The sequence below is a fragment of the Acinetobacter sp. AS5 genome (assembly GCF_048957595.1).
Classification (GTDB): Bacteria; Pseudomonadota; Gammaproteobacteria; order Pseudomonadales; family Moraxellaceae; genus Acinetobacter.
The window spans coordinates 1-45,720 of sequence record NZ_JARDAL010000034.1 but is presented as its reverse complement, the minus strand read 5'-3'; the positions used below and the strand labels follow the sequence as shown (position 1 = coordinate 45,720).

General features: G+C 45.1%; 56 protein-coding genes and 2 pseudogenes. 41 read left to right on the top strand and 17 right to left on the bottom strand.

The window, feature by feature from the left end:
* The 4 genes from PV763_RS11790 to PV763_RS11775 all read right to left on the bottom strand — a co-directional run.
* Nucleotides 1-542, bottom strand: a 542-nt coding sequence (locus tag PV763_RS11790; RefSeq protein WP_420937880.1) for an IS66 family transposase zinc-finger binding domain-containing protein, incomplete at its 3' end; no start/stop codon positions are given.
* A 74-nt stretch (nt 543-616) separates the two neighbouring features.
* The gene (gene tnpB, locus PV763_RS11785; RefSeq protein ID WP_016659045.1) at nt 617-952 is read right to left on the bottom strand and encodes an IS66 family insertion sequence element accessory protein TnpB; all 336 of its coding nucleotides are present in this window, start codon (nt 950-952) and stop codon (nt 617-619) included.
* Nucleotides 949-1,332, bottom strand: a complete 384-nt coding sequence (locus tag PV763_RS11780; RefSeq protein ID WP_067727918.1) for a transposase — start codon at nt 1,330-1,332, stop codon at nt 949-951. The genes tnpB and PV763_RS11780 overlap by 4 nt, the downstream gene beginning before the upstream one ends.
* 121 nt (nt 1,333-1,453) lie before the next feature.
* Nucleotides 1,454-2,467, bottom strand: coding sequence for a CorA family divalent cation transporter (locus PV763_RS11775; protein ID WP_086044442.1), 1,014 nt, complete (start codon nt 2,465-2,467; stop codon nt 1,454-1,456).
* 152 nt (nt 2,468-2,619) lie between these two features.
* Between PV763_RS11775 and PV763_RS11770 the strand changes: the two genes are divergently transcribed.
* Both PV763_RS11770 and PV763_RS11765 read left to right on the top strand, forming a co-directional pair.
* Nucleotides 2,620-3,210, top strand: a complete 591-nt coding sequence (locus PV763_RS11770; protein ID WP_004732303.1) for a TIGR00730 family Rossman fold protein — start codon at nt 2,620-2,622, stop codon at nt 3,208-3,210.
* A gap of 30 nt (nt 3,211-3,240) precedes the next feature.
* On the top strand, nt 3,241-3,642 hold the full coding sequence (locus tag PV763_RS11765; protein WP_004732301.1) for an NUDIX hydrolase: 402 nt from the start codon (nt 3,241-3,243) through the stop codon (nt 3,640-3,642).
* A 4-nt stretch (nt 3,643-3,646) separates the two neighbouring features.
* On the opposite strand, the gene PV763_RS11760 is transcribed toward PV763_RS11765, so the two are convergent.
* Together PV763_RS11760 and recG are read right to left on the bottom strand one after the other, a co-directional pair.
* Nucleotides 3,647-4,282: a ComF family protein gene (locus PV763_RS11760; RefSeq protein WP_420937879.1), complete on the bottom strand. Its 636-nt coding sequence runs from the start codon at nt 4,280-4,282 to the stop codon at nt 3,647-3,649.
* Nucleotides 4,269-6,314 carry an ATP-dependent DNA helicase RecG gene (gene recG, locus PV763_RS11755; RefSeq protein ID WP_004645042.1) on the bottom strand — a complete coding sequence of 682 codons (2,046 nt, stop codon included), beginning with the start codon at nt 6,312-6,314 and terminating at the stop codon, nt 4,269-4,271. The genes PV763_RS11760 and recG overlap by 14 nt, the downstream gene beginning before the upstream one ends.
* A 33-nt stretch (nt 6,315-6,347) precedes the next feature.
* Here recG and PV763_RS11750 point away from each other — a divergent pair, with 33 nt between their 5' ends.
* Nucleotides 6,348-7,160: an NAD-dependent epimerase/dehydratase family protein gene (locus PV763_RS11750; RefSeq protein ID WP_253137914.1), complete on the top strand. Its 813-nt coding sequence runs from the start codon at nt 6,348-6,350 to the stop codon at nt 7,158-7,160.
* A 113-nt stretch (nt 7,161-7,273) separates the two neighbouring features.
* Here the strand turns inward: PV763_RS11750 and plsB are convergent, their stop codons facing one another.
* Complete coding sequence (gene plsB / locus PV763_RS11745) at nt 7,274-9,841, bottom strand: glycerol-3-phosphate 1-O-acyltransferase PlsB (RefSeq protein WP_420937878.1); 2,568 nt, start codon at nt 9,839-9,841, stop codon at nt 7,274-7,276.
* Between the two features lie 282 nt (nt 9,842-10,123).
* Between plsB and PV763_RS11740 the strand changes: the two genes are divergently transcribed.
* Together PV763_RS11740 and PV763_RS11735 are read left to right on the top strand one after the other, a co-directional pair.
* A complete protein-coding gene (locus tag PV763_RS11740) occupies nt 10,124-10,996 on the top strand; it encodes an acyl-CoA thioesterase (protein WP_004645045.1) in 873 nt (290 codons plus the stop codon).
* Nucleotides 10,997-11,170: 174 nt separating this feature from the next.
* The gene (locus PV763_RS11735) at nt 11,171-12,418 is read left to right on the top strand and encodes a dicarboxylate/amino acid:cation symporter (protein WP_253137915.1); all 1,248 of its coding nucleotides are present in this window, start codon (nt 11,171-11,173) and stop codon (nt 12,416-12,418) included.
* A 271-nt stretch (nt 12,419-12,689) separates the two neighbouring features.
* Here PV763_RS11735 and yihA read toward each other — a convergent pair.
* The 5 genes and pseudogenes from yihA to PV763_RS11710 all read right to left on the bottom strand — a co-directional run.
* A pseudogene (gene yihA, locus PV763_RS11730) lies at nt 12,690-13,466 on the bottom strand (ribosome biogenesis GTP-binding protein YihA/YsxC); the annotation flags it as partial.
* 104 nt (nt 13,467-13,570) lie between these two features.
* Nucleotides 13,571-14,011 (bottom strand): RrF2 family transcriptional regulator, encoded by a 441-nt coding sequence (locus tag PV763_RS11725; RefSeq protein WP_420937877.1) that lies wholly within the window; start codon nt 14,009-14,011, stop codon nt 13,571-13,573.
* Between the two features lie 88 nt (nt 14,012-14,099).
* Complete coding sequence (gene hmpA, locus PV763_RS11720) at nt 14,100-15,308, bottom strand: NO-inducible flavohemoprotein (RefSeq protein WP_420937876.1); 1,209 nt, start codon at nt 15,306-15,308, stop codon at nt 14,100-14,102.
* A 152-nt stretch (nt 15,309-15,460) separates the two neighbouring features.
* Nucleotides 15,461-17,044, bottom strand: coding sequence for a helicase HerA-like domain-containing protein (locus PV763_RS11715; protein WP_420937875.1), 1,584 nt, complete (start codon nt 17,042-17,044; stop codon nt 15,461-15,463).
* Between the two features lie 18 nt (nt 17,045-17,062).
* Nucleotides 17,063-18,265, bottom strand: a complete 1,203-nt coding sequence (locus PV763_RS11710) for a PLP-dependent transferase (protein WP_420937874.1) — start codon at nt 18,263-18,265, stop codon at nt 17,063-17,065.
* A gap of 163 nt (nt 18,266-18,428) precedes the next feature.
* Here PV763_RS11710 and PV763_RS11705 point away from each other — a divergent pair, with 163 nt between their 5' ends.
* The 31 genes and pseudogenes from PV763_RS11705 (at nt 18,429) to PV763_RS11555 (ending at nt 34,702) form a co-directional block, all read left to right on the top strand.
* On the top strand, nt 18,429-19,163 hold the full coding sequence (locus PV763_RS11705) for a type 1 glutamine amidotransferase (RefSeq protein ID WP_420937873.1): 735 nt from the start codon (nt 18,429-18,431) through the stop codon (nt 19,161-19,163).
* Nucleotides 19,164-19,296: 133 nt separating this feature from the next.
* Nucleotides 19,297-19,446: a hypothetical protein gene (locus PV763_RS11700; RefSeq protein ID WP_420937872.1), complete on the top strand. Its 150-nt coding sequence runs from the start codon at nt 19,297-19,299 to the stop codon at nt 19,444-19,446.
* Complete coding sequence (rpsJ, locus tag PV763_RS11695) at nt 19,439-19,750, top strand: 30S ribosomal protein S10 (RefSeq protein ID WP_000070912.1); 312 nt, start codon at nt 19,439-19,441, stop codon at nt 19,748-19,750. Before PV763_RS11700 ends, rpsJ begins: the two co-directional genes overlap by 8 nt.
* 60 nt (nt 19,751-19,810) lie before the next feature.
* Complete coding sequence (gene rplC, locus PV763_RS11690) at nt 19,811-20,449, top strand: 50S ribosomal protein L3 (protein WP_004645054.1); 639 nt, start codon at nt 19,811-19,813, stop codon at nt 20,447-20,449.
* 11 nt (nt 20,450-20,460) lie between these two features.
* Nucleotides 20,461-21,063: a 50S ribosomal protein L4 gene (gene rplD / locus PV763_RS11685; RefSeq protein ID WP_004281511.1), complete on the top strand. Its 603-nt coding sequence runs from the start codon at nt 20,461-20,463 to the stop codon at nt 21,061-21,063.
* The gene (rplW, locus tag PV763_RS11680) at nt 21,060-21,380 is read left to right on the top strand and encodes a 50S ribosomal protein L23 (RefSeq protein ID WP_004281510.1); all 321 of its coding nucleotides are present in this window, start codon (nt 21,060-21,062) and stop codon (nt 21,378-21,380) included. The genes rplD and rplW overlap by 4 nt, the downstream gene beginning before the upstream one ends.
* A gap of 11 nt (nt 21,381-21,391) precedes the next feature.
* Complete coding sequence (rplB, locus tag PV763_RS11675; protein WP_004281509.1) at nt 21,392-22,216, top strand: 50S ribosomal protein L2; 825 nt, start codon at nt 21,392-21,394, stop codon at nt 22,214-22,216.
* 19 nt (nt 22,217-22,235) lie between these two features.
* Entirely contained in the window at nt 22,236-22,511 is a 276-nt protein-coding gene (gene rpsS, locus PV763_RS11670) for a 30S ribosomal protein S19 (RefSeq protein WP_004281508.1), read from the top strand.
* A gap of 11 nt (nt 22,512-22,522) precedes the next feature.
* On the top strand, nt 22,523-22,852 hold the full coding sequence (gene rplV / locus PV763_RS11665) for a 50S ribosomal protein L22 (RefSeq protein ID WP_001982638.1): 330 nt from the start codon (nt 22,523-22,525) through the stop codon (nt 22,850-22,852).
* A 1-nt stretch (nt 22,853) separates the two neighbouring features.
* A pseudogene (rpsC, locus tag PV763_RS11660) lies at nt 22,854-23,670 on the top strand (30S ribosomal protein S3).
* Nucleotides 23,610-24,023, top strand: coding sequence for a 50S ribosomal protein L16 (rplP, locus tag PV763_RS11655; RefSeq protein ID WP_004281506.1), 414 nt, complete (start codon nt 23,610-23,612; stop codon nt 24,021-24,023). Before rpsC ends, rplP begins: the two are co-directional and overlap by 61 nt.
* Nucleotides 24,023-24,220, top strand: coding sequence for a 50S ribosomal protein L29 (gene rpmC / locus PV763_RS11650; RefSeq protein WP_004281505.1), 198 nt, complete (start codon nt 24,023-24,025; stop codon nt 24,218-24,220). Before rplP ends, rpmC begins: the two co-directional genes overlap by 1 nt.
* Complete coding sequence (gene rpsQ / locus PV763_RS11645) at nt 24,217-24,474, top strand: 30S ribosomal protein S17 (RefSeq protein ID WP_004281504.1); 258 nt, start codon at nt 24,217-24,219, stop codon at nt 24,472-24,474. Before rpmC ends, rpsQ begins: the two co-directional genes overlap by 4 nt.
* A 91-nt stretch (nt 24,475-24,565) precedes the next feature.
* Nucleotides 24,566-24,934, top strand: coding sequence for a 50S ribosomal protein L14 (gene rplN, locus PV763_RS11640; protein ID WP_004281503.1), 369 nt, complete (start codon nt 24,566-24,568; stop codon nt 24,932-24,934).
* A gap of 9 nt (nt 24,935-24,943) precedes the next feature.
* Nucleotides 24,944-25,261: a 50S ribosomal protein L24 gene (rplX, locus tag PV763_RS11635; protein ID WP_004281502.1), complete on the top strand. Its 318-nt coding sequence runs from the start codon at nt 24,944-24,946 to the stop codon at nt 25,259-25,261.
* Nucleotides 25,262-25,277: 16 nt separating this feature from the next.
* Entirely contained in the window at nt 25,278-25,814 is a 537-nt protein-coding gene (rplE, locus tag PV763_RS11630) for a 50S ribosomal protein L5 (protein ID WP_004645057.1), read from the top strand.
* Between the two features lie 9 nt (nt 25,815-25,823).
* Nucleotides 25,824-26,129 carry a 30S ribosomal protein S14 gene (gene rpsN / locus PV763_RS11625; protein WP_004732275.1) on the top strand — a complete coding sequence of 102 codons (306 nt, stop codon included), beginning with the start codon at nt 25,824-25,826 and terminating at the stop codon, nt 26,127-26,129.
* 12 nt (nt 26,130-26,141) lie between these two features.
* The gene (gene rpsH, locus PV763_RS11620) at nt 26,142-26,537 is read left to right on the top strand and encodes a 30S ribosomal protein S8 (protein WP_004281499.1); all 396 of its coding nucleotides are present in this window, start codon (nt 26,142-26,144) and stop codon (nt 26,535-26,537) included.
* Between the two features lie 13 nt (nt 26,538-26,550).
* The gene (gene rplF, locus PV763_RS11615; RefSeq protein WP_004645059.1) at nt 26,551-27,084 is read left to right on the top strand and encodes a 50S ribosomal protein L6; all 534 of its coding nucleotides are present in this window, start codon (nt 26,551-26,553) and stop codon (nt 27,082-27,084) included.
* Nucleotides 27,085-27,098: 14 nt separating this feature from the next.
* Nucleotides 27,099-27,449 (top strand): 50S ribosomal protein L18, encoded by a 351-nt coding sequence (rplR, locus tag PV763_RS11610; RefSeq protein WP_004281497.1) that lies wholly within the window; start codon nt 27,099-27,101, stop codon nt 27,447-27,449.
* A 2-nt stretch (nt 27,450-27,451) separates the two neighbouring features.
* Nucleotides 27,452-27,949 carry a 30S ribosomal protein S5 gene (rpsE, locus tag PV763_RS11605; protein ID WP_004281496.1) on the top strand — a complete coding sequence of 166 codons (498 nt, stop codon included), beginning with the start codon at nt 27,452-27,454 and terminating at the stop codon, nt 27,947-27,949.
* Between the two features lie 6 nt (nt 27,950-27,955).
* On the top strand, nt 27,956-28,132 hold the full coding sequence (gene rpmD, locus PV763_RS11600; protein ID WP_004281495.1) for a 50S ribosomal protein L30: 177 nt from the start codon (nt 27,956-27,958) through the stop codon (nt 28,130-28,132).
* Between the two features lie 3 nt (nt 28,133-28,135).
* The gene (gene rplO, locus PV763_RS11595) at nt 28,136-28,576 is read left to right on the top strand and encodes a 50S ribosomal protein L15 (protein WP_064094518.1); all 441 of its coding nucleotides are present in this window, start codon (nt 28,136-28,138) and stop codon (nt 28,574-28,576) included.
* 45 nt (nt 28,577-28,621) lie between these two features.
* Nucleotides 28,622-29,941, top strand: coding sequence for a preprotein translocase subunit SecY (gene secY, locus PV763_RS11590; RefSeq protein ID WP_171054339.1), 1,320 nt, complete (start codon nt 28,622-28,624; stop codon nt 29,939-29,941).
* A 19-nt stretch (nt 29,942-29,960) separates the two neighbouring features.
* Nucleotides 29,961-30,077 carry a 50S ribosomal protein L36 gene (rpmJ, locus tag PV763_RS11585; protein ID WP_000867907.1) on the top strand — a complete coding sequence of 39 codons (117 nt, stop codon included), beginning with the start codon at nt 29,961-29,963 and terminating at the stop codon, nt 30,075-30,077.
* 104 nt (nt 30,078-30,181) lie between these two features.
* Nucleotides 30,182-30,538, top strand: a complete 357-nt coding sequence (gene rpsM, locus PV763_RS11580; RefSeq protein WP_004281492.1) for a 30S ribosomal protein S13 — start codon at nt 30,182-30,184, stop codon at nt 30,536-30,538.
* 19 nt (nt 30,539-30,557) lie between these two features.
* A complete protein-coding gene (gene rpsK, locus PV763_RS11575) occupies nt 30,558-30,944 on the top strand; it encodes a 30S ribosomal protein S11 (RefSeq protein ID WP_004281491.1) in 387 nt (128 codons plus the stop codon).
* 12 nt (nt 30,945-30,956) lie between these two features.
* The gene (gene rpsD, locus PV763_RS11570; protein ID WP_004281490.1) at nt 30,957-31,583 is read left to right on the top strand and encodes a 30S ribosomal protein S4; all 627 of its coding nucleotides are present in this window, start codon (nt 30,957-30,959) and stop codon (nt 31,581-31,583) included.
* 16 nt (nt 31,584-31,599) lie between these two features.
* Entirely contained in the window at nt 31,600-32,607 is a 1,008-nt protein-coding gene (locus PV763_RS11565) for a DNA-directed RNA polymerase subunit alpha (RefSeq protein WP_004281489.1), read from the top strand.
* A gap of 18 nt (nt 32,608-32,625) precedes the next feature.
* Nucleotides 32,626-32,991, top strand: a complete 366-nt coding sequence (gene rplQ / locus PV763_RS11560; protein WP_004281488.1) for a 50S ribosomal protein L17 — start codon at nt 32,626-32,628, stop codon at nt 32,989-32,991.
* Between the two features lie 220 nt (nt 32,992-33,211).
* A complete protein-coding gene (locus PV763_RS11555) occupies nt 33,212-34,702 on the top strand; it encodes a flavin-containing monooxygenase (protein WP_420937871.1) in 1,491 nt (496 codons plus the stop codon).
* 62 nt (nt 34,703-34,764) lie between these two features.
* Here the strand turns inward: PV763_RS11555 and PV763_RS11550 are convergent, their stop codons facing one another.
* Nucleotides 34,765-35,937 carry an acyl-CoA dehydrogenase family protein gene (locus PV763_RS11550; protein WP_005263751.1) on the bottom strand — a complete coding sequence of 391 codons (1,173 nt, stop codon included), beginning with the start codon at nt 35,935-35,937 and terminating at the stop codon, nt 34,765-34,767.
* Between the two features lie 183 nt (nt 35,938-36,120).
* Between PV763_RS11550 and PV763_RS11545 the strand changes: the two genes are divergently transcribed.
* From PV763_RS11545 to PV763_RS11525, 5 genes are all read left to right on the top strand, one after another.
* Nucleotides 36,121-36,378 carry a succinate dehydrogenase assembly factor 2 gene (locus PV763_RS11545; protein WP_005263749.1) on the top strand — a complete coding sequence of 86 codons (258 nt, stop codon included), beginning with the start codon at nt 36,121-36,123 and terminating at the stop codon, nt 36,376-36,378.
* On the top strand, nt 36,371-36,757 hold the full coding sequence (locus PV763_RS11540) for a hypothetical protein (RefSeq protein ID WP_005263747.1): 387 nt from the start codon (nt 36,371-36,373) through the stop codon (nt 36,755-36,757). The genes PV763_RS11545 and PV763_RS11540 overlap by 8 nt, the downstream gene beginning before the upstream one ends.
* Nucleotides 36,758-37,291: 534 nt before the next feature.
* The gene (locus PV763_RS11535; protein ID WP_253160588.1) at nt 37,292-38,332 is read left to right on the top strand and encodes a hypothetical protein; all 1,041 of its coding nucleotides are present in this window, start codon (nt 37,292-37,294) and stop codon (nt 38,330-38,332) included.
* Between the two features lie 68 nt (nt 38,333-38,400).
* Complete coding sequence (gene rrtA / locus PV763_RS11530; RefSeq protein WP_420937870.1) at nt 38,401-38,973, top strand: rhombosortase; 573 nt, start codon at nt 38,401-38,403, stop codon at nt 38,971-38,973.
* A 197-nt stretch (nt 38,974-39,170) separates the two neighbouring features.
* Complete coding sequence (locus tag PV763_RS11525) at nt 39,171-41,453, top strand: TRAP transporter large permease subunit (protein ID WP_420937869.1); 2,283 nt, start codon at nt 39,171-39,173, stop codon at nt 41,451-41,453.
* Between the two features lie 62 nt (nt 41,454-41,515).
* On the opposite strand, the gene PV763_RS11520 is transcribed toward PV763_RS11525, so the two are convergent.
* The 4 genes from PV763_RS11520 to PV763_RS11505 are packed head-to-tail and all read right to left on the bottom strand — an operon-like array spanning nt 41,516 to nt 45,209.
* Entirely contained in the window at nt 41,516-42,397 is an 882-nt protein-coding gene (locus tag PV763_RS11520) for a DMT family transporter (protein ID WP_420937868.1), read from the bottom strand.
* 55 nt (nt 42,398-42,452) lie between these two features.
* A complete protein-coding gene (locus tag PV763_RS11515) occupies nt 42,453-42,887 on the bottom strand; it encodes a hypothetical protein (RefSeq protein ID WP_004645071.1) in 435 nt (144 codons plus the stop codon).
* A gap of 17 nt (nt 42,888-42,904) precedes the next feature.
* The gene (locus tag PV763_RS11510; RefSeq protein ID WP_171054337.1) at nt 42,905-43,114 is read right to left on the bottom strand and encodes a YheV family putative zinc ribbon protein; all 210 of its coding nucleotides are present in this window, start codon (nt 43,112-43,114) and stop codon (nt 42,905-42,907) included.
* 40 nt (nt 43,115-43,154) lie between these two features.
* Entirely contained in the window at nt 43,155-45,209 is a 2,055-nt protein-coding gene (locus PV763_RS11505; RefSeq protein WP_420937881.1) for a M3 family metallopeptidase, read from the bottom strand.
* Between the last annotated feature and the right edge of the window lie 511 nt (nt 45,210-45,720).

Here is a 45,720-nt window from a genome sequence, read left to right as displayed (position 1 = left end):
CCACGCACATGCTGTTCCTTATAGAACTGTGCCGGTCTGAAATGCAGTTTTTCACTGATATCTTCGCCGATACGACGGAGTTGGCATCCACAACTGCATTGGGTTGATGCAGGTTCATGCTCGATGCGAATCGTAGGTAAGTGAGTTGGCAATGGACGACGTTTAGGTTTGTTGACTGTGGCTTTGTGTGTCGCTGCATCGGTTTTATCTGCATTTAGCCGTTCCAGTTCCAGATCAACCGCGGCAATATCTTCTTCAACCGCTTCGTCCCATAGATGGATTTGTTTTGCGGTGAGATGTTCGTTTTTACTGCCGAATTTGTGCTGTTTAAATAGTGCGAGCTCATGCTCGTATTTTTGATTGAGAATGGAAAGATGCTGAACTTTGGCATCTAATTGCTGATTGGATACTTCAAGATACTGAACTTTGGTATCTAATTGTTGGTTATCTTCTGCGAGTTGTTGATGCTGCATTGCCAACTGCTGGGTAAATTCCAGCAGTTGTTCATGGGTCAGTTGGCTTAAGTCAGGCAGCGTATTCATGACCGCAGTATGCCTGAGGTCATGAGAAGAATGAAATAGAACGTTTGGAGAATAGCAGAATGGAACAGCCTGGTTTAAAGCATCGTCACCACCTGCTGTCGTCCAATGCGCTGCCAGGGCAAACCTTGGATCAGTGCCTGTAACTGTTCCGGGCTGAGGGCCACGGTTTCACCTTGGTGAACTTGAGCCCAGTGAAATTTGCCCTGTTCCAGCCGCCGGGCACACAGCCAGATGCCCAGTCCATCATGTACCAACACTTTCATACGATGACCACGTTTATTACAGAACAGGTAGGCGCAATGCGGTTTGATGTAGCCAAAGGCTCTCACCACCTGAGCCATGACAGTATCCATTCCTGCTCGCATATCCATGGGCTGGGTAGACAACCAGATTTCATCAATGCGGATCATGTTGCCAGTGCCTTGAGTAATTCTGCCAAGGCAGGTATTTCTGATGTCTGCCATTTTAGCTGAATATCATTATTCGTATGAGGCACGGTGATACACAACGTGATCCTCTCATCAATAGGTTGGCTGATTGCAGCAGTGTAAGGCAAAGCAATAAATGCTGGATTCACATGAGTAGGATCCTGCACGGCACCATCATGATGGCTGAGGATCCTGATCCAACGACTGACAAGGTTGGCATTAATACTATGTTGCAGTGCGACCGAAGCGATCGAGGTATTAGGATTTTTGCAGGCATTGACAATACTGAGTTTGAATTCTTTGCTGTATGTTCTGCGTTTTTTAGCAATAGGAGGTGTTGCTGAATATATATCCATGTTCATGGATTAAGTCCCCACTTGTTTTTAGGTGGGGACTAAATTAAGGCTTATAGGATCGCTTGGTAAGGCTGTGTTAGCCGGATGCTTACCCCTATGGGAGAGAGTTAGAGAGAGGGTGAAGAAATTAAATCCACTTCTTCCATCTAAAGTAAATCAATGGCCCAATCAAAAAGCCGATCAAAATGATACTGACCATAATGAAGCTCATGGTGCCTTGTGCAAAAGGCAGAACTTCGATATTCATGCCATAAATACTGGCGATCAGCATCGGTGGCGCAAGCATACTTGGCAAGATCGAGAATCGACGAATCGTATCGTTCTGTTCCGTGTTAATGAATCCGGACGTGGTATCGAGCAGGAAGCGCACTTTCTGGAACAGGAAGGCATCATGCTCCACCAGCGAGCGCACATCTTCACTGAGTTCTCGGATATCCGCATCATAAATATGACTACCCAAGGCGCGTGGACGAGACAGGAAAGTTAGAACACGACGTAAATCGATCAGACAGAGCTGCGCTTTACCGAGCATATCTTCCAGTTGAGCTAGCCGGGTAATCATGTCATCCAGATCGAGAATCTGCTCACGATGGCGGTTATTCAACACTTCAGTTGAATATTTCTCTAAATCTTTATGTACATCTTCTAGAATGTCGGCCAGTTCATCTAGTTTGGCTTCGAGCAGACCCAATAAAATCCAAGTCGGATCTTTATAATCGATTTCATAATCATTGCGGCGCGCACGGGCACGGAAGGCACGAAAGGCCACCAGCTTTTCGCCACGCAAGGTAAACAGACGGTCCTTATGCAGAATGAATGCTACGGTTTGTACCGTCGCCAGCATGCTGGATTCATCTTCGTTTTCGTTCTCGACCTGATAGTTTTTATTTTTGGTTAAAAAATAGGTACTGATATGCAAAATACCGTCATCATCACGGTAAAATCGGGCACTCGAGGAAATATCTTCCAGCGATTTTAAGGTCGGTAAGTTTTGCGCATAGGCATCTAGAATCCATTGCTGCTCTTCTTGTGAAGGTGCAATCAGATCAAGCCATACTAAATCTGGATGCAGGTCGAAATCACCGTTAATCGTGATATCTTCTAAGCTACCGCGCTCTGTGGCGTAAAAGGCTTCAAGCATGCTGTCTTTTCTCCCTGGCGCAGTATGTGAATTGGAATGGGTGTATTTTAGACAAGGAATTGAATAAAAACACTGATATTAAGCAGTTATTTTTGGAAAAAACGCGCTTGCAGCGATTTCGTACAATATAGCGTCAATTGGAGAGTGAAATGATGAATTCTATCGCAATTTTTTGTGGTTCAGCACTGGGCTCGGATCCTCTCTATGCCCAGATTGCCGAAAAGGTTGGCCAGACCTTGGCAGCAAGGCATCAGACGCTGGTCTATGGCGGTGGTCGCTCCGGTTTAATGGGGATTATAGCTGATAGTGCTTTGGCTGCTGGTGGCAAGGTGATTGGCGTAATTCCAAGACAGCTCGTCAATCGTGAACTGGCGCATCCGCATATTACCGAGCTATTTGTGGTCGATAATATGCATGAACGTAAAACCCGCATGTCGGAACTGGCACAGGGATTTATTGCCATTCCGGGTGGTGCAGGAACGCTGGAAGAAATTTTTGAACAATGGACCTGGGCACAGTTGGGAATTCATAAAAAACCTTGTGCTTTTTTAAATGTAGATGGTTTCTATGATGATTTACTCAAATTTATCCATATGACGACTGAGAAAGGTTTTACCAAAGCGCGCTTTAGCGATGCTTTAATTGTGAGTGATAATCTGGATGATATTTTGCGCCAGTTTGAAAGTTATCAGCCGCCTGAAGCGAAATGGGGTATGGTCGATCAGACCGATCTTGTAAAATAAGCTGTTCACAGCATGATTTATAGAAAATAAATGAAAGTGATTACGGTGGCTGCAGCCATTATTTTAAATGAAGCGCAGCAACTGCTGGTGGTTCGTAAAAAAGGGACGTCCTGCTTTATGCAGGTTGGTGGCAAGCTGGAGCCAAATGAAGCACCAGAAGCAACGATGTTGCGTGAAATTCAGGAAGAAATTGGCACACAGGCACAGATTCAGCAATTCATTGGGCGTTTTGAAACCCAGACGGCGAATGAACCAGATCATCAACTGGTGAGTTATGTCTATTGGGTAAGTCTAGATCAAGCGCCAAAAATTGAAGCGGAAATTGCCGAAATGAAATGGGTCGATCTGGATGAAAAAGAGCTACGACTCGCACCCTTGACCACTGAAATTGTGATTCCTTGGGTGAAGTCGCAGTTACTCGCCCAAGCTTAAATTTTCAGATTTGAGCACCTGCCAGACAGGCTGCATAAACTTTTTGACAGCCCAGTTGTTCAAGTGTTTGGCTCAGTGCTCGAATCGAGCTGCCGGTCGTCACCACATCATCGATAATCAGCACCCGACGGTAACGCAGCTTGGAAATGGTACTGATCTGGAATTGTGATTGGATGTCTTCAATCCGCTCCAGCCGGCTTAGGCCCTTTTGCGAGTGTTGTTTCATTCGTCGAACAGGTTGCCAGATGGGTACATTCAACTGTTTTGCCACATGTTTGGCCAGCACTAGAGATTGATTATAACCGCGCTCAGCCAGACGCTCATTCGAGATCGGCATCGGTACTATCGCACTGACTTTAGGTAGGTCTAAACTTAACAGCACACCTGCCAGTAAATTTTGCAAATGCAGCTTCTGTTCATATTTAAACAGTTGAATCAGCCGGTCCATCGGGTAAGCATAGTCGCAGGCAATCTGGAACTGCATTTCCTGCCGTTGAATGGTTTGATGTGCCCAGGGTAATTGTCGCCAGCAATCTTCACAGACTGAATGAATGGACTGATGATCGGTCAGACAGAGCTGGCAGGGCTGTAAGCAGGTCAGCCAGGATTTTCCATGTTGCAGTAATTTAAACATAGGCATAGCGCGGTGCTTCCGGTAGCCAGCGTTGCAATAATGCTTCGGCCTGATCGGGATAATCCTTGAGCATCTGCTGAGCCACATAATGTGCCTGATTGAGCAGGTGATCATCACGTTCAAGTTTGGCCACACGGAAATTCATGTCCCCGGTCTGTTTGGTTCCAAGCAGTTCACCTGGGCCACGCAATTCCAGGTCTTTCTCGGCAATCATGAAACCATCATTAGTTTCGCGCATGATTCTTAAGCGTTCCTGACCATTTTGAGACAGCGGATGTTTATACAGTAGGGCACAGAAACTGGCTTTGGCGCCACGACCGACCCGGCCCCGTAACTGATGCAATTGAGATAGGCCCAGACGTTCAGCATTTTCAATTACCATGATGGAAGCATTGGGTACATCTACCCCGACTTCGATCACGGTGGTGGCAATCAGGAGCTGTAATTCATTATTTTTAAACTGCTGCATTACCGCCTGTTTTTCATCGGCTTTCATCTTGCCATGTACCAGTCCGATATTCAGCGCAGGAAAGCGCTCGCGAATTTCGGCAAAGGTCGCTTCTGCGGCCTGAGCATCCAGGGTTTCGGACTGTTCTACCAGTGTACACACCCAATATGCCTGCTTACCTTCAGCACAGTTGCTGGCAATCCGTTGCAAGACTTCTTCGCGTCGATCTAATGGAATGGTCACGGTCTGAATCGGGGTACGGCCCGGCGGCAGCTCGTCAATCACCGAGGTATCCAGATCACCATAGGCAGACATGGCCAGTGTGCGGGGAATCGGAGTCGCAGTCATCACCAGTTGATGCGGAGACATACCATCTAGCCCTTTATTTCTGAGTGCAAGGCGCTGATCCACACCAAAGCGGTGCTGTTCATCAATAATCACCAGACCCAGTTTGGCAAACTCGACATTTTCCTGAAACAGGGCATGCGTTCCGATCACCAGATGGGCGCTGCCATCCCGAATCACCTGTTCCGCAGCGGCGCGAGCTTTACCTTTCTGCTTGCCGGAAAGCCAGGCTACATTTAAGCCCAAAGGCTCAAACCAGCGTTTAAAGTTCAGATAATGCTGCTCGGCCAGAATCTCGGTCGGTGCCATCAACGCCACTTGCCAGCCTTCTTCCAGTGCATGGCAAGCTGCGACACCAGCCACCAGGGTTTTACCCGCGCCGACATCGCCTTGCACCAGACGCAACATCGGTTTATTGCTTTTTAAATCCTGCACGATTTCTCTGGATACACGTTTTTGCGCACCGGTCATTTCAAAAGCCAGACTGGCTAAGAGCTGTTTGGCATAGGTTTTACTGGGCGCAAATGAAGGCGCTTCGACTTGCTGAATAAAGGCCCGACGTGTCAATAAACTGATCTGATGCGCTACCAGTTCTTCAAAGATCAGGCGCTGCTGTGCAGGATGTGAGCCTTGTGCTAGTTGCAGCATATTGGCATTGACTGGCGGGTGATGGATATATTCCAGTGCCTGTTTCAGTGCATAACCATTGCTAAATTTTGCTGGCAGTAGTTCAGGCAGATGGTCGCTGTATTGAGCCAAGGCCTGCTGAATATAATCCCGTATTTTGGGTTGGGTCAGGCCTTCAGTCGCAGGGTAAATCGCCGTGAGCTGGGTTTGAGGTAAAGGTGTGTCCTCAGTAATGACTTGCAGTTCGGGATGATACATTTCCAGACCGCGCGCACCGACCCGCACTTCACCAAAAATTCTTAAACGGTTACCCAGTTTGCAGCGGTCAGTAATACCTTTATAGATATGATAAAAACGTAAAGTAACCTTGCCAAAATCATCATCCAGCAGCACAGCCATAGATTTGCGTTTACCGGGTGGAAAATCTACACCTTTAACGATCCCTTCCAGCAGATAACTGCGTCCCACGCTCAATTGATTCATGGGAATGATCGTGCTACGGTCTTCATAGTCACGTGGTAGATGAAAAAGCAAATCATCAGTATTGAAGATATTTAGTTTTTCGAGTAATGAAGCGGCGGCATTGCCAACGCCTTGTAACTGATGGACTGCAGCCATGTCCCCTCAACCAGATTTGTGATTCGGTGCTCAATGCATATTTTATTTACCGGTTATGGTAAAACATCCCGACGTGTGGCTAAACAACTATTTGAGCAAGGTCATCAAATTAGCACAATTAGCCAGAGTCCCAAAACAGATTCATTCGCAACTCATCTGATTCAGGATGTGCATCAACTGGATTTAACAGCAGTTACACCGATTGACTGGGTCTATGTATTACTTAGTCCAAAACAAAGTACGGTTGAAGGCTATCAGCAAACTTATCTGGATTCGGTTCAACCTATTGTCTCTGCCTTGAAACAGCATCCGGTGAAACGGATTGTGGTGGTGTCATCGACACGAGTGTATGGGCAAAATTCCGGTGAAATCGTAGATGACGAAACTGAAATTCACCCGAATGATGCTCAGAGCAAAATCTTGCAGCAGATGGAGCAGGCTTATTTCACTGCTTATCCTGAGAAATGTACCATCATTCGTCCAAGTGGGATTTATGGAGCATCGGTAGAACGCCTACAAAAAATGGCCGCCTCGATGTTGAGATATCCGAATCTGCACTGGTCCAACCGGATTCACATTGAAGATTTATCACGTTTCTTATCACAGATGATTCACGTGGAACATCCTGAAAATTCTTATATTGTGACAAACAACGATCCAAAATTAATGCATGAAATATTGCAATGGTTCCAAAAGCAGATGGGGCTTCCTTTGCTTAAAGTAGAAAGTGAGCAGGTGACAGGTAAGAAGCTTTATGCGACCCGAATGCAGAAAATGGGATTTGAGTTAGAGCATCCAGATTGTTATGAGGATTATTTGGGGTTGATGAGGAAAAATAATTCTTAGCTCCTCCTTGTAAAAGAGGAATATTCTTCCCTTTCTCGAAGGGAGGTCAGGAGAAGGGCTTTTTAAATTACCTCTCCCTAACCCTCTCCTGAAAGGAGAGGGAATAAAAAGCCTTACTTCTTCTTCCGCTTCGCGCGTTTCTTGGCTTGTTCAGCCGCAACTGCATCCAAAGCTTCTTTCAGTTCTTCATCCGTAAAGTCGGTGATGTGATGCAGCATCTGCAACTTCACTTCATCCAGTACCAGATCTGCATACTGCGCCACATTGGTCAGCTGTTCATCAAAGACAATGGCATTGTCTTCATTGGTACATAGATACCCTTTTTGGGTTAATACCTTAATAAAGCTTTGGAATAAGGCTTTATCGAAGAACTCTGGCGAGTTGAACTCGTACAGCACAGACAGGCGCTGACCGACCAGATAACTCAGCTCTTCCACCTGACGGGTCGAAATATTGCCAGAACCACGCTGGGTAATCAGTGCCAAAGTCATGTAATAACGTTCCAGACTTTGGGTTACTGGTGCAGCTAGAACTTCAAGCTGATGATGTGCTTCTGTATTTGGTGCAGGTGCAATCAGGTTTTCACCATCTTGTGTAATCAGTTTTGAGGCAATTAAGCTGTCAATATGCGCATTCACCTGATCCTGAATCTCATCTTCATGCCATTTTAAAAATAGCTCAGCTTTGAGGAACGGATATAGGGTGCTGCTGATATTGATCACATCATGACGGCGGATGGTGCCGTTATGTTCAGTCAGGGCTGCAATCAGGGATGGCAATATAAAAGTATGCACAATATTATTACGGAAGTAAGTTAGCAGAACCGCCTGATTATCCTCAATCGCAATAATATCTCCCAGTACATGCTTCACCCGTTTGATCAGTTTCAGCTTCATTGCATAGGCAATTATTTCTTTGCCTGACAGCGGTGTAACCTGCATGCGTTCATCATAAGGCAGGGCGGTGAGCAAGGTGCGATAGGTATCCAGCTGTTTGATACAGATTTCTTCATCCAGCGTATGTTTTGGCGTGGCCAGCAAGATTAAAGATAATAACGATACCGGATTGATCACGACTGCACTGTTAATATTTTCCAGAATAGCCTGTGCAGAGCTATTCACCGCGTCAGAAACCGCTTGTGGAACCGGATCATCGTTCTTTTCGATCTTGATATTTTCTGCACCATGCTGTTTCAGGATATCATCCAGAAATACCGGTTTACCAAAGTTCAGGTGCACCTTGCCAAAAATACGTTCAATCTTGCGCAGGGTTTTCAAAATACCAAAAATAGACTCGGCTTCTTTTGGCTTACCACTCATCTCACAGACATAGGTACCACCTTCCATTAGGCGTTCATAGCCGATATAGGTCGGTACAAATACAATCGGTTTGGACTTGCCACGTAAATGACCATGCACGGTCATTGCCAGCATCCCGGTTTTTGGCGGTAGCAAACGACCGGTACGTGAACGGCCACCTTCAATAAAATATTCTAGCGGGGTATTACGTGACAGGACGCTATACAGATATTCTTTAAACACCGTAGTATAGAGCGCGTTGCCGCGGAAAGTACGGCGAATAAAGAAAGCGCCACCACCACGTAAAATCTGACCGACAAAAGGCATATTGAGGTTATCGCCCGCAGCAATATACGGCACCATCAAGCCACGGCGATAGATCACATAAGACAATAATAAATAGTCAATGTGACTGCGGTGACATGGGGTATAGACAATTTCATAATCCTTAGCCAATTCACGCACGGTACTGAAATTATGGACTTCTACGCCGTCATAAAGCTGGGTCCATAAGCGGGTCAGCGCTTTATCGGCAAAACGTACAGTAGAATGAGAATAATCGGAAACGATTTCGTTCAGATAACCGATGGCACGACGTTCAGATTCCAGCATCGAGATTTTGCTACGAATACTGTCATTGCGAATCGCTGCCTGTACATCGGGTGATTTGATCAGACCGTGCATGACATTGCGACGGTCAGACAGATCCGGTCCAAGAATCACTTCGCGCTGACCATCCAGATAATCATTTAAAGTGCTGACAATATAAGTCGCCGGCGCTGAATTTGGATGAGTCTCTTTGGCAAAGTTAATCAAGGTGCGTAAAGACTGTGGTTCATGGAACTCTAAATAAGACTGGCGACCATGCAGGCCGATATTGACCAGTTGCTTGACCCGGCTTGGTGTAGACCAGGTATCGGTAAATAATAACTTAAACCAGGAATCTTCTTTCTCCGGTTCACGTCCCCAAAGTACTGTTACCGGTACCAGTTCGACATCCAGTTCAGGATGCTGTTCCAGGATTTCAATCAGGCGTAACAGGCGCGGCGGGAAAGCATGCGGTGGTGAGCTGAGCAGATTATTTTCATCATGATGCTGTAAAAACAGTACCGATGCTTTTTCCTTATTATTGCCCAGTTGCATTGGATCAAGTGCAGCCGGCAATTTTAAGCGTCGCGTTTCTGCATCGACCACCAGTGCATTACTACGCGAATGGTTCTGTAAAACGTAGCAGACCAGTTTCTGCGATTCTGCTGCAGTCTGATCAGATTCAGGCGCTGTCACTTCACTTGGTACTTCCCCAAGAACATGAGGGGTAACCACAAGATCAAGTAACTTACTTGAAAGCTTGCGATACATTTGACCAAAGCCATTCTTGGACATAGCTGCTCCTAATTTTACTGACCAAAACCACAGGACTTCTGAGGGAATTTATTTTGCGGGTTTCTAAAGCGAAACAATATATCTTTTTTTAACAACTTCAACAGAAGTGCTTCAATTTTAGCGTGAAAGCAGGTGCTTTTCCTAGTCACTTATGACATCAGTATGACAGAACAGTCATGCAAACTTTAGAGTTTCGGTCTGATTTTGTGGCAGAATATTCCAGATCAATTATTTAGATCCGTTTTTCCATTTTGGATATCTCCAATATTAGATAGGTTGCTTATGAATGCCTTAACACAGGAACTGGTCGAGCTGCTTAGCTTAGAAAAGTTAGAAGAAAACATTTTCCGGGGAATCAGCCGGAATCTGGTGGGCAAGCGCGTGTTCGGTGGGCAGGTTTTAGGGCAGGCACTACGCGCCGCGTCTTATACCACAGATCGTCCAGCACATTCATTACATGCCTATTTTCTGTTTGGCGGGGATGTCAATGCACCGATTATTTATGAAGTGGATCGTATCCGTGACGGCAAGAGCTTTGTCAGCCGTCAGGTGCGCGCTATTCAGCATGGCCGTACCATTTTCATGTGTATGGTGTCTTTCGCGCATCAGGAAGAAGGGCTAAATTACCAGATTTCAGAGCCTGAATATCCACCGGCAGAAAGCCTGAAAAATGAAGCGGAACTGATCAAACAGATTATTGAGTTTATTCCGGAAAATGTCCGTGCATCTTTCACTCGTGATCGTCATGTGGAAATTCGTCCGGTCAATCCGCAAAATCCATTCCAGCCTCAACCTGAAGCACCGTCTTATGCGCACTATATCCGTACGCATGACCGTATTGCTGCAGAAGTCGATCAGATCTCCTTGCATCAGGCTATTGCTGCTTTCTATTCTGATTTTACCTTGATGACCACAGCGCTTCGTCCACATGGTCTGAGCTATATCTCGCCAAGTTTGCAATGTGCCAGTATTGACCATGCCATGTACTTCCATAAACCGTTCCGTGCGGATGAGTGGATGCTTTACGATATGGATGCCACCCAAAGCGCCAGTTCGCGTGGCCTGAATTTTGGCCGGATGTGGCAGAACGGTGAGCTGGTCTGCAGTACCTCTCAGGAAGGCTTGATCCGTTTACGTGAAATCGAAACACAGTAATTTTTCTTCCTGCTCAAAAAGTCGAATCCCTGATTCGGCTTTTTGTTTTTAAGCCGGATGAAAATGGCCATTTGATATCATGTCCTCACGCCGCGTTTATAAAATATTACTCGATTCTGTAGAATTCGCATGGCATAGTGCGGCTTAAGATCAATATTAAAAATGCATGAAAAGATGAGCTTAAATACGCAAATTCTAATTGCCGCCGTATTGGGGGTGCTGTTTGGATTTCTATTGACGATATTTCCGCAGACCTCATTTTTTGATGTCAGCTTATATGGCATCGGTATCGTCAGCAGCATTTTTATTGGCTTGTTAAAAATGCTGTTAGTGCCGCTGATTTTTAGCTCGATCGTGGTCGGCGTATCCAATCTGCAGGCGGGTGGGCAGCTAAGCCGCACCTGGAAAATCACCCTGATGTGCTGTGTGACCACCACCACCTTGGCGCTCATTTTAGGTCTGGCGTGTGCGCATTTGTTTGATGTCGGTAAGGGTGTTGATGTGCTGATGTTCCAGGATGCCATGGCGCAACATCAAACGCCAGATACCCTGACACCTTCATCTTTCTTTACCAATTTTATTCAGAATACCCTGATCAATCCGTTTAAAGCTTTTGCCGATGGCAATGTCTTGGCGGTGGTAGTCTTTGCCTTATTTGTTGGTGTGGCACTGGTGGCAGGTGGGGATAAGTTTCGTACTGTGCGCAAGCTGAGTCACCAGTTTTTCGAAATCATGATGTTGATGATTGGCTGGGTGATGAAACTGGCACCGCTTGGTATTTTTGCCTTATTGGCTAAATTAATTGCCACTGAAGATGTTTCAGTCCTCAGTCGTCTGGCTGAATTCGCTGCGGTGGTTACCGGCACGACGATTTTTCATGGCATCGTGGTCTTGCCTTTATTGCTATGGGTTTTCGGCAAGATGGATCCGGTCACGTTCTTTAAAGGCACACGAGCTGCTCTGATTACTGCCTTTGCTACCAGTTCCAGTTCGGCCACCATGCCCTTGTCAATGAAATGCACACAGGAAAATTTAGGAGTACGTCCACATACCGCAGGCTTTGTGATTCCACTTGGTACACAGTTGAATATGGATGGCACAGCACTGTATGAAGCGGCAGCAGCATTATTTATTGCCAATTTAATGGGGCTGGATCTGAGTCTGGGGCAGCAACTGGTGGTCTGCGCCACGGCGATGATTGCATCCTTAGGTGCACCAGGAATTCCGAGTGCCGGTATGGTGACCATGATCATGGTCTTGCAGTCGGTCGGTTTGCCTGCCGAGGCGATTGCTATTCTTTTACCGATCGACCGTTTACTGGATACCGTACGCACAGTCGTGAATGTTCAAGGGGATATGATGATCAGTGTGGTGGTGGACCGGCATACGCGTGAACCCGATCTTCAAGCTACAGATAGCTAAAACATTTAAAAAATAAAAAAAGCAGGCCATTGGTCTGCTTTTTTTATAAGGTAAGTTTTAATAAATCCAGAACTCCCAGACCATTGCGGTGATATGGATCTTAATCCGGTGAATGCTTATTCTGATTCAATTCATCTGCCGCTTTAAGCTCGGATTGATCCTGCTCAAGCAATTCCAGCGGTTCTTCAGCTTCATTTAAATCATGAGTCGATACTTCAGCATGCTCAGAATCAGCTTCACTAAGCTCGAGCTCTTCAAGCGGTTCATCAGATTCATTCAAATCATGCGCTGATGCTTCCGGAATGCTGTCCAGATCATATTCAGATGCTTGATCTAAGGTAAAGTTCAAACGGCCACCCATGACGCTGGCCAGTTCTTCCAGACCTTGCTTATTCATAGAGGAGAACAGTTGAATCGAGAAATCCAGCTTCATCTTTTTCAATGCCGCTTTGACTTCCTGCAAGGCTTTAGACGCAGGGCCGCGGTTCAGTTTGTCAGATTTGGTTAGCAAGACATGCACGAACAATTTACGTGAATAAGCCCATTCCAGCATCATCACATCAAAGTGCTGTAGCGGATGACGAATATCCATGAGCAGCACCAGACCCTGTAAACTCTTACGATGAATCAGGTAATTTTCTAGTTCTTTTTGCCAGACAATTTTCATGGCTTCAGGAACGGCAGCATAGCCATAGCCGGGTAAATCGACCAGACGCTGATCAGGATTGCCCAGACTAAAAAAGTTGATCATCTGGGTACGGCCCGGTCTTTTTGATGCACGTGCCAACTGTTTCTGGTTGGTCAGGGCATTAATCGCACTGGATTTACCTGCATTAGAGCGGCCCGCAAAAGCAATTTCATAGCCTGTATCTTCAACACACAGATTGAGTTTTGGTGCACTCATTAAAAATTCGGCTTTGCGTAGCCAGTTGAGTGAGCGCACAGCATATTCAGTAATGGCAGAATCAACTTTTTTCTCGTAGCTGATCTTTTGCTTAGGCGCATGGGCTGTCTTACTGTTTTTGGATTTTCCTCTGCTGTGGTGCATAACTCAACTTCAATAAATGATCTACAAAGAAGCATTATAAAGGAAGTCGCACAGGCAAGCGAACTTTGCCGCAAGAATAAGTCACAAGATGTGAGCTGCAGACTTTAAAGATTAACCAGGCTAATGGGAGACTGGGTACTGAAACGTACATTTTGTGGCGTAATGACATCTTGAAGCACGTATTGATCCAGGGTGGTATAAAACTGTTCCACTGCATCATCTAAAATGCCTTTCAAACCACAGGTCGGGCGTAATACACAGGGCGGGTTATTACATTCCACCACATTGCTGTCGCGCTGCAAAATCCGCACAATCTGTCCCAACTGCAGGTTCAGGCTGAGGGGATTTAAACGTATCCCGCCACCTTTACCACGTGTGGTGATGAGCCAGTCCTGTTTCGCCATAAAATGCACGATTTTCATGGCATGATTTTGCGAAACCTGCAAGCGCTCGGCAAGTTCTGCAATGGTATAGGGAAGATCACGTGGCTGTGCGACATACATTAAAATTCGCAGTGCATAGTCAGTGAATTTATTCAGTTGCATGATAATACTGATGTTTTTAAGTAAAAAATTAGGGTTAGTCTAGTATAACCAGACTAACCCTCTCTTTATTTTATGCTGACCCATCGGGTTAGTGCTTAACGCCACCTGTACCAAACGCTTCACTGTGAATATTTTCAGCAGGAATGCCACGAGCTACCAGTGCCTTTTGCTGTTCAGCCATAAATGGCATTGGGCCGCAGAGATAGTAGTCGGCATTGACGGGTAACAATGCACTATCTACGGTGCTTAAATCCAGACGTCCAGCGACATCATAATCCTCACCTAATTTATCGCTTGCATGCGGGAACTCATAAGCGGTAAATGTGCTGAGGCGTGGATATTTTGCTTTTAAGTCCTGAATATGCTGATGCATTGCATGTACTTGTTTGCTGCGGCAGGCATGGAGGAATGTCACAGGTTGTGGCATATCCAGAGTCACTAGCTGATTTAGCATAGCAATCATGGGAGTCAGGCCTACACCACCACTGATAAACACATTGCGTTTATTTGGGTCAATCAGGTAAAAGTTCCCTGTCGGTGCAGACACTTCAATTTCTGAACCTTCTGGCAGGCCGTGGAGTGTATTCGACACCCAGCCTGGGACCAAATCACCTTTTTGATCTTCACGTTTTACCGAAATACGTAAATAATTCGCTTGTGGACAAGTTGAAAGCGTATATTGACGAGGTTGTTTTAAGCCAAGTTCTTCAACGAAAACACGTACAGAAATATATTGACCAGCTTCGTATTTCGGCAATTCACCGCCATCGACAGGTTCAAGATAGAACGAGGTAATTTCACTGCTTTCCTGTACTTTTTTCGCAATTTTAAAATTACGCCAGCCTAACCAGCTACCTTTGGTTTGTTGATGCTGATCATAAATCGCTTTTTCAGTACTGATGAACAGGTCGGCCAATTGACCATAAGCTGCTGCCCAAGCGCCAATCAATGGGTCGTCCATTGAAATGCTTAACACTTCACTGATGGAATGAAGCAGGTTTTCACCGACAATATTATAGTCAGGGGCTTGAATGTTTAAGCTCACGTGTTTATGTGCGATAAGCTCAACTACTGGTAAAAGTACAGATGGGTCTTCAATATTTTCAGCATATGCCAGAACCGCACCTGCTAAGGCTTGCGCCTGAGCACCACTACGCTGGTGACCCATGTTGAAGGTTTCTTTTAAGTCAGGATTATTACCCAGCATACGGTTATAAAAATAACCAGTCAGGGCTACGCCATTTTCGCGGAGTACAGGAACTGTTGCTTTTACTAGGTCAATTTGCTGCGGAGTCATGTTTGATCTCTCATGGCGGTTATTTATAAGATGTATTTAAATTACATCTTTTAGAATAGCTTGACAATACCTCATCAGCATATAGCCCTAAAAAAATTATGGGATATTAAAATATCCCATAAGAATGATAAAAATGATCGGAGATAGGTGAGTTATCTTTTGCCAAATAATGAGCCGAGTAAACCGCGGACAATTTTCTGCCCGGTGCTGCCGCCAAGGCTGCGTGCCGCACTTTTAGCAAAGGTACCTACAATGTCTTGAGTGAGTTTTTCACGTTGTTTTGCTGCACGTTCTGCTTCCTTCTGTTGCTCACGTGCCAGACGTTCCTGTTCGCGGACTTGCTGCTTGGCAAATGCTTCCTGCTCTTTTGCTACCTGCTTGGCATAAGCTTCTTGCTCCTTGGCTTGCTGTTTGGCAAGCTCCGCAGCCTGAGCTTGCTGCTGACGTTCAGCGACTTTGTTTTGCAGCATTTCATGCGCACTGTCCCGGTCGACTTGCTGCTCATAAATCCCGGCCACAATGCTTTGCTGCATGAGAGCCTTGCGTTCTTCAAGCGAGATCGGTGTAAAGGATGAATGCGGCGGCATGACCCAGCCACGCTCTACTATTTGCGGAATGCCTTTTTCATCTAGGCAACTAATCAAAGCTTCACCGACAGCAAGTTCGGTAATGGCATCCTGAACTTTAAATTCTGGATTAGCTCGGAACGTATCTGCTGCGGTTTTTACTGCTTTCTGATCTTTCGGGGTAAAGGCACGCAGGGCATGTTGAATGCGGTTACCCAATTGTCCTAAAACGCTTTCAGGCAAATCCAGTGGGTTTTGCGTCACAAAGTAAATCCCAACACCTTTAGAGCGAATCAAACGTACGACTTGTTCGATTTTTTCTTGCAGGGCAGGGCTGGCATTATCAAATAAGAGATGGGCTTCATCAAAGAAGAACACCAGTTTCGGCTTGTCCAGATCACCCACTTCAGGCAATTGCTCAAACAGTTCGGACAGCATCCAAAGTAAGAAGGTGGCATACAGTTTTGGTGTGTTCATCAGCTTGTCGGCAGCAAGCAGGTTGATATTGCCGCGACCTTGGCTGTCAGTTTGCAGAAAATCCATCAGATCCAGTGCCGGTTCACCAAAGAACTTGTCGCCGCCCTGATCGGCCAGAGCCAGCAAATTACGCTGAATCGCACCCAGACTGGCAGGAGAAAGGTTGCCATAGTCCGCTTTAAAGTCTGCAGCATGTTCGTTGACATAACTCAGCATGGCCTTTAAATCTTTAAAGTCGATCAGTAATAGTCCTTGATCATCCGCAATACGGAAGACTGCCGACAATACACCTTCCTGAGTGTCATTCAGATTTAGAATACGTGCGAGAAGCAGCGGGCCAATTTCGGAAATGGTGGTGCGAATCGGATGGCCTTGCTCACCAAATAAATCCCAGAACACCACAGGTGAGGCTGCAAAATGGATGGAGTTGATATTCAGACTTTTAATACGTTCATCAAATTTGGGATTGCTTGCTCCGGCTTTTGCCAAGCTGGATACATCCCCCTTGGCGTCAGCCAAAAATACAGGTACACCAATCCGGGAAAAGCTTTCTGCCAGTACCTTTAATGTTACGGTCTTACCGGTACCGGTTGCGCCGGCAATCAGGCCATGACGGTTGGCAAGCTGAGAATGCAGTACGATATCCTGGGTGGTATCGGCGGTTTTTTTAGCAATAACGATTGGTGTACCCATATGATTTCCTGTTGTTATCTATTCATTTTTAACTTTTTTCACTTGTTCTAAGGCATGCTGGATATCTTGAATCAGATCTTCCGGATGTTCTAGGCCAATACAGAACCGCACCAGCAGGCCGTCTTTCAAATGTGAATGTTCCAGCACACGCATGTCTTTTAAGTTATATAACATGACCAGGCTGACAGGACCACCCCAGCTAAAGCCAAGCTTAAACAGTTTTAAGCTGTCACAGAAATTGCGGATATCTTGCAGTTGATGTTTACTGTCAAAAATTACACTGACCAGACCGGCACTATGGCCTTGTTGGCAAATTTCTTTCCAGTATGAGTAGCTTGCGTTGTCAGGATCGGCCGGATGTAGCACCTGTATAAATTCAGATTGATTCTTCAGCCATGTCAGTAAGGTCAGCGCGTTTTTCGATTGATGTTCATAGCGAAGCTGCATGGATGCTAGGCTGCGTTGTATCTGTGCCACATCATCGCCAGAAACACTGATGCCCTGAATGGCGTGCGTACGGAATAGTTTGTTATGTAGTTCTTTATCGCGCGTGACCACTGAACCCATCAGGATATCGCCACCACCGCTTGGATATTTGGTCAGTGCGTGGACCGTGATATCTACACTTAAATGCTCTTCCCCTAAATCAAACGCATTAAAAGCCAGACCTGCACCCCAGGTATTATCCAGTGCCGTCAGAATATGGTGTGCCTGGGCTTTTTTGATCAGACTGTTTAGGTCTGGGAATTCCAGCGTGACTGAGCCAGCAGCCTCAAGCCAGATCAGTTTGGCCTTATCTGTAGGCTGAAACGTTTCAACCTGTATCGGATTGTAGACTTTGACTGTAATTCCATAACGCTTTTCCAGATTGCGTAAATGCTCCATGTTCGGACCATAGATATTATCGGCCACCCAGACTTCATCTCCCTGACTTAAAAAGCAAGAATTCACGAGATTAATCGCGGATAAACCACTCGGTGTGAGCAGGTGATAGACCCCGCCTTCGAGTTGGGCAATGTTATCACCCAGGGTAAATGTTGTAGGTGTGCCATGAGTGCCATAGCTATAGTCATAATCATCGGTCCAGTGGCGATTAAACAGGGCATCGGTGCTGTTGAAAATAATGGTTGATGCACGATAGAGGGGAGGCTGAATGGTGGAAATCGATTGAGGGGCCTTTCGTGGTGCATGAATCAGGCGGGTTTGAGGATTTTGTTTCACGTGAATGCGCTCAAATGTAATCAAATATTACTCTAGCTTAAGAGAATCTGTGACTCACTGCCAGTTACGTTGTGAATTGTTTAAAAACGGCAGGTCTTGGAAAAAGTTGGCTTCATTTTTGCAAAACCTAAATCCATATAGCTAAAAAAATAGGTGGGGGTTCATGAAGTCGCATTTAAAAGTGCATTATTTTCAGCATATTGCTGGTGAAGGTTTTGGTAGTTGTTATGAATTTATAAAGCAGCATCAGGCGCAAATTACAGCGACTGAATTTTTTGCTTTACCCGTGGATCGTACTCTGGAGATCGAGGCGCTGCCTACAGTGGAAGAGGTGGATTTGCTGATCATTATGGGCGGGACCATGAGTGTGAATGATGAAGCAAATTTCCCTTGGTTAAAAATAGAAAAACGCTGGTTGCGTCGCTATCTCTCCCATGGTAAACCGGCAATTGGCCTGTGTCTGGGTGGGCAGTTAATAGCAAATGCCCTGGGTGCGGGGGTGAGTCGCAATCCAGAGCAGGAATTGGGTTGGACCACAGTACATCGAGTCGCTAATCTGCCGGAAAGCTGTTTTAGCTTGCCAGAGCAGTTTAATATTCTGCAATGGCATAATGAAACCTTTGAATTACCCAAAGGGGCAGTCCATCTGGCAGAAAATGAAGCCTGCCGGAATCAGATGTATCAATTGGGCAGAAATGTTTTGGGCTTTCAGTTTCATCCGGAAATTACTCCGGAAACCCTGGAATTGTTTTTGGAAAATGAAGAAGAGCTGGCACAGTTTTCAGGAAAATATGTGCAAAACTTATTTGAATTAAAAAATTCCACCAAGCATAAATTTATTGAAGGAAATCAGATATTAAATCGTGCCATAGAGTATGTTTTGGCCAGAACCGCCTAATGTTTATACAATAAACTCTTGTTTTAATGCATAAATTGAAAACTTGGATAAAACCATAAAAGAGATTTGCTTATGCATTAAACAATGGTTATAATGAGCGACCCTTCGATATGAGGGGTGTTGGTAACACAAGATGTGCATTACCAACTATCGTTACAGTCGTGGCATCGATCATGACCTTAGTGATATTTCACTGCTCTTGACACTTGCTCTACTTGGTGGGGTGGGATGCGTCATGAGTGATTCTTTATATATTTGGCTTGGAGTTTACTGGTATGTCTAACCAGAGAATTCGTATCCGTCTTAAGTCTTTTGATCACCGTCTAATTGATCAATCAGCTCAAGAAATCGTAGAAACCGCAAAACGTACTGGCGCACAAGTGTGTGGTCCAATTCCAATGCCAACACGCATTGAACGTTTTAACGTTTTAACATCACCACACGTAAACAAAGACGCGCGTGACCAGTACGAAATCCGTACTTACAAGCGTTTGATCGACATCGTTCAACCTACAGACAAAACTGTAGATGCATTGATGAAGTTAGATCTTGCAGCTGGTGTTGATGTTCAGATCGCATTGGGTTAAGGCTTTCGGGTTAATTAACACTCTAAGTTAATTAGGCCGCTTTTTTAGAGGTTTATGCACATGGCTATTGGTTTAGTCGGTCGCAAGTGCGGTATGACACGTATCTTTACAGATGCTGGTGTTTCTGTGCCTGTTACAGTGATTGAGGTTGATCCTAACCGCATCACTCAAATCAAAACGCTTGAAACTGATGGTTATCAAGCGATTCAAATCACTACTGGTGAACGTCGCGAATCTCGCGTAACTAACGCTCAGAAAGGCCACTTCGCGAAAGCGGGTGTTGCAGCTGGTCGTCTAGTTCAAGAATTCCGTGCTACAGAAGCTGATCTTGAAGGTCGTGAAGTTGGTGGTACGCTTACCGTTGAATTGTTCCAGGTTGGTCAAGTTGTTGACGTAACTGGTCAATCTAAAGGTAAAGGTTTCCAAGGTGGTGTTAAGCGTTGGAACTTCCGTACGCAAGATGCAACTCACGGTAACTCAGTTTCTCACCGTGTTTTAGGTTCTACTGGTCAAAACCAGACTCCTGGTCGCGTATTCAAAGGCAAAAAAATGGCTGGCCATTTAGGTGCTGAACGCGTAACTACACAGGGTCTTGAGATCGTTGCTATCGACACAGAACGTTCAGTTCTAGTTGTTAAAGGCGCGGTTCCTGGTGCTACTGGTGGCGACGTAATCGTTCGTCCTACGATCAAGGCCTGAGGGGAAATAACGTGAATTTAAATACTGTTTCCGGCTCTGCTGTTGAATTATCAGAAGTTGCGTTCGGTCGTGAATTTAATGAAGCTCTTGTTCACCAAGTGGTTACAGCTTATTTAGCTGGTGGCCGTCAAGGTTCAAAAGCTCAGAAATCACGTGCAGACGTTTCTGGCGGTGGTCGCAAGCCATTCCGTCAAAAAGGTACTGGCCGCGCTCGTGCTGGTTCTATTCGTAGCCCAATCTGGGTTGGCGGTGGTAAAACTTTTGCTGCTCGTCCACAAGACTGGTCTCAAAAAGTAAACCGTAAAATGTACCGCGGTGCTATGCAATGCATCCTAGCTGAACTTGTTCGTCAAGATCGCCTAGTTTTAGTTGAAGAGTTTGCTGTTGCAGCTCCAAAAACTAAAGAATTGCTTGCAAAACTTAACGACTTGAATGCGACTCGCGCATTGATCGTTACTGATGCTGTTGATGAGAACTTGTATCTTGCTGCGCGCAACATTCCACACGTTGATGTGGTTGATGCTGCTGCAATCGATCCGGTTAGCTTGATTGCGTTCGACAAAGTTGTTATGTCTGTAGCTGCTGCTAAGAAAATTGAGGTAGAACTCGGATGAACAACGAACGTATCTATCAAGTCCTGCAAGGACCTGTATTCTCAGAAAAAGCACAAGTTTTAGGTGAAACTGCTGGTGTTCAAGTGTTTAAAGTTGCATTAAATGCAAACAAGCTTGAAATCAAAAAAGCAGTGGAACAACTCTTTGGTGTGGAAGTTGTTAAAGTTAACACGACTATCACTAAAGGTAAGTCTAAGCGCTTTGGTAAAACATTAGGACGTCGTTCTGATGTTAAAAAAGCATACGTCACCCTGAAAGCTGGCCAAGATGTTGAAATGGCTGACTTGGGCGATACCGCTGAAAGCACAGCGGAATAAGGACGAGAATTATGCCTATTCAAAAATGTAAGCCAACGTCTCCAGGACGTCGCTTTGTAGAGAAAGTGGTTCACGATCACCTTCACAAAGGCGCACCATACTCTCCGTTGGTTGAAGCTAAAAAACGTACTGGCGGCCGTAATAACAACGGTCACATCACGACTCGTCACGTTGGTGGCGGTCACAAGCAGCACTACCGTCTAGTTGACTTTAAACGTAACAAAGATGGTATTCCTGCAACTGTAGAGCGTATCGAATACGATCCTAACCGTACTGCACACATTGCACTTGTATTGTATGCTGATGGTGAGCGTCGCTATATCATCGCTCCTAAAGGCCTTCGCGCTGGCGATAAAGTACAGTCTGGTAACGATGCTCCAATTCGTCCAGGTAACTGCTTGCCGCTTCGCAACATGCCTATCGGTTCTACTCTTCACAACATCGAACTTAAAATCGGTAAAGGCGCGCAGTTAGCTCGTTCAGCTGGTACTTCAGTTCAGCTGTTGGGTCGTGACGGTTCTTACGCTATCGTTCGTCTGCGTTCAGGCGAGATGCGTAAAATTCACGTTGAATGCCGTGCTGTGTTAGGTGAAGTATCTAACTCAGAAAGCAACCTTCGTTCACTAGGTAAAGCTGGTGCATCACGCTGGCGTGGTGTTCGTCCTACCGTTCGTGGTATGGCGATGAACCCAGTTGACCATCCACATGGTGGTGGTGAAGGGCGTAACAAAGGTATTCAACCTGTAAGCCCATGGGGTCAAAAAGCTAAAGGGTACAAGACACGTACCAATAAGCGTACGACTAAGATGATTATTCGCGACCGTCGCGTTAAGTAACAAGTAAAGGAATCTGACAATGCCTCGTTCTCTGAAAAAAGGCCCATTCGTCGATGCGCACTTGTTCGCTAAGGTTGAAGCGGCTATCGCGGCTAATAACCGTAAGCCGATCAAAACTTGGTCGCGTCGTTCGATGATCCTCCCGGATTTTGTTGGTTTAACAATTTCTGTACACAATGGCCGTAACCACGTTCCTGTGATCGTTTCTGAGCACATGGTTGGTCACAAGCTTGGTGAATTTGCACCAACTCGTACCTATCGCGGTCACGGTGTTGACAAGAAATCTAAACGTTAATGGGTGCTATGATGGAAGTAACTGCTAAATTACGCGGTGCCGCTATCTCGGCACAAAAAGCTCGTTTGGTTGCAGATCTTATCCGCGGCAAATCTGTTGCGCACGCTCTTAACATCCTTAACTTCAGCAACAAAAAAGCTGCAGTTCTAGTTAAGAAAGCGTTGGAATCTGCGATTGCAAACGCTGAACACAATAACAGTTTAGATGTAGACGACCTTAAAGTTTCTACGATCTACGTTGATGAAGGCATGAGCCTGAAACGTATTATGCCACGTGCTAAAGGCCGTGCAGATCGTATTACTAAGCGTACTTGTCACATCACCGTTAAGGTAGGGGTTTGATATGGGTCAGAAGGTTCATCCAATCGGTATCCGCCTAGGTGTTGTGAAACGTCATAACGCTAACTGGTATGCGAATCCGAAACAATACGCTGAATACTTGCTTAAAGATCTTCAAGTTCGTGAGTTTTTGATCAAAAAACTTAAAAACGCGATGATCAGCAACATTCTTATCGAACGCCCTACGGGCGCTGCTAAAGTAACTATTAGCACTGCTCGTCCAGGTATCGTAATCGGTAAAAAAGGCGAAGATATTGAGAAACTACAACGCGAATTAACATCTATTATGGGTGTTCCTGCGCAAGTAAGTATTAATGAAATTGATCGTCCAGACTTAGACGCGCGTCTAGTTGCTGAAGCTATCGCTTCTCAATTAGAAAAACGTGTAATGTTCCGTCGTGCTATGAAGCGTGCGGTACAAAACACAATGCGTGCTGGTGCTAAAGGTATCAAAGTAGAAGTTTCAGGCCGTTTAGGTGGTGCTGAGATTGCTCGTACTGAGTGGTATCGTGAAGGTCGTGTACCTCTACATACGCTTCGTGCAGATATCGACTATGCGACTATGCGTGCTGAGACTACTTACGGTACGATCGGTGTTAAAGTTTGGATCTTCCGTGGTGAGATCTTGGGTGGCATGAAACAAGTCATGAACCCAGCTCCAGCTGAAGAACGTCCAGCTAAACGCGGTCGTGGTCGTGGTGAAGGTCAAGAGCGTCGTGGTCGTCGCAATGATCGTTCTGCTGAAAAAGGAGAATAATCCATGTTGCAACCTAAGCGTACTAAATTCCGTAAAGTGCAGAAAGGCCGTAACACTGGTCTAGCACACCGCGGTAGCACAGTATCTTTCGGTACTATTGCACTTAAATCAGTTGAACGTGGTCAAATGACTGCGCGTCAAATTGAAGCAGCGCGTCGTACAATTAGCCGTCGTATTAAGCGTGGTGGTAAGATCTTTATCCGTGTATTCCCGGACAAACCGATTACTTCTAAGCCTCTTGAAGTGCGTATGGGTAAAGGTAAAGGTTCTGTGGAATATTGGGTTTGCCAAATCAAACCAGGTAAAGTCTTGTACGAAATTGATGGTGTTAACGAAGAATTGGCTCGCGAAGCGTTTACGCTTGCAGCAGCTAAACTTCCGTTTAAAACCGCTATCGTGACTCGGACGGTAATGTAATGAAAACTAAAGATCTACGTGAAAAGTCGGTAGAAGAGTTGACAGCTTTGCTTGATGAGCAACAGCTTAACCAATTCCGTCTTCGTATGGCGAAAGCAACTGGTCAATTGGGTAAATCGCATGAAGTTGCACTTACTCGTCAGACTATTGCTCGTATTAAGACCCTCCTTACCGAAAAACAGGGGAACGGACAATGAGTGATAAAACAGTCCGCACGTTAACTGGCAAAGTTGTAAGCGACAAGATGGATAAATCTATCGTTGTTCTTATTGAACGCCAAGTTCAACACCCGTTGTATGGCAAATTAATCCGCCGTTCAACAAAATTACATGCTCATGATGAGAACAACACAGCGAAAGCTGGTGATGTTGTAACCATTAAAGAAAGCCGCCCAATTTCTAAAACTAAGTCTTGGACTCTAGTTGAAGTTGTTGAAGCAGCTGCTGAGTAATTAACGTTCTTGTTGCATCATCGGTCAATTTCGAGTACTCTTTGAGCCTTTCGAAATTTCGACCGGTGTTGCTCGGTTTTGGAGTAGGGCAATGATTCAGACCGAAACTATGCTCGACGTAGCAGACAACAGTGGTGCACGCCGCGTACAATGTATTAAAGTACTTGGTGGCTCGCATCGTCGTTATGCTTCTGTTGGCGACATTATTAAAGTTACTGTAAAAGAAGCAATTCCACGCGCACGTGTTAAAAAAGGTGACGTGATGAATGCGGTTGTGGTTCGTACAAAATTCGGTATCCGTCGTGCAGACGGTTCAGTGATTCGTTTCGACGATAACGCTGCTGTTATTTTGAACAACAACAAAGCGCCGATTGCAACTCGTATTTTCGGACCAGTGACTCGTGAACTTCGTACTGAACAGTTCATGAAAATTATTTCATTGGCTCCTGAAGTTCTATAAGAGGCGATCATGGCTAAGATTAAAAAAGGCGATCAAGTAATTGTGATCGCAGGTAAAGAAAAAGGCAAACAGGGTACTGTTCTGTCTGTTTCTAATGACCGTGTTAAGGTTGAAGGCCTTAACTTGGTGAAGAAGCATCAGAAGCCGAACCGTGCTACAGGCGCTGAAGGTAGCGTTGTAACTCAGGAAGCTTCGCTTCATATTTCAAACGTGGCAGTTTTTAATGCTACAACCCAAAAGGCTGACCGTGTTGGTTACCAAGTGATTGATGGCGTGAAAACTCGCGTATTCAAATCAAATGGTGAATCAGTGGCGGTAGCGAAGTAATAGGTTGATATAGGCCATGGCCAGACTTAAAACACGTTACAACGACGAACTTAAAGCTCAATTACAAGAAGTATTGGGCGTTAAGAATGTGATGGAGATTCCTCGCATCACTAAAATCACGATCAACATGGGTGTTGGCGCAGCTGCTGCTGACAAAAAACTCCTTGATGGTGCTCTTTCAGATATGCAAGCTATCGCTGGTCAAAAACCAGTACTTACGTTAGCTCGTAAATCAATCGCTGGTTTTAAAATCCGTGATGGTTGGCCGATCGGTTGTAAAGTTACTTTACGCGGCGAACGTATGTACGAATTCTTGGACCGTTTGATCTCGATTGCGATCCCTCGTATCCGTGACTTCCGTGGTTTCTCTGCGAAATCATTCGACGGTCGTGGTAACTACTCAATGGGTCTTAAGGAACAAATCATGTTCCCTGAAATCGATTTTGACAAGATTGATCGTATTCGTGGTATGGATATTACCATTACTACGACTGCTCGCACCGATGACGAAGGCCGTGCGCTTATGCGTGCATTCGGCTTCCCGTTCAAATAAGAGGTCGATATGGCTAAGAAAGGTATGATTAATCGCGAATTGAAACGCGAAGCTACTGTTGCTAAATACGCTGCAAAACGTGCTGAATTAAAAGCTGTTATTGCAAACGTAAATGCATCAGACGAAGAACGTTTCGAAGCGATGATGAAATTACAAGCATTACCACGTAATGCATCTCCAGTACGTCTACGTAACCGTTGTGGTTTAACTGGTCGTCCTCATGGTTACTTCCGTAAGTTCGGTTTAAGCCGTAACAAATTACGTGAAACAGTAATGCAAGGTGATGTACCTGGCGTTGTTAAGGCAAGCTGGTAAGGAGCACTATAGATGAGTATGCAAGATACCGTTGCCGACATGCTAACACGTGTTCGTAACGCACAAATGGCAAAGAAACAAACTGTTTCTATGCCTAATTCTAAGTTGAAAGTAGCAATTGCTAACTTACTTCAACAAGAAGGTTATATTTCAAACGTAGAAGTTGCGGATGCTGAAGGCAAACCAACTCTTACTTTGACTTTAAAGTATTTCGAAGGCAAACCAGTTATCGAAACTGTGAAACGCGTAAGCCGTCCAGGTCTACGTCAGTATCGCGGTAAAGATGCACTTCCTAGCGTTAAGCAAGGTTTAGGTATTGCAATTGTTTCTACAAGCAAAGGCATCATGACTGATCGCGCTGCACGTGCTGCAGGCGTTGGTGGTGAAGTTATTGCTTTTGTTTCTTAATAGGTGATTCCTCATGTCTCGTGTGGCTAAAGCCCCAGTAACTGTACCTAACGGTGTAACAGTTACTCAGAACGGCCGGCAGGTCGAAGTGAAAGGCACTAAAGGTACATTGTCTTTCAACCTGCATGCGCTGGTCGAGCTTAAACAGGAAGACGGTATTCTAGCTATTGCTCCAGTACAAGAGTCGAAAGACGCTTGGATGCAAGCTGGTACTGCTCGCGCTGTGCTTAACAACCTTGTAAAAGGTGTTAGCGAAGGTTTCGAACGTAAGTTACAGCTTATCGGTGTTGGTTATAAAGCTGCGGTTAAAGGTGACGTTGTTCATCTTAACCTTGGTTTCTCTCACCCGATCGATTATGCACTTCCTGCAGGTGTAACTGCTGAAACTCCAACTGCAACTGAAATCATTCTTAAATCTGCTGATAAAGCAGCTTTAGGACAGGTTGCTGCAGATATCCGTGGTTACCGTCCACCAGAGCCGTATAAAGGCAAAGGTGTTCGTTATTCTGACGAAGTTGTACTTCGTAAAGAAGCTAAGAAGAAATAAGGCGCGAGGTTCTTATGAACGAAAAGAAACAATCCCGTTTGCGTCGTGCGAAAAGCACACGCTTGCACATCCGTGCATTGGGTGCGACTCGTTTGTGTGTAAACCGCACTCCGCGTCACATCTATGCTCAAGTTATCTCTGCAGATGGTGGCAAAGTATTAGCGCAAGCTTCTACTTTAGACGCTACTCTACGTGCGGGTACAACTGGTAACGTTGAAGCAGCTCAAAAAGTAGGTGCTTTAATCGCAGAACGCGCTAAAGCAGCTGGTGTTACTAAAGTTGCATTTGACCGTTCTGGTTTTAAATATCATGGTCGTATCAAAGCCTTGGCTGATGCTGCTCGTGAAAACGGCTTGGAGTTCTAATCATGGCTAAAGTTGAACAAAACGAAGGTCTTGTTGAAAAGCTGGTTGCCGTTGATCGTGTAGCCAAAGTTGTTAAGGGTGGTCGTATCTTCTCTTTCACAGCATTAACTGTTGTGGGTGATGGTAATGGTCGCGTAGGTTTTGGTCGTGGTAAAGCACGTGAAGTTCCAGCTGCTATCTCTAAAGCACTTGAAGCTGCTCGTCGCAATATGATTACTGTTGACCTTGTTGATGGTACGTTACAGCACCCAATTCATGCACGTCACGGCGCTAGCCGCGTATTCATGCAGCCTGCCTCTGAAGGTACAGGTGTAATTGCTGGTGGCGCTATGCGTGCAGTTCTAGAAGCTGTAGGCGTACGTAACGTGTTGACTAAATGCCGTGGTTCTACTAACGCTGCTAACGTAGTAAACGCAACTTTCAATGGTTTGCGTGATATGACTACTCCTGAAAAGGTTGCTGCGAAACGTGGTCTTTCAGTAGAACAAATTCAAGGGTAATCAATCATGAAAACGATTAAAGTTACCCAGACTAAATCTGCATCGCACCGCTTGAAAAATCACAAGCTTAGCCTGCAAGGTTTAGGTCTGCGTCGTATTGGTCATACTGTAGAAGTGTTAGACACACCTTCTAACCGTGGTATGATCAACCAAGTCTATTATATGGTTAGTGTAGAGGAATAAGCCATGACTCTGCGTTTAAATACAATTGCACCTGCAGAAGGTGCTAAACGTGACAACCTTCGTTTAGGCCGTGGTATCGGTTCTGGCGTTGGTAAGACCGGTGGCCGTGGTGTCAAAGGTCAAAACTCACGTAAGAGCGGTGGTACTCGTCCAGGTTTCGAAGGCGGTCAAACAGCACTTTATCGTCGTTTGCCTAAATTCGGCTTCACTAGCCAATTGGCTTTGAAAACTGCTGAAGTACGTTTATCTGAGCTTGCTAAAGTTGAAGGCGACATCGTGTCTCTTGAAACTTTAAAAGCTGCGAACGTTGTACGTAAAGACATGACTCGTGCTCGTATCGTACTTTCTGGTGAAATTACTCGTGCATTCACTATTCAAGGTGTTGCATTGACTAAAGGCGCTAAAGCTGCTGTTGAAGCTGCTGGCGGCAAAGTCGAGGAGTAATCCCCAGTGTCTATGACTCCTAGTTCTTCAGGTCATGTCAACATGATGAAAGGCCAACCATTTCATGTGAAATACCGTGAAATTATTCGTCGAATGATGTTTCTCATTGGTGCGTTGTTGGTGTTTCGACTAGGAGCGCATATTCCAGTACCAGGCATCAATAATGCTGCGTTAGAAAACTTGTTTAATGCAAACCAAGGTACCATCCTTGGTTTGTTCAACATGTTCTCTGGTGGTGCATTAGAACGAATGTCTATTCTTGCTCTCGGGATCATGCCATACATCTCTGCATCGATTATTGTGCAGTTGATGTCAACTGTGGTTCCTTCGCTGGAAGCTTTAAAGAAAGAAGGCGAGCAAGGCAAACGTAAAATTAATCAATATACACGACAAGGTACATTATTCTTAGCGCTGGTACAGGCGATAGGTATGTGTGCAGGCCTGATCAGTCAGGGGATTACCCTGAATACTGGTTTGGCTTTTTATGTTCCTGCAGTAACCTCACTGGTTGCGGGGACCATGTTCTTGATGTGGTTGGGTGAACAGATTACCGAGCGTGGGGTGGGGAATGGTATTTCCATGATCATCTTCGCGGGTATTGTTGCCGGATTGCCTAATCTAATTATGCAATCTTTCTCATCTGTAGATAATGGCCAGACCAGCCTGATTGGCTTGGTAATTTTTGGTTTGTTGTCTCTGGGTGTTTTGGCAGCGATCGTGTTTATCGAGAAAGCGCAGCGTCGTATTCCGGTAAACTATGCTCAAAAACAACAAGGTCGTCGTGTATTTACTGCACAGCAGACACATTTGCCATTAAAAATTAATATGGCGGGTGTGATTCCGGCAATTTTTGCCAGCTCATTGCTTTTGTTCCCTGCGAGCTTAGGTCAGTGGGTGGGTAGTGCAGATCCAAATGCTGGATTTATTAAGCGTAGCCTGCAAGATGTAGCATTGGTGTTGTCGCCTGGTCAGCCGTTGTATTTGGTGCTCTTTGGTGCGTTAATTATCTTTTTCTGTTACTTCTATACAGCACTGGTATTTAGTCCTAAAGAAGTGTCAGAGAACTTGAAACGCAGCGGAGCTTACGTGCCTGGTATACGTCCAGGTGAGCAAACTGCTCGTTACTTAGATCATATTCTCAATCGTTTGACGTTTATTGGCGCGATTTACATCGCAGTCATTTGTTTGATGCCGATGGTATTGCAAAGTTCATTTGGTATTCCATTCTATTTGGGTGGTACCTCTTTGCTGATTGTTGTGGTAGTAGTGATGGACTTTATGGCTCAGCTGCAATCACACCTTACTTCGCACCAATACGATAATCAAACGTTAATGAGAAAAACGACTGCTCATCCTAAGGGATAAGCGCACTTGAGGTTTCATCATGAAAGTACAAGCTTCTGTTAAGAAAATTTGTGGTAGCTGTAAAGTTATCCGTCGTAATGGGGTTATCCGCGTAATTTGTAGCGCAGAACCTCGTCATAAGCAGCGTCAAGGTTAATCTGATTAAGACCTGTTGATTTCTGTAGGCGAATTAGGTTATTATCCGCCCTCAAGATTTTTGTGGGGCGGTTGATTATCTACTGCCTTTTTGGAGAAAATTGAATGGCTCGTATTGCCGGTGTAAACATTCCGGATAACAAGCACGCTGTTATCTCTCTAACGTATATCTTTGGTATTGGTCGCCATACTTCAAAAGCTATCTTAGCTGCTGCTGGTATTGCTCCAACTACTAAGATCCGTGAATTAGATGACGCTCAGCTTGATGCGATTCGTGCAGAAGTTGCTAAGGTTCCGACCGAAGGTGATTTACGTCGCGAAATTTCCATGAACATTAAACGTTTAATGGATTTAGGCTGCTACCGCGGTCTTCGTCATCGTCGCAGCTTGCCTGTCCGCGGTCAACGCACCAAAACTAACGCTCGTACCCGTAAAGGTCCGCGCAAACCTATTAAGAAATAAGATTTCTGGAAGCTAAAAGATGGCTAAAGATACTCGCGCACGCAAGAAGGTCACTCGTACCGTCTCTGAAGGTGTCGCACACATTCACGCTTCTTTTAATAACACCATTGTGACTATTACCGATCGTCAAGGTAATGCACTGGCTTGGGCCACTTCAGGTGGACAAGGCTTCCGTGGATCACGTAAATCAACTCCGTTCGCTGCTCAGGTAGCTGCTGAAGTTGCTGGTAAAGCTGCTTTAGACTACGGTTTGAAAAACTTGGACGTCCTTGTAAAAGGTCCTGGTCCTGGTCGTGAATCTGCGGTTCGTGCTTTAGGTGCAGTGGGTTATAAAATTAACAGCATTACCGATGTGACGCCAATCCCGCACAACGGTTGCCGTCCACCTAAAAAACGTCGCGTGTAAGGAGAAACATTCATGGCTCGTTATATTGGTCCAAAATGCAAACTCTCTCGTCGCGAAGGGACAGACCTGCAACTTAAATCAGGCGTTAAACCGTTTGATGTTAAGACAAAAAAACATGCGAAAGTTCCTGGCCAACACGGCGGGGCTCGTGGTGGTAAACAATCTGAGTACTCACTACAATTACGTGAAAAACAAAAAGTACGTCGCATGTACGGTGTTTTAGAGCGTCAATTTAGTAACTACTATAAAGAAGCTGCTCGTGTTAAAGGCGCAACTGGTGAAAACCTGTTGAAGCTACTTGAAAGCCGTCTTGATAACGTTGTTTATCGTATGGGTTTCGGTTCTACTCGTGCAGAAGCTCGTCAGTTAGTATCTCACCGTAGCATCACTTTGAATGGCCGTCGTGTTAACATTGCGTCTATCCAAGTTAAAGCGGGTGATGTGATCGCAGTTCACGAAGGCGCTAAGCAACAATTACGTATCAAAAACGCAATTGAATTAGCTACTCAACGTGGTATGCCTTCTTGGATGGAAATTGACCATTCTAAATTAGAAGGTACGTTCAAAGCTGCACCGGATCGTTCTGATTTACCTGCTGAAATCAACGAAAGCTTGATTGTAGAATTGTATTCTAAATAATCCTTGAGGAAGCAATATGACGCGTACTGCAAATGAGTTTCTAACTCCGCAAGCGATCAAGGTCGAAGCGGCAAGCGGGACCTCGGCAAAAGTTATTCTAGAACCATTAGAGCGTGGCTTTGGTCATACTCTTGGTAATGCTTTACGTCGCATCCTTCTTTCTTCTCTACCTGGCGCAGCTGTGGTAGAAGTTGAGATTGAAGGGGTCGAGCACGAGTACAGTACTTTGGAAGGCTTGCAGCAGGACATCGTCGAGCTCTTGCTGAACCTAAAAGGATTGTCGATTAAGCTGTTCGATCAAAATGAAGCATATTTGACATTAGAGAAACAAGGTGCAGGCGACGTAACTGCGGCTGACCTTCGTTTACCTCATAATGTTGAAGTGGTTAACCCTGAACATTTGATCGGTACTTTAAGTGCCTCAGGCTCATTGAAAATGCGTCTGAAAGTGGCTCAAGGTCGTGGCTACGAGACTTCTGATTCACGCTTCCCAGAAGGCGAAACTCGCCCAGTGGGTCGCTTGCAGTTAGATGCTTCTTACAGCCCAATCAAACGTGTTTCATACACCGTGGAAAACGCGCGTGTAGAACAACGTACTGACCTTGATAAACTGATCATTGATCTTGAAACCAATGGTACTGTAGATCCTGAAGAAGCGATCCGCAAAGCTGCAACTATTTTGCAGCAACAAATTGCGATCTTCGTTGACCTTCAGAAAGATCAAGCACCTGTTGCTCAAGAGCCTCGTGAAGAAGTTGACCCAATCTTGCTTCGCCCAGTAGATGATCTAGAGCTAACTGTTCGTTCTGCTAACTGTTTGAAAGCAGAAAACATTTACTACATTGGTGATCTTGTACAGCGTACCGAAGTTGAGTTGCTTAAAACTCCTAACTTGGGTAAAAAATCGCTTACTGAGATCAAAGATGTTCTGGCTTCTAAAGGCTTACAACTCGGCATGCGTTTAGAGAACTGGCCACCGGCTAGTCTCCGTATGGACGATCGTTTCGCCTATCGTAGCCGTTAATTAAGTAGGACTATCACCATGCGTCATCGTAATAGTGGTGTGAAATTAGGCCGTACAAGCAGTCATCGTAAAGCGATGTTCCAAAACATGGCTAACTCTTTGTTCGAGCACGAGTTGATCAAAACAACTGTGCCTAAAGCAAAAGAGTTACGTCGTGTAGCTGAGCCTTTAATCACTTTAGCTAAAAACGATACAGTAGCAAACCGTCGTTTGGCGTTTGCTCGTACTCGTTCAGCAGCAACTGTTGGTAAATTATTTACCGTTCTTGGCCCTCGTTACAAAGAGCGTAACGGCGGTTATCTACGTGTTCTTAAAGCGGGCTTCCGTGCAGGTGATGCTGCACCGATGGCTTACGTTGAGCTAGTAGATCGCGAAGTTAACTAATTTCGTGAAGAATAACGCAAGTTGTTCGAAAAGGTCGGTTGAATAAACCGGCCTTTTTTATTGTCTGTATATTTTAATTTAGTCTGACTTTTAATCTCGTATAACTGGATCTGGCCTCAAAAGATAAAAAAATAACGTCTTTTTAATAAACTTGACATTGTGTATTGTCAGTTTTGTGATTTAATAAAAACAGATAGCATCGCTTAGGTAAAAAAACAACATGGAAAAGCAGGTAGATATTTTAATTGTGGGTGCGGGGATCTCGGGGATTGGTCTGGCAGCGCATCTTTCTAAACATTGTCCACAACGCTCTTTTGACATCATCGAACGTCGTGAAAGTATTGGCGGAACTTGGGATCTGTTTAAATATCCGGGAATTCGTTCCGATTCGGATATGTCGACTTTTGGCTTTAATTTTAAGCCTTGGAAAAAAGAAAGCGTGCTTGCCGATGGCGCATCCATCAAAAATTATCTGACTGAAGTGGTAGAGGAATTCAAGCTACAGTCGAAAATCCATTTTCAGCATCGTGTCTTAAGTGCTGATTATGATTCTGCGACCTGCAAATGGTCGGTAGAGATGGAGGACGCACAAGGCAAGAAGCAAACCTGGATCGCCAACTTCGTACTGGGCTGTACCGGTTATTACAACTATGACCAAGGTTTCCAGCCAGAGTTTCCCAATCAGGAGGCATTCAAAGGTGAATTTATTCATCCTCAACATTGGCCGGAAAATTTAAACTATAAAGGCAAAAAAGTGGTGATTATTGGCAGTGGTGCGACTGCGATTACTTTAGTTCCTGCGCTGGTTAAAGGTGGCGCAGGGCATGTCACCATGTTGCAGCGTTCTCCGACCTATATTGCCTCTGTGCCATCGGTTGATTTTATTTATTCAAAAATGCGTAAATATTTGCCTGAAGAGGTCGCCTATAAGCTAACGCGTGCGCGTAATATTGGCATGCAGCGTGGGATTTATGCCTTGGCACAAAAACAGCCCAAATTATTAAAAACGCTTTTGCTTAAATCGGTAAAATTTCAGCTCAAAGGTAAAGTGGACATGAAGCACTTTACCCCAAATTATGAGCCTTGGGATCAGCGTCTCTGTGTAGTCCCGGATGGTGATCTGTTTAAAATTTTACGTGAAGGACAGGCATCGGTTGCAACGGATCAGATAGATAGCTTTACAGAAACGGGAATCCAGCTGAAATCAGGTCAACATCTGGATGCTGATATTATTGTTTCTGCCACCGGTTTGAATATCCAGATTCTCGGCGGAATTCAGGCAACGGTAGATGGTCAGCCTGTCGATACCTCACAGCATATGTTGTATAGAGGAATCATGGTCAGTGACATACCAAATCAGGCGTTAATCATTGGCTATATTAATGCCTCCTGGACGCTTAAAGTCGACATCGCCGCTGAGTATATTTGCCGCCTATTGAACTATATGGATCAGCAAGGCTATACGGAAGTGATTGCTCAGGGAGATCAGAGTGAATTACTTCAGGATACCGTCATGGGAAGTCTCAGTTCCGGTTATATCGCCCGTGCTGCGAACGTAATGCCAAAGCAGGGTAAACATGCACCTTGGAAAGTTAGCAACAATTATCTGGCAGATCGCAAGGAACTCAAGCAGGCTTCGTTTGAAGATGCTGTGCTAAAATTTAAAAAAAACAGCAATGCTTTAAAGCATAAACCGCGTCTGGTTTCTTAAGCTTAGATTTTTGAATAAAGAAAAAAAGAGTCCCTAGCGACTCTTTTTTTTCTTTATTCAGTTTAAAGCGAACGAGCGATGAGTTCTTTCATGATTTCATTGGTACCCGCATAAATCCGATTGGCACGGTTGTCGATATAGGCACGGGCAATCGGATATTCCAGCATATAACCATAGCCGCCATGCAATTGCAGACATTCATCAACGACTTTGCTGTACATTTCTGAAATCTTGTATTTGGCCGCAGCAGCGGCATCTACGCCTAGTTCGTGATTGAGTTGCAGCTGCATACAGCGATCCAGATAAGTGCGGCACACATCGATCTCGGTACGTAGTTCTGCCAGTTTAAAACGGGTATTTTGAAAATGGCTGATGCTCTTGCCAAATGCCTGACGTTCCTTGGTATATTTCACTGTATGGGCAAAAGCGGCTTCAGCGCCTGCCTGACAGATAATCGCCACAATCAGGCGTTCCCAAGCCAGTTCTTTCATCAGCATCATAAAGCCCATGCCTTCCAGACCGAGCAGGTTTTCTGTGGGTACCCGAACATTGTCAAAGAACAGTTCGCAGGTATCCTGACCTTTCATGCCAATTTTATTCAGCGGCTTGCCTTTACTAAATCCGGCACGCTCTGCTTCAACCATAATCAATGAAAGATTGGCTGAACCTTTGTCATTATTGCCGGTTTTACAGACCACAATCGCCATGTCACAGAGATAGCCATTGGTAATAAAGATTTTGGAACCATTAATCACATAGTCATCGCCATCGAGTACTGCCGAGGTACGCACTGCTTGCAGGTCAGAGCCAGTTCCCGGTTCGGTCATGGCAATCGCGGTGACGACCTCTCCAGACGCCATTTTCGGTAACCATTGTTGTTTTTGAGCTTTATTACCAAAATTCAGCAGATAATTGGCAACAATATCTGAATGCAATGAAAATCCAGTCGCTGAATCTCCGGCATAGGCCTGTTCCTCAATCAAAATCATGCTATACAGCCGGTCTACGCCAGAGCCGCCATATTCTTCGGGCATGGTAGCGCAGAGCAATCCAAGCTCACCGGCTTTATTCCACAGCTCTCGATCTACATGCTGTTGACTTTCATAACGCTCGGTATGTGGAATGACTTCTTTCTCATAAAATTTACGTACCGTCTCGCGAAAAGCATCATGTTCGGTACTAAAGAGTTGGCACGGCAGCATCGGGGCAAGTGGGCGAATGGCTGCAGATTGCATCTTGTTATTCCTTATTTTGATTTGTTTGGTTTAACTTAGGTCATGCCAAGATCAGCAGCAATGAGCGGAATGTTCAAATGACTTAAATCTGCTGATGCTTTTGGTCATTTCTATGAAATCCCTCGAAATTCAGCCAGCGCTTCAGGTAAACTATTCGGGTTTATAACGAGTTGGGGAAATTCGATGACTGATGACATCAGCTTAGAAGAGCGCAAAGTGATTTATCGTGCGCGTCGTGGTTTAAAAGAACTGGATGTATATTTTGATCCCTACGTAAAAAACCATTACCTGAGTGCTGAGCCTTTCGAAAAACAGATGTTTGCAGAGCTGGTTGAGCAGGAAGACCCGGATTTACTGGACTGGTTTATGGAAGTGTCTGAGCCACCGCGTCCTGAACTGAAAGATTTTATCAAGAAGCTTAAATTTTACGTTCATGGATAATCGTTGCTTCAAGCTGAAACGCAGTCTGTGTGCATTGGCGTTTCAGCTTTTTATTTTTGCACTGCTGATGTATCTGTTGTATCAGTTATTACCGATTGCACTTTGGGCAATGTGCGCTGTCATAGGCTTGGTGATTTATCAGCTGTTTTACCGCAAGACACCACAGATTGAGCAGTTTGAATATCTGGATGGACGTGAATGGTCATTGACTACCAAAGCACGACCGACCCGTCGGGTATGTATTAGTCACGTAATTGATCATCAGGCGTATATTGTGGTGTATTTCCAGCATGCCAAGGCGCGACCTTTATTGATCTGGTGTGATCAATTGCCCTTCAAACAATGGAAATCCTTAAAATTATTGACTAAATTAATTTAGTTGTAAAACAAACGCATTTTAATGATTTAATTAAAATGCTCATAAAACAAATATTTAGACCAAATTCCTATTTTTATTGTCAGACAGAAATCAAGGTTAATCCATGACTTAGAGGAATTGTCTGACAATTTATTCCCTATGTTTTATTTTTAGCCTGTACATTTAACTCACCAACAGCAACTACGGGAGACCTTAATGGAATTTCCAGTATGGATGTTTCTGATCGTAGCGATTGTTTTAACGCTGGTGATCGGACGACTCGGGACAGTGTTGAAGGATAAATTTTCATCTTAATCAAGCAGGGTTTATTATTTTTCTGCTTGTACAGTTAATAAGTAGCATGTGCTGAACCGTCGCAATGCTACTTTTTTTTGCCCAAAATTTGGTATTCTTCTAAATACAGTCAATTGCAGCGCGGCTATTTAATGGCAAAGTGTCTCGTCTAAATTAGAGTAAATACTCTTTTATTCACAAAATGCTTCTGATATCTTTAGCAGAAAGATGGACATAATCACAATTATAGAGGACAGGAAAATGTCAGACGTCCGTAAAATATGCCAAGGTATGGCGACCATTGCAATAACAACAACAGTTTTGACGGGGTGTTCTCAGGTCATTAAAACCGGTGCCAATGTTGCACTGGGTTTCACCGAAAACCATATTGTACCGCCGATTTTAGCGATGGATGATGCTGAAATGGTGTGTAATTCAGGGAATTCTTTAACGCCGGCCATTATGGCGACCAAAGAAATGGGGGCGGATCCAACACGGGTGGCCGTGCTGATGTATTCGGCTGCCGGTATTTGTGCCGAGCAAAAAGCGCTGGAAGCCGAGTTACGCTATTTACGTGCTTCAAAAACCAATCAGGTGGCAGAAGCTCAAGATGCCCGAATCGAGCAGAAGCGCTGGGCGGCACTGGCAGCACAGCGTCAATATACCGGTTATCAACTGTTCCAGAGCCGTTATGAAAAGAAATACCAAAAAGCCCTAGGTGAAGAATGCCCGCGCATGAATAGTGACATCGAGCAAACGGTTTATCTGCTGGGTATGCTCAGTGGCTTGCAGGCCATGACCAATGATATTAACTCAGGTGGTGCAGTGCATGTACCGAAAGATATTGCTGCCGTGGTTGAACGCGGCATGGTGTGTCTGGATAACGCGAAATTCTGGGGTGCTCCGAATGCTACTCGTGCGGTGATATGGACCTTATTGCCAGGCGCAGGAGATGGTAAACCTGATCCTTACCAAACCTTAAAACAATCTACACAAATTGGTGAGCAAAAAGGTGTACGTTTATCTCATGCCTTGTACGCTGTAGCGGCTCAGGCCAGTGGTGATGATGCCAAAGTCCGCGATGCCTTAAAAACCTTTGCTCAGGCACGTACTGAGGAAAAGCCGGTCAATCCGCAATTCAAGCTGATCGACAGCATGGCTGCGATTATGGTCAGTGGCATATCAGATCGTTACTGGACAGAAAATACCGGTATACGTAGTGGCGATGATGGCATGCAACGTTTCTGGGATGAATCCGACAGTTCTTCTGAGCTCGATGATCTGTTCAGTGCGGATCTGTAATGCAGATACTATGTATAAATCTTCAGGGATGAAGTCAAACTAGATGGTCGGGGGAGGACAACAGGCCGATGCTAGATCAACATTTTCGACGAAAAATTATTTTTCTAGCGGCTTTTGTCTCTCTCTCTGCATGTCTGCAAATTTTTCAGGATCATTTCATCTACTGGCAAGAGAGCCTGTTAGGTGAATTTTGGCGACTCTGGACAGCGCATTGGGTGCATGTGGGCTGGATTCATTATTTTCTGAATATTCTCGCCTTTCTCTGTTTGCCTTTCATTTTTCCACGCGCCACCGTCTGGCATTTCTGTGCCATTTTACTGATCTTGCCACCGTTGATCAGTTTAAGTTTTTATTTTTTCTTACCCAATATTGAAGCCTATGCCGGCTTGTCAGGCGTACTGCATGGCGCCTACGTAGCAGTGGCCTGTGTGCATTTGCTGTATAAGCGGGAACGCGGTTTTGCGGCGCTGGTGTTGTTTTTGATCTTTGCCAAACTGGTCTGGGAAAACACCATTGGCAATGTCGGGACGACGCAGCTGATCGGTAGTCCGGTTTTGGTTGAGGCACATTTACTTGGTGTGATTTGGGGCGTTATTCTGGCGCTGATCTATATCGTGAGCAATTATTTTCGGGATAATTAAAGTGCAGAGATAAATCATTTTCTTGGCAGAAAATACAAAAAGAAAATATAAATTGTCATTTTTATTGTGCCAATTTTCATGCAAAGTCAAAACATAGAATAAAGATCCTGACCTTTGAAAAGGAATTTTCGGGGCAGAAGGGAAGATCGGCGTCCTAGACCAAGCATCAGGCCGCTAAAATAAAAATAGGAATACACATGCAAAATGATGATCAAAACAGATCAGGATTAGGTCTGTTGCGTTATATATGGACAGAGTGGATCTCGACCTTCGTCGTGCTGGTTTTACTTTTGCTCACTTTGATTATTGGCACCGGGGAAATGATTCACGGCCAGTTGCTGCGTATGGGCGAGCGTATTTACGGCGATCCGGCAACCGCAATGCAATATTCATTTCTAAGGGCTGAACCGACGCGTCCACAATGTGAACGCAATATCAATGTTGATCAGCGTGTTCAGCAGCAAATGAAAGCCGATGCAGCCGATGAATATGCCGATTTCTTCGGGGTGCGTTCGGAAGCGGATGTCCGTGCTGCGGTGTTACAGGCACAGCAGGTCTGTGAAGAATCCTACCTGTTCTATGATAAAGCCATTCAACATGTGGAAGCTCATCCAAGTATTCGGGCTTATCGGACGTTTGAAACCTCTTTCTTTGGTATCTTCAAGTTTGGTACAGAAAACCGGGCTTTGCTCTTGGTTATCATGGTGGTCTTTGCTGCGATCAGTGCCACCCTAAAAACTCATCATATTGGTTTACGTAGCCCGAGCACACGTATCGACTTTAAAGTTTATTCGGTCGCCATGCTGGTTGCTAATGCTTTCCTGGCATTTTCATCCTATAGCCAATATCAGTCCGTATTGAACTCGGGCGTGCCGATGGGAGAGATGAAATACATCTACTGGTTGTGGATGATTCTGTTCAGCACCCTCACATTGATCAGCTTGTATCAGGTGATCAAACAACCAAAACCAACGCGTGAGGGCGGCAGTTTTGGTCTGGCCTTTCTGAGTGTACCGCTATATGCCTATATGGCCATTACGACCGGAATAAATTTCACTTTCTTTATGGACTATCCAATGGGACAGGGGATTTACCTCGGTCAATTGGTAGAGTTTTCTAGTATCTTCCTGAATCTGGCCTTGTTTATCTGGGCCGGTATGTTGCTGAAACAGACCCGTGTCGTGGACATGTTCCTGAACATTCTGCGTCCCTGGAATTTGGCACCTGAAACCCTGACCTGGCTAATCTTGCTGGCAGCTGCATTACCGACTGCCTATACCGGAGCATCAGGGATTTTTGTAATTGCCGCAGGTGCGATTATTTATAAGGAAGTCTGGAATGCGGGTGGACGCCGTCAGTTTGCACTGGCAGCCACCGCAATGTCCGGCTCAATGGGCGTAGTCTTACGTCCTTGCTTGCTGATTGTCGTTGTGGCATCACTGAATAAAGAAGTGACCACCGACTTACTCTATCACTACGGGATTTATGTCTTCCTGCTCAGCTCGACTTTATTCCTGGTAATTTCCCTGTTCTTTGCAGAAAACAAATTCCGCATTGCTGCGCCTACTGTGGCTGCTCCTCAATCCGGTCGTGCCTTCATGGCGATTATTCCATATATCGTGATTTTCATTCTGATCTGGTTATTCTATAAATATGCCTTGTCGACTGACCTGAATGAATTTACCGCACCGGTGATGATGCCAGTCATTCTGCTGATGATTGTCCTGTTCGATAAGTTACGCCATGAACCTGCGCCGTTGCCGGCAGTGGGGCATTGGGATGAAACCTTGACCGCAACTTTAAACTCAAGATCGACACCTGAACTGGCGACAGCCGGTGCCGCGGCCAATGCAGAATATCGTGAAGCTGAACATAGCGAACAACCAGGCAAAGAGCTGGTTGTTGATCATGCTGTGCAGCGTTCAAAAGCGACTGAAATTTTGCGTCATGTCGGTTTCTGGAAGTCCATGCATATTTCGACCAGTGAGACCGTGGGACATATTGGTGCTCTGGTCATCCTGATGGCACTTTCGGTGAGTGTCGGTGGCTTGCTAGAACGTATGGAAATTATGGAAGCCTTCCCGACCGATATCAGTAGTACCATTCTGGTGATTTCACTGATTGTCGGCTTAATGATTTTTGTCGGGATGATCATGGATCCATTCGGTGCGGTGATTCTGATCTCGGCAACCGTGGCTCCAGTGGCTTACCAATACGGTATTCATCCGGTACATTTCTGGATGATTACCCTGATTGGTTTTGAACTGGGTTATGTGACGCCACCGGTTGCGCTGAATCATTTACTGGCCAGACAGTCGATTGGTGATGCCGAAGTGGCCGAAGCGGATGCAGAAGTACGACACTTGTCTTTCTACTACCGTTATGAACGCTGGATTTTGCCGGTGATAGTATTGCTGCCTGCGATGCTGATCATTGCCTATGTGCCTTATATGTTTAAGCTGTTCGGCTGGTATCAATAAAAGAAAAGCAATAAAAAAGCACTTTCGGGTGCTTTTTTATTTATTTGATTTAAATTCGTTAATCAAATTTTGGATGAATTCAGGCGCTTTTGTAGGATCGGGCTACACAATAGAATCGCACAGAAAATCAGCCCCAGCCCAATCACGCTATAGAGGTCCGGAACTTCCTGCCAGAACAGAAAGCCCCACATGCCGGCAAAGAAAATCGCCACATAGTTGACCGGTCCAATCTGTCCTGCCGGAGCCAGCTTGTAGGCATTTGACATAAACAGTTGGCTGAAATTGGCCAGGATGCCAGCAGTAATCAGATAGCTGAGTTCTGTCAGAGTATAAGGTCGCCATAGCCAGAACATCGGAATTACTGAAATCAGGGTGCCAATAAAGCAGAAATAAAATACGATTTTTTCCGGAGACTCGGTTTTGGTCAGCGCTCGAACCGTGACAAACGCCATCGCCGCCAGAAAACTTGCACCCAAACCAATGACCGACATCAGGTTAATTAAACCCGAATCCGGTTTGGCAACACAGAGTACGCCGATGAAACCAATCAGAGCTGCGGCTAACATGCTTGTGGTGATTTTTTCCTTGAGAAATAGCCAGGCAATCAAAGGAATAAAAATCGGGGAAGAGTAGGTGAAGACCATGGCATTGGAGAGTTTTAAATGAGCAATGGCATAGAAAAAGCCGTACATGGCAGTCAGGCCGACCACTGCGCGCCAAGTGTGCATCCATAGTTTTTCAGTTTTGAAAAAACCAATGCCTTTATTGAAAATGAAAGGCAGGAAAATAAACAGCCCAACAAAATTGCGAAAGAAGACCACGGTAGCATTATCAATTGTTGTTGAGGCATAACGGATACAGACGCCCATGACTGAAAAGAGAAAAGCAGAGCAGGTCAGTAACAGAATGGCTTTAAGCAGATGCGGAGCGGCTGGGGTAGACATGGAAACAACTGAGCTAGAAGATCTGACGATATTCTAGCTGAAATGCTGTCGAGATTTACTGGCTTTGAGCAAGTTGTGCTTCAAGTAACTTGATCTGTTCCTCTTTCAGTTGGACCAACTGGTCGGCATCGCTATGCTGCGCATCCAGTGTGGCTTTTTGTTCATTGAGCTGAACTTGGATGTCATCTAATTTAGCCACTTCTTCTTTGACCAAACTGGCATTCTCCGGCACTGGTGCATCTAACAGCTGATTTGATACCAGTGCTTTAGCTTCGATCGTCTCAGGTGCTTTCGCTGCCGCCGTATCTTCTTCAGTTTTCGCCGCAGGTTTTGCTGCCGGAACAGCCGCGATATCTTCCTGATGTATGCGTTCCGCTTCACCGGAAGAGGCATTCAACCACTGATATAGCAATACCAATGCAACGACAGTAACTAAAGCCCCCATAATCCCCATTAAAAGTTTGGGGTTATTTCTTTGTTCTACTGACATAGCTTGAACCTTGATTTTTATTTTACTGAACGAGGTTTAAACTGAATCACGCCAACTTCATCTGGAACAGCTGGTGTTTCTGGTTGATCAACATGTGTGGGACGATTTTCTTCATAACCACATTCAATACATTCGATCCATTCATCTTCACCAGAGGTCAGCATGACGACGCGATCTAACGCCTGACATTTTGGACATTTTGCGCCTGCAATGAAACGACGTTTAATGGTCATCATACTCACCTTGTGATCAACTTAAAAAGCTAGTTTAAGCGTTTTTAGAGGGGTTCGTCCAACCTTGATGACGCAGCAACGCATCTATTTTTGGCTCGCGTCCGCGGAAATTGATAAATGCGTCAAGTGCTGTGTCTTTTCCGCCAACTGCGAGGATATTTTCCCGAAACTGCTTTCCGGTAGTGGTATTAAAAATACCTTCATCTTCAAAGCGGTCGAAGGCATCACTGGCCAAAACTTCGGCCCATTTATAGGAATAATATCCTGCTGCATAACCACCGGCAAAAATGTGACTGAAGCTGTGCTGGAAACGGTTATAGTCGGTGGTCGGTAGGACCGCATACTTTTCACGGATCTCATTCAGAGTAGCCTGAACCTGTGTTGCATTTAAAGCCGGATTGGCTCGGTGAATACTCAGGTCAAACAGGGCAAATTCAAGCTGACGCAGGGTTTGCATGCCAGACTGGAAGAAACGTGCATCGAGCAGGGCTTTCAGCAACTCTGCCGGCAAGGATTCTTGAGTTTCAATGTGCTCGCTGAGCAGATCCAGACTTTCCTGATCCCAGGCCCAGAATTCCATAAACTGGCTTGGCAGTTCGACCGCATCCCAAGCCACGCCATGGGTACCTGCTACCGCAATATTGTCCACTTCTGTCAGCATATGATGCAGGCCATGACCAAATTCATGGAACAAGGTGATGACTTCATCATGGGTCAAGAGTGCAGGGCGATTGCCGACGGGTGGAGTAAAGTTACCGACCATATAACAAATCGGTTTTTGCAAGCCATCACTGGTCTGCATACGGGAACGGAAACCGCTCATCCATGCACCGCCACGTTTGCCCTGACGTGCATATAGATCAAAATAGAAACCGCCAATCACCTGACCCTGATCTTCTAATTCAAAATAACGTGCATCCGGATGCCATACAGGCGCTTCACGTTCAATCACCTGAATGCCATACAGACGATTAACAATACTGAACAGGCCTTGCAGGATTTTCGGTGCAGGGAAGTAAGGTTTAAGCGCTTCCTGTGACAGGTTAAATTGCTGCATTTTCAGCTTTTCAGAATAATAGCCACTGTCCCACGGTTGCAGGTCACGGATGCCATCTTCAGCAGCAATCGCTTTCAGTTCTGCAATTTCTTTCTCTGCTGGCGCGCGGGCATGCTCTGCCAGATCACGCAAGAATTCGTCTACGGCCTCTACACTTGGTGCCATTTTGCTGGCTAAGGACAATTCCGCATAATTATTAAAGCCAAGCAGTTTTGCCATTTCCAGACGCAAACTGAGAATTTCTTCGATCAGTGCAGTATTGTCAAACTCGCTCTGTTCAGCCTGATCTGACGCACGCGTGGTATAAGCTTTATAGAGTTCTTCACGCAGAGGGCGATTTTCTGAATGGGTCATGATCGCCAGATAAGACGGGAAATCCAGCGTAGCCACCGGTTGATCCAGCTCACGTTGCTGACCATATTGTTTTAACAGCTCAATATTATTTGAAGATAGACCCGCTAACTCATCTTCATTCAGCGGTCTGAAATAGGCTTGAGTCGCATCTAGCACATGGTTGGAGAAGTCGGAAGATAATTGGGACAGACGCGCAGAAATTTCCGCATAACGTTTTTTTGCTTCACCCTCTAACGCCACCCCAGACAGTTTGAAGTCACGTAAGGCCAGTTTAATGGCGCTTCGCTGTGCTGCCGGCAGTTCATTATAAATCGATGCATCATAAATATGCTGATAGGTCTGATATAGCGCCGTATGTTGACCCAGTTGCGTATAATATTCGCTAAGACCTGGTAAGAGTGCTTGATAGACATCACGGGTTTCGGCATTGTTCATCACGGCATTTAAATGCGACAGGATGCCCCAAGACTCACTCATATTATTTTCAAGCGTGTCGACATGTTCCAGTGTGGTTAGCTGCTCCTGTACTGTAGTAGGCGTTTCGGTGAGGTCATTCAGGAACTTTTGCCCTTCAGCGATACAGCTTTCAATTTTTTGTTTTAGCTCAGCCAGCGTAATCTGATCAAATTGTGGAACAGGCAAAGTTGCCTTTTCTAAAGTCATGTCGGTCTGCCAAATTAATTTTCAGTGTTAGTTCTAGAAGTAAGGCTTCTTGATCGAGAAATCAAGTTTGATCGGTGATTTATTCTGAAGCAGGAAGTATCGAGATCTATTCGATCTCATTCACAATAATTCCCTAGGCACTTTTGCTAATGTTGAATTGTGGTTCAACTGATTGGTGTTGCTCGCTGAAACTCCGAAACAGATAGTTCAAGAATTGGCAAAATTCCATAGTCTGTTTCAAAGAAATAGGAAATATGTCCTCGCACACCTTTACATTTCACTGCCTAAGTGTTGATCAAAATAGGAGGCAGTTTTCCTGTCAGTTTTGTTTAGAAATAGGGCAGGTAGATGATCAGACTGATCTAAGTTGATGATTCGATGCGGTAAGTATTTTTACTCTAATCGTATTTATTCTGGATAAGGTTTAAAAGAAAAAAGAGCGCCGTAGCCATTGCTGTCCCACAATTTTTCACAAGAGGAAGCTCATTTGAGCTTCCTCTTGTTTTATGGGTATTTTATCGGGTGA

What these genes read in the sequence shown, in the direction of transcription:
- tnpB (WP_016659045.1), bottom strand. Translation starts at nt 952, where the DNA reads ATGATCCGCATTGATGAAATCTGGTTGTCTACCCAGCCCATGGATATG.
- PV763_RS11780 (WP_067727918.1), bottom strand. Translation starts at nt 1,332, where the DNA reads ATGAACATGGATATATATTCAGCAACACCTCCTATTGCTAAAAAACGC.
- PV763_RS11775 (WP_086044442.1), bottom strand. Translation starts at nt 2,467, where the DNA reads ATGCTTGAAGCCTTTTACGCCACAGAGCGCGGTAGCTTAGAAGATATC.
- PV763_RS11770 (WP_004732303.1), top strand. Translation starts at nt 2,620, where the DNA reads ATGAATTCTATCGCAATTTTTTGTGGTTCAGCACTGGGCTCGGATCCT.
- PV763_RS11765 (WP_004732301.1), top strand. Translation starts at nt 3,241, where the DNA reads ATGAAAGTGATTACGGTGGCTGCAGCCATTATTTTAAATGAAGCGCAG.
- PV763_RS11760 (WP_420937879.1), bottom strand. Translation starts at nt 4,282, where the DNA reads ATGCCTATGTTTAAATTACTGCAACATGGAAAATCCTGGCTGACCTGC.
- recG (WP_004645042.1), bottom strand. Translation starts at nt 6,314, where the DNA reads ATGGCTGCAGTCCATCAGTTACAAGGCGTTGGCAATGCCGCCGCTTCA.
- PV763_RS11750 (WP_253137914.1), top strand. Translation starts at nt 6,348, where the DNA reads ATGCATATTTTATTTACCGGTTATGGTAAAACATCCCGACGTGTGGCT.
- plsB (WP_420937878.1), bottom strand. Translation starts at nt 9,841, where the DNA reads ATGTCCAAGAATGGCTTTGGTCAAATGTATCGCAAGCTTTCAAGTAAG.
- PV763_RS11740 (WP_004645045.1), top strand. Translation starts at nt 10,124, where the DNA reads ATGAATGCCTTAACACAGGAACTGGTCGAGCTGCTTAGCTTAGAAAAG.
- PV763_RS11735 (WP_253137915.1), top strand. Translation starts at nt 11,171, where the DNA reads ATGAGCTTAAATACGCAAATTCTAATTGCCGCCGTATTGGGGGTGCTG.
- PV763_RS11725 (WP_420937877.1), bottom strand. Translation starts at nt 14,011, where the DNA reads ATGCAACTGAATAAATTCACTGACTATGCACTGCGAATTTTAATGTAT.
- hmpA (WP_420937876.1), bottom strand. Translation starts at nt 15,308, where the DNA reads ATGACTCCGCAGCAAATTGACCTAGTAAAAGCAACAGTTCCTGTACTC.
- PV763_RS11715 (WP_420937875.1), bottom strand. Translation starts at nt 17,044, where the DNA reads ATGGGTACACCAATCGTTATTGCTAAAAAAACCGCCGATACCACCCAG.
- PV763_RS11705 (WP_420937873.1), top strand. Translation starts at nt 18,429, where the DNA reads ATGAAGTCGCATTTAAAAGTGCATTATTTTCAGCATATTGCTGGTGAA.
- PV763_RS11700 (WP_420937872.1), top strand. Translation starts at nt 19,297, where the DNA reads ATGTGCATTACCAACTATCGTTACAGTCGTGGCATCGATCATGACCTT.
- rpsJ (WP_000070912.1), top strand. Translation starts at nt 19,439, where the DNA reads ATGTCTAACCAGAGAATTCGTATCCGTCTTAAGTCTTTTGATCACCGT.
- rplC (WP_004645054.1), top strand. Translation starts at nt 19,811, where the DNA reads ATGGCTATTGGTTTAGTCGGTCGCAAGTGCGGTATGACACGTATCTTT.
- rplW (WP_004281510.1), top strand. Translation starts at nt 21,060, where the DNA reads ATGAACAACGAACGTATCTATCAAGTCCTGCAAGGACCTGTATTCTCA.
- rplB (WP_004281509.1), top strand. Translation starts at nt 21,392, where the DNA reads ATGCCTATTCAAAAATGTAAGCCAACGTCTCCAGGACGTCGCTTTGTA.
- rpsS (WP_004281508.1), top strand. Translation starts at nt 22,236, where the DNA reads ATGCCTCGTTCTCTGAAAAAAGGCCCATTCGTCGATGCGCACTTGTTC.
- rplV (WP_001982638.1), top strand. Translation starts at nt 22,523, where the DNA reads ATGGAAGTAACTGCTAAATTACGCGGTGCCGCTATCTCGGCACAAAAA.
- rplP (WP_004281506.1), top strand. Translation starts at nt 23,610, where the DNA reads ATGTTGCAACCTAAGCGTACTAAATTCCGTAAAGTGCAGAAAGGCCGT.
- rpmC (WP_004281505.1), top strand. Translation starts at nt 24,023, where the DNA reads ATGAAAACTAAAGATCTACGTGAAAAGTCGGTAGAAGAGTTGACAGCT.
- rpsQ (WP_004281504.1), top strand. Translation starts at nt 24,217, where the DNA reads ATGAGTGATAAAACAGTCCGCACGTTAACTGGCAAAGTTGTAAGCGAC.
- rplN (WP_004281503.1), top strand. Translation starts at nt 24,566, where the DNA reads ATGATTCAGACCGAAACTATGCTCGACGTAGCAGACAACAGTGGTGCA.
- rplX (WP_004281502.1), top strand. Translation starts at nt 24,944, where the DNA reads ATGGCTAAGATTAAAAAAGGCGATCAAGTAATTGTGATCGCAGGTAAA.
- rplE (WP_004645057.1), top strand. Translation starts at nt 25,278, where the DNA reads ATGGCCAGACTTAAAACACGTTACAACGACGAACTTAAAGCTCAATTA.
- rpsN (WP_004732275.1), top strand. Translation starts at nt 25,824, where the DNA reads ATGGCTAAGAAAGGTATGATTAATCGCGAATTGAAACGCGAAGCTACT.
- rpsH (WP_004281499.1), top strand. Translation starts at nt 26,142, where the DNA reads ATGAGTATGCAAGATACCGTTGCCGACATGCTAACACGTGTTCGTAAC.
- rplF (WP_004645059.1), top strand. Translation starts at nt 26,551, where the DNA reads ATGTCTCGTGTGGCTAAAGCCCCAGTAACTGTACCTAACGGTGTAACA.
- rplR (WP_004281497.1), top strand. Translation starts at nt 27,099, where the DNA reads ATGAACGAAAAGAAACAATCCCGTTTGCGTCGTGCGAAAAGCACACGC.
- rpsE (WP_004281496.1), top strand. Translation starts at nt 27,452, where the DNA reads ATGGCTAAAGTTGAACAAAACGAAGGTCTTGTTGAAAAGCTGGTTGCC.
- rpmD (WP_004281495.1), top strand. Translation starts at nt 27,956, where the DNA reads ATGAAAACGATTAAAGTTACCCAGACTAAATCTGCATCGCACCGCTTG.
- rplO (WP_064094518.1), top strand. Translation starts at nt 28,136, where the DNA reads ATGACTCTGCGTTTAAATACAATTGCACCTGCAGAAGGTGCTAAACGT.
- secY (WP_171054339.1), top strand. Translation starts at nt 28,622, where the DNA reads ATGAAAGGCCAACCATTTCATGTGAAATACCGTGAAATTATTCGTCGA.
- rpmJ (WP_000867907.1), top strand. Translation starts at nt 29,961, where the DNA reads ATGAAAGTACAAGCTTCTGTTAAGAAAATTTGTGGTAGCTGTAAAGTT.
- rpsM (WP_004281492.1), top strand. Translation starts at nt 30,182, where the DNA reads ATGGCTCGTATTGCCGGTGTAAACATTCCGGATAACAAGCACGCTGTT.
- rpsK (WP_004281491.1), top strand. Translation starts at nt 30,558, where the DNA reads ATGGCTAAAGATACTCGCGCACGCAAGAAGGTCACTCGTACCGTCTCT.
- rpsD (WP_004281490.1), top strand. Translation starts at nt 30,957, where the DNA reads ATGGCTCGTTATATTGGTCCAAAATGCAAACTCTCTCGTCGCGAAGGG.
- PV763_RS11565 (WP_004281489.1), top strand. Translation starts at nt 31,600, where the DNA reads ATGACGCGTACTGCAAATGAGTTTCTAACTCCGCAAGCGATCAAGGTC.
- rplQ (WP_004281488.1), top strand. Translation starts at nt 32,626, where the DNA reads ATGCGTCATCGTAATAGTGGTGTGAAATTAGGCCGTACAAGCAGTCAT.
- PV763_RS11555 (WP_420937871.1), top strand. Translation starts at nt 33,212, where the DNA reads ATGGAAAAGCAGGTAGATATTTTAATTGTGGGTGCGGGGATCTCGGGG.
- PV763_RS11550 (WP_005263751.1), bottom strand. Translation starts at nt 35,937, where the DNA reads ATGCAATCTGCAGCCATTCGCCCACTTGCCCCGATGCTGCCGTGCCAA.
- PV763_RS11545 (WP_005263749.1), top strand. Translation starts at nt 36,121, where the DNA reads ATGACTGATGACATCAGCTTAGAAGAGCGCAAAGTGATTTATCGTGCG.
- PV763_RS11540 (WP_005263747.1), top strand. Translation starts at nt 36,371, where the DNA reads ATGGATAATCGTTGCTTCAAGCTGAAACGCAGTCTGTGTGCATTGGCG.
- PV763_RS11535 (WP_253160588.1), top strand. Translation starts at nt 37,292, where the DNA reads ATGTCAGACGTCCGTAAAATATGCCAAGGTATGGCGACCATTGCAATA.
- rrtA (WP_420937870.1), top strand. Translation starts at nt 38,401, where the DNA reads ATGCTAGATCAACATTTTCGACGAAAAATTATTTTTCTAGCGGCTTTT.
- PV763_RS11525 (WP_420937869.1), top strand. Translation starts at nt 39,171, where the DNA reads ATGCAAAATGATGATCAAAACAGATCAGGATTAGGTCTGTTGCGTTAT.
- PV763_RS11520 (WP_420937868.1), bottom strand. Translation starts at nt 42,397, where the DNA reads ATGTCTACCCCAGCCGCTCCGCATCTGCTTAAAGCCATTCTGTTACTG.
- PV763_RS11515 (WP_004645071.1), bottom strand. Translation starts at nt 42,887, where the DNA reads ATGTCAGTAGAACAAAGAAATAACCCCAAACTTTTAATGGGGATTATG.